The organism is Streptomyces sp. NPDC107500 (assembly GCF_055582785.1).
Window position 1 is genome coordinate 115,343 of the sequence record NZ_JBVJPF010000012.1, and the last position, 42,155, is coordinate 157,497.

Below are 42,155 nucleotides of genomic sequence, written 5' to 3' on the forward strand. Positions count from 1 at the left end.
CCGTTCCCGGTGGCGCAGGCCGAGGCGCACCTGCGCCGTGCGCTGCACCATCACCACGTGCCCCAGCCGGTGAAGGACCAGCTCCTGTCGACGGCCCTGCTGCACCGCCTGCTGGCGGGCGAGGCCGAGCAGGCCGGGAGCGGCGCCCTGGTGCGGGCCCGGGGCACGCACCTGCTGAGCGACCTCACCCAGCACACCCTGCGGTCCGTGAGCGCGTGTCACCGCCAGCGCTGGACGGAGGCCCTCGCGTACAGCGAGTCGCTGCCCGCCCAGGCCGCGGAACTGGACCCGGACTACGGACCCGCGCTGCCCGAGGTCATCCTGTCGACTGCCTGGCGGGCCGCGCTGCTGGGGCTCGCCGGCGCCGGCCGGGCCGCCGCCGAGCTGGTCGAGGTCGGCCTGGCAGACGCGGAACAGCGCGGCCGGCGGGCGTATCTGCCGCTGTGGCGCACGGCGCGGGCCCGGCTGCTGCTGGACGAGGGGCGGCTGGCCGAGGCGGCCCGGGAGGCGGTGGCCGCCGGGAACGGCGCGCACCCGGCGGGTGACTCGGCGGCGAACGACGCGGCGCTGGCCTGCGTCCGGGCCCGGATCGCCCTCCACACCGGTCAGGACGGGGAACTGGAGGAGTGCGCCGCCCTGGTGGCGGAGCCCGGGGCGGCCGGTGACGCGCAGACGCAGCAGGCCTGGGCCTGGATCACACTGCTGGCCGCGGGGCGCCGGGGCGCGGGTCTGAACCGCCGGCAGCTCGGTGCGGCGGCCGCGCACCTGCGCCGTGGCTTCCTGCACACGACGTGTGCCGACGCCGGGGACGTGGTGCTGCTGGTGGCGGCGGCGTTGGGCTCCGGGGAGCGTGAGACGGCGGCCGAGGCGGTCCGGTTCGCTGAGGAGCGGGCGAGGCTCAACCCGGGCCTGCCCCTGTTCTCGGCCGCCGCGGTGCACGCGCGGGGCCTGTTCACGGGGGACGCGGACCTGCTGGCGCAGGCGGCGGACCGCCACGGCGACGCCCGTCCCCTGCTGCGGGCCCGTGCCCTGGAGGACGCCGGGGCGTGCGGGGCGGCGGGCGACGAGGTGGCCCGGTCCCGTCTCGAGGAGGCGCTGCGCCGGTACGACGCGTGCGGGGCGGTGCACGACGGGCGGCGGGTGCGCAGCAGACTCCGCGCCTTCGGTGTCCGGCCGACGGCGACGGGGGACACCGGCACGGCCACGGGGTCCGCCCCCGGGGCCGGCACCGGCCCCGAGTGGCGTGGACTGACCCGGGCGGAGCTGGGTGTGGTCCGTCTGATCGCCCACGGCGCAACCAACCGTGAGGCGGCCCAGCGGCTCTTCCTCTCCCCGCACACCGTGAACACCCATCTGCGCCACGCCTTCGACAAGCTCGGTGTGCGGTCACGGGTCCAGCTGGCCCGGCTGTACGCACGGGAGGTCGACGCGACCGGCGTCTCCGCGTGAACCGCTTGGACACCTACCACACGGTGATGTCACATGTGTTTACCAACCACAACTGTTCAGTTTGCTGAATACATGTTAATTTGTGGGTGTGAGTCAGGACCAGCAGAAGCAGCCCCCCGCCGAGCGGAGCACGGATTCCTCGGTGCTCGCGACGGATCTGCGGATCGTGCTCAGCAGACTCGTGCGCAGACTGCGCGAGCAGAGCACGGTCGGGGACCTCACCAAGTCGCAGGAGGCCGTCCTGCTGCGACTGGAGCGGGAGGGCACCGCCACCGCGACGGACCTGGCCAGGGCAGAGGGCGTGCGCCCTCAGTCGATGGCGAGGACCGTCCGGACGCTGGAGGAGGCAGGGCTGGTGAGCGGAGCCGCGGACCCCCGCGACGGCCGCCGGACCCTGCTCACCCTGACCGGGACGGCCCGGGAGCACTTCCGCACCGGAGGGCTCGCCAAGGACGACTGGCTCACCCGGGCGATCGTGGGCAGCCTCACGCCCGAGGAGGCCGCCCGGCTGCGGGCGAGCCTGCCGGCCCTGCGCCGCCTGTCGGAGTACCCCTAGGCCGGCTCCCGGGCCGGTCCCGTACGCCTGACCGTCCGCGCGCCCCGATGCCCTGGCGCTTGGCACCTTGACACTCCCGGCGCTGGATTAATCGGATATTTCATGAATCGGCCCGCACACCCGGTGTGAGGCCCACCGCAAGGAGAAACATGTCTGTCACCGGCATCGACCCGAAGACCGCCCTGATCGTCGTCGACCTCCAGAAGGGCATCGTCTCGCTGCCCCTCGCGCATCCGGCCGCCGACGTCCTGGCCCGCAACGCCGAGCTGCTCGCGGAGTTCCGACGCCGGGGCCTGCCCGTCGTCCTGGTGAACGTCGCCGGCGGCCCCGCCGGCCGCAACGACCTCGGCGCGAGCTTCCCCTCACCCCCTGCCGAGTGGAAGGAACTGGTCCCCGAGCTGGAGGCCGGCGCGGGCGACCACCTGGTGACCAAGCACTCGCGCAGTGCCTTCACCAAGACCGGCCTGGACGCCTGGCTGCGCGAGCGGGGCGTCACCCAGGTCGTCGTCACCGGAATCGCCACCAGCAGCGGTGTGGAGTCCACCGTTCGGGACGCCCACGAGCAGGGCTACCACGTCACGGTTCCGCTCGACGCCGTGACCGACACCGACGGCACCGCCCACGACCACACCATCGCCAAGATCTACCCGCGCATCGCCGAGACGGGCAGCACGGCGGACGTCCTGTCCGCTCTCCCCGACGCCGGCTGAGACACGGTGCCGCCCGGGCCCGCCCGGGCGGCAGCACCCGCCTGTCTTGACATGTATATGCGATGCGCTCTCGCGTTAGGATGCCGCCATGAGGGAACCACTTCGGGCGGTGCTCGGGGAAGACCAGCCGATCGTGCGCGAGGGCATCGCAACCATTCTCCGCTCCGCGGGCGTCGACGTGGTGGAAGCAGTCGACAACGCGGTGGACCTCGTGCGCGCCGCCGAGGAACACCTCCCCGACGTGGTGATCACCGACATCCGCATGCCGCCCGCCCTGGAGGCGGACGGCCTGCACGCCGTGCTCAAGATCCGTGCCGCGCGCCCGCAGACCGCGGTCATCGTCCTGTCCCAGTTCCTCGACGCTTCCTACGCGCTCGACCTGGTCGGGGACGATCCGAGCGGCGTGGGGTACCTCCTGAAGGAGAAGGTGGCCAGCCCTCAGCTCCTCATCGACGCCGTCGAGCGCGTCGTGGCACGGGACTCCGCCCTCGACCCTGACGTGATCTCCGCGCTGCTGGGGCGCAAGCGTCCCGAGGACCCGCTGGCCGGACTGACGCCGAAGGAGCGCCAGGTACTGGCGCTGATGGCCGAGGGGCACTCCAACACCGGCATCTCCGAGCAGCTCTTCGTGAGCGTCGCGGCCGTCGAACGGCACGTCACGGGCATCTTCATGAAACTCGGACTCAGCCAGTCGGCGTCGGGCCAGCACCGGAGGGTGCTGGCGGTGCTGCGCTACCTGGGACAGTGACGACCGCGCGGGCGCTCGCGCGGCGGCCTGGGCCTCAGGAGGCGGAGGCGGCGAACAGACCCCGCAGGTCGGCGTCGAACAGCTTGTCCTTGGCCACGAAGCACTCGACGCCCGCTCTCTCCAGCTCCTCCTGCGACCAGAACGACTTGTCGGTGGAGGTCAGCACGATCCGCGGCCGCTCCTCCTCCTCCTCCTCCTCCGCCAGCTGACGCGCCACGCTCAGACCGTCCACGTCGGGCAGGTGCAGGTCGAGCAGCAGCCCGTGGGGGCGGTGTGCCCGCACCGCGGCCAGGGCCGCGGCGCCGTCCCCGGACTCCGCCACGACACGCAGGCCCCGTGCCGTCAACAGCGTCGTGGCGATGCGGCGGAACCCTGGGTCGTCGTCTACGACGACGATATTGATGCACATACTCTCAGCATGCCCAACGCGTTGGCGGACGGACCATAGGGGGAGCCCTACGGTTTGTGTATCACTCACGCATGGGGCGCCCCCGTCCGGGCCGAGGATGGCCCCCGGGTGCCGCCGGGGCCCCGGGTCCCGCCGGCCGCGAGGACACGTCCGCTCCGGCCGCGTGCACGCCGACGGCCCGTACCCCGGTGCGCGGAATCGTGGTACGGGCCCGGTGACACCGCGTGCTACGAGCGCGGGGTCGCCTCGATCTCCATCCAGGCACCGGCTCCGGCGTTCGCCGTGGTGCCCTTGGCGAAGAGCTTCCAGCCGCCGGCCGTGGGATTGACGTTGAGACCGTCGACATAGAAAGAGTCGCTACTGGTGTTGTATCTGCCGAAGAGACTGATGCCCGTCTGCCGGCCGCCGCCGTAGTTCACCACGTTGAAGGTCTGGCAGGTGCCCTGGGCGACGGTGGCCGTGGCGACGGACTGCTGGTCCTGCTGCGCCGTGTTGAACACCAGGTACGCACTGTAGTTGCCCTGGGCGCAGAGCTGGACCCGGCCCGCGGAGATCGCCTGGGTGGCCGCCTGGGCCGAGCCGTTCGACAGCAGTACAGCGGCCGACAGAGCGGCCCCCACGACACCTGCGGCGGCACGCCTGGAATACGACTTGGAGTTCATGTAACACACCTTTCTCACTGTGTCCGGTCCCGGACGCATATGACTATGAGGCGCACCGACCTCGACGACAAGGTATGTATTTTGGTCAAGGCAAGATACTTTTTTGGACTGATGGAGCAGCGTGCGAGCAGTTTCACCCGTTAAGCAGACATGTGTACTGCGGTAGAGCTCAGCAGGAGCGAAGGTGTCTACTCGACACACGGTCTGACGGTTCATATGTTCGTGTCGCCGGGTGAACCACCCCGGACAGCCGACGTCACCCTAGGAGCACTCATGGGACCGGCCCCCGATCAGCTCGAACAGGCCCGCACCGCGTACGAGGAGCATGTGCGCAACTGCCGCTTCTGCGCGGACAGAGGCACTGTCTGCCAGGCGTCGAAACTCCTGAGACGGACCTACAACAACCTGCTCCGCGAGTCCGGCGACCGAAAGCTTGCCAGCGGCTCCGCCGGCGCGTCGGTGCCCGCCGACGGTCTGTCGGACGCCTCTCGCTGAAGTGGGCGCACGCACGCAGCGCGACGGCGTCCCCCCACCCCGGACGGGTGGGGGAGACGGCGTCGTGCGGACCTCTGCCCCTGGGTCAGCCCGCGGACGCGGTCAGCCGCACGTCATGGACGACCGGTGCCTCGGCGACCTCGATGGTGGAGGTCTGCGACCCGTAGCCCTCGGCCGAGGTGATCAGGACGTACCGGCCGGTGCCTGGCGCGTCCACGGTCCACGAACCGTCGTCGCCCACTTCGGCGCGGCCCAGTTCGCGGCCCTCCGGGGAGGCGAGGGTGACCGCCGCGCCCCTCGGCACCGGGGCCGCTCCCGACACCCGTATCCGGCCCCGGACCTCGACGCCCCGGGACGCACGTACCGTCTCGTCGACGGCTTCCGCCGGCACCGGCGCCCCGGCGACCGCCTCGGCGTCCTCCATGGCCACTTGCGCGGCGGCCTGGTCGAGGCCGCTGGAGGCGCGCAGCGGGATCTCCTTGATGAACAGGGTCACCAAAAAGGCGACCAGGGAGATCGGGGCGACGTACAGGAAGATGTCGCCGATGGCGTGGCCGTAGGAACCCTCCAGCCAGGTGCGGACCGGCGCGGACAGGGCGCCGAGGTCGGGCAGTTCGCCGCCGCCGGACGCCTTGGCGGCCGCCGCTTGGTCCTGCGGCGAGAGCTGGGTGATGGTGTCCCGGGCGTAATGGCCGATCCGGGTGGTGAGGACCGAGCCGAGCACCGAGACGCCGACCGCACCGCCCAGCGACCGGAAGAAGGTCACAGTGGAGGACGTGGCCCCGAGGTCGGAAGGCGCGACCTGGTTCTGCGTGCACAGGACCAGGTTCTGCAGGGTCATGCCGACGCCGAGGCCCATCAGCGCCATGCAGCAGGCGATGTACAGGTACGGGGTGTCGTAGCGGAGCATGCCCAGCAGGGTCAGGCCCGCCGTCAGCAGGACGCCGCCACTGAGCAGCCAGCCCTTCCACTTTCCGGTCCTGGTGATGACCCGGCCGGAGACGGTGGAGGAGACGAACAGGCCCGCGATGAACGGGATGGTCATCAGGCCCGACCTGGTCGGGGAGTCGCCGCGGGCCAGTTGGAAGTACTGGCTGAAGAAGACCGTGCCCGCGAACAGCGCGACGCCGACGAACAGCGAGGCGAGGGAGGCGAGCGCGATCGTGGGATTGCGGAAGAGCCGCAGCGGGATGATCGGCTCGGCGGCCCGCGTCTCCACGAACAGGAACACCAGCGCCAGCACGATCGCCGCGGCGACCAGCGTGTACGTCTGCCAGGAGAGCCAGGCGTACTTGTCGTCGGCGAAGGTGACCCAGATCAGCAGGGTGCACACGGCCGCCGTGACGAAGAACGCGCCGGCCCAGTCGACCTTGACGGCGCGCCGGTTCACCGGCAGGTTCAGGGTGCGCTGGAGCACGACCAGGGCGACGAGCGCGAAGGGGATGCCGACGAACAGGCACCAGCGCCAGCCGAGCCAGGAGGTGTCGGTGATGACGCCGCCGAGCAGCGGCCCGCCGACGGTGGCGACGGCGAACACGGCCCCGAGGTAGCCGGAGTACCGGCCGCGCTCGCGCGGGGAGATCATCGCGGCCAGCACGACCTGCGCCAGCGCCGACAGACCGCCGCCGCCCAGGCCCTGGATGACCCGGGCGGTGATCAGCGTCGCGGGGTTCGGCGCGAAGCCCGCGACCAGCGACCCGATGACATAGACGACCAGCGCCGACTGGACCAGGATCTTCTTGCTGAACAGGTCGGCCAGCTTGCCCCACAGCGGCGTCGACGCGGTGACCGCGAGGAGGGAGGCGGTGACGACCCAGGTGTAGGCGGACTGGCCGCCGCCCAGGTCGCCGATGATCCTCGGCAGCGCGTTGGTGACGACGGTCGAGGAGAGGATGGCGCAGAACAGGCCGAGGAGGAGGCCGGACAGGGCACGCATGATCTGCGGGTGGGTCATGGGCGCGTGAGGGTCTCTCCCTCCGCCCGGGGCGGGGGCCCGCACGCCGGCTTGCGGGATGCTTGTCATGAGGATCTTTTCCTTACGTGGTGACGTTCAGGTGTGAGGGGGCGGGTGTCTCCCGGCGGCCGGACGGCGGGGCGTCTTCGCCGTGTCCGTCGTCGAAACTCGCCCGGAGCCGGGCCATGAGCCCGGTCAGCTGGCGGACGTCCTCGTCGCTCCAGGTGCTCAGCCGGAGGGCGAGCAGCCGGGAGGTCCGGTCGGACAGGTCGGCCAGCCGGTCCCGGCCCTCGGCGGTCAGCCGCAGGATGCGCGAGCGTCGGTCCGCGGGGTCGGGACTGCGGTCGATCCAGCCGAGCGCGGTCAGGTGGGTGACGTAGCGGCTGGTCACCGACATGTCGACGGCGAGCAGTTCGGCCAGTCTGCCGATGCGCAGATCGCCGTGTCGGCCGAGCAGAGCCAGTACCGAGGCGGAGCCGCTGGAGCAGCCGTCCGGGAGGATCCGGCCCAGCTCCCGCTTCACGCACCCGATGGCGCTCAGCTGCCGCATCAGCTCCTCGTACTGAGCTTTCTCGGCCACACCTACCTCCAGATACATTGCTTGAGGCAACTATGCGCTCGTTGGTTGACGCAGGCAAGTATCTATCGATATGTGTGCTCAAGCACACATATGTCTGTCATGTGTCGCGTCGCCTCGGCCCGGTCAGCGCAGGATGCGGCGGGCCACATTGGTGGAGACCAGGTCGAGGAGTTCCCCGCCCCGGCCGTCCAGGACGGTGCGGATGGCGTAGAGGGTGAACCCCTTGGCCTGCTCCACGGTGACCGCCGGGGGAACGGACAGTTCCTGCCGCGCGGTCATCACCTCCACGAGGGCCGGGCCCTCGTGGGCGAAGGCTCCTTTCAGGGCGTCCTCCAGGTCGCCGGGCCGCTCGACCCGGCGGGCCCACAGCCCCATGGCGGCGGCCACCTCGGCGAGGTGCGGGTTGTCCAGCTCGGTGGCGTAGTTGACGAAGCCGGCCGCCTTCATCTCCAGTTCGACGAAATTGAGCGAGCCGTTGTTGAACACGACGATCTTGGCAGGCAGCTCGTTCTGACGGAGGGTGAACAGCTCGCCCAGGAGCATGGTGAGCCCGCCGTCACCGGAAAGGGACACCACCTGCCTGCCGGGGAACGCCGCCTGCGCGCCCACGGCCTGCGGCAGCGCGCACGCCATGGTGCCGTGGTTGAACGAACCGAGCAGTCGCCGGTGCCCGTTGAAGGTGAGGTACCGGGCCGCCCACACCACCGGGGAGCCGACGTCGACGGTGAAGACGGCGTCCCGGTCGGCGAGACGGTCCAGGGTGCTCGCCACGAACTGCGGGTGGATCGGGGTGCGTTCACGGTCGTTGACGGCGAGCGCGTCCAGCGACTTGCGGGTGCGGGCGTAGTGCGCGCGGGCGTCGTCGAGGTGCTTTCGCCCGGTCTTTGCCGTCAGCAGCGGCAGCAGTGCGGGCAGGGTGTCGCGCACGCTGCCCACCAGCGGCAGGTCGACGCGGGTGCGCCGGCCGAGCTGCTCACCGCGGATGTCGAGCTGGATCACCTTCGCGCGCCGCGGGTAGAACTGCCGGTAGGGGAAGTCGGTGCCCAGCATGAGCAGGACGTCGGCCTCCTCGATGGCCTTGTAGCCGGAGGCGAAGCCCAGCAGGCCGGTCATTCCCACGTCGTAGGGGTTGTCGTACTCGACGTACTCCTTGCCGCGCAGCGCGTGGACGACCGGCGCCTTGAGGGTCTCGGCGAGCCGGACCAGGTCGTCGTGGGCACCGGCGGCGCCCGCGCCGGCCAGGATCGTCACCCTCGAACCCTCGTTCAGCAGTGCCGCGGCCTCGCGCAGGGAGCCGTCGTCGGGGCGGACGACGGTCCGGGCCGGACGCACGGCCGCAGGGGGCAGGTCGCGCCCGGTCCTGCCGAGGAAGATCTCCCCGGGGACGACGACGACCGCCACTCCCCTGCGCTCGACGGCCGCCCGCATGGCCGTCTCCAGGATGCGCGGGCCGTGTTCCGCGCTGGTGACGACCTCCGCGTAGACGCTGCAGTCGGCGAACAGGTCCTGCGGGCGGGTCTCCTGGAAGTAGCCGGAGCCGATCTCGGCGCCCGGGATCTGGGCGGCGATGGCGAGCACCGGTACCCGGCTGCGCTGGGCGTCGAAGAGCCCGTTGATCAGGTGGAGGTTGCCCGGACCGCAGCTTCCGACGCAGACGTTCAGTTCGCCGGTCAGTCCGGCCTCGGCCGCCGCGGCGAGGGCGGCGCTCTCCTCGTGCCGCACATGGACCCAGTCGATGCCGTCGTCGCGCCGGATGGCGTCCGTCAGACCGTTGAGTGAGTCTCCGGGCAGGCCGTAGAGGCGCTGCACGCCGGAGGCCTTGAGGGAGGCGATGACGTGGTCGGCAAAGGTGGGCATGCGGGTTGCCTTTCGTCGGTCGTTCGGGAACCCGAGAAGTCTCCGATACCGGACATCACGCCCACATCCGTCGAATGACTGTGTCACCGGAGCCGGCACACGGTCCGTGCCTGGGTCGGACGACTGCCGGGTTTCCGCGCCCCGTTCGCGCTCCGTTCTCGGCCCCCGCGGGGGCCGGACAATGACGTGCCCGCCTCGCGGGCCCGGCGCACCCGTCACATGTGCTCGGACACGGGCCGGCCGTGGGACGGACACCTCGGCGGTGGCGGGCCCGGCACGAGGGGCGGGGCCGGAGCACGGGCCGGCCGGCGAGGTCGTGCGACGCGGGACGACGGCGGCCGCCGATACGCGCGGGCGGGGCCCCGGCGAGGAACGCGCGCCCGCCCTCGGACGGACCGGGGGCCAGGACGCAGGGGGCGGGCGTTGGTCACCGGCCCCGGCGGGCGAGCCTGCCCGACGGCTTCCGGGCGATGGCGGCGGCCGGTGACCGCGCCGCGCCGGACCGCCGGGTGGGCGGCGCGCCCGACTTCGGCGGTCTCGGCGGCACCCGGGCCGACGGGGCCGCCGTCCGGCGGGCGGGCGAGCCGGCCGACGGCTTCGCGGCCGCCTCACCGCTGGTGCCGCGCGCCTCGGCGGACGCGGCGGTCACAGCACGGCGCTGAGATAGGTGACCGCCGCGAGCCGCTGGGTGCGCAGGGCGTACTCCGTCGCCTCACGGTCGTCCCGTTCCCGCCGGTCGTTGCAGTTCACCCGGCGGAGCAGGTCGTGGAGGGCCTGCTCCTCCCTGCTGCGGCGGCCCGGAAAGAGGGGGTACTCATAGCTGTTCATCTGCGCTGCTCCCTTCGGTGTCCTCAGCCTGCCCCACCATGCGTCACCTGTCAAGAAGGTGACGCATGGGTGTGCGGGGACCCCGTGTCGCGCGCTGGGCACGTGTGCGGGAGAAACACCGGGGAGGTACCGAAGGCGGCTTCCGGCACGGGGGCGGGCGTCCGGCGCGATGGCGCGGCGCCGGACGCCCGGTGCTCAGCAGTACCCGATGGAGGAGATCTGGTTGTCGGTCCAGGACGGCAGGTTCCACCACCACTCGTAGGCGTGGATCTGGAAGACCGTGCCGCTCTTGTCGTAGTTCGCGTTGCCGTAGAAGCAGAGCGTGTAGGGGGTGCGGTTCTTCAGGGACGAGATGGTGTCGTTGAAGTTCACCCATTGCAGATTGCCGAATTCCGGGTTGCTCAGAGACCGGCACTCCCCGCCGTAGTCGGGGTCGGCGAAGATCACGAGCACGCCGTCGTGATCGTGGGCGGCGTCACACTGGTAGGCCGCGGGCGCGGCCTGCGCGGCCAGGGTGGGGGTGAAGAGCATGCCCGCTACGGCCGCAAGCACGGCCGCGAAACTGCGAAGAGTTCTCATGTGTCGATGTCCTCCTGATGCACGGTGATCACGTGGGAAGAGCGTCGGCCACACTAAAGGGTCTCAGTGGACACCTCCAGTGTCTGATGTGTCGTCAACTGAGTTTGTGTGCAAGGGTTTTGCGCATCAGCTGACCAGGTGACGGTCGACGCCCGGGGGCAGGGCTCCGGCCACGGGCGGCTGTGGGCTAAGCTCCCCGTACCGCAACCTGCACACATACCCACATCTCACACATGTGCAATTGGTCAGGTGTGCCTCTGATCCCACCGCCTGCGCCGTCTCCTGCGCGGAGTACGGTCCGGTCGCCGAGTTGGTCACCACCGCCGGTGGCTCGCGTCGTTGGAAAGGACCCCATGACATCTCCCCACACTCCCCCGCCGACGGGAGACCTTCCCAAGCGTGTGCCCGGCAGTGGCAAGCAGGTCGGCCCCTCCCCGACGCCCGTCCGCTCGAACACCGAGCCCCGTGCGGCCGACCGCGACGATTCCCTCCCCCGGCTCACCCAGTTCTCCTCCCTGGGCTCCCGGCGGAATTTCGACGGCCCACGCGAGGACCCGGCCGCGCCCGGGCCCGGCCCCTCCGCGAAGGACCAGCGCTCCCCGGGGGACCGGCTCTCCAAGAAGCGCGGCGTCCTCGGGTGGTCCGGCGACAGGGCGGGACGTGAGGGCCTGCGCGGCGCCCTGGGCGTGGTGGGCGTCGTGGGACTGCTGGCGGCGGGGGCCGTCGCGCTGGTACTCGGCCTGAGCGGCGAGGACCACGGCAGGGAGACCGGGGCGTCGGCGTCCGTGGGGGCCCACGAGCAGCGTCTGGAGGACTTCCCGGCCTTCGCACCCGAACCGTCGGCGAGCGCGCCCCAGGGCAAGAGCGCCGGCAAGGACACCGACGGCAGGGACGGCAAGGCACCGGCGAGTCCTTCCGCCACCGCCTCTCCCGGCGGCACGTCAGCCAAGGCGTCGAGGGCTCCCGTGGACGGGACCCACGCCCCTGCCCAAGGGGGGCACGAACCCGGGAAGGAGACCCCGGCGGTGCCGTCGGGGGTGAGCGTCGTCAGCCACGGCTCACAGCGCTGCCTCGACGTGGTCGGCGGACGGCCCGTCGTGGGAGCGCGGCTGATGATCTGGGACTGTCACGAGGACTCCGCACCCCAGCGCTGGACGTTCGCCTCGGACGGGACCATGCGCACGCTCGGCATGTGCGTGCAGCTCGCGGGGGGTTTGACCGCCGACGGAACGGCACTGCGGCTCGCGCACTGCGACGGCGGCGACGCGCAGCAGTTCGAACTGAACTACCGTCACGACCTCGTCAGCAAGCTCGCCGACAAGTGCGCGGACGTCCAGGACGCCGCGACCGACGACGGCACCCGCATCCAGCTGTGGTCCTGCAACGGCCTGGACCAGCAGAAGTGGTCCCGGTCCTGAGCGCACGCGCGGGCACGGAGGTGCGCGTGCCCCATCGGGTGCGGCGGGCACGTTCCCGGCCCTGCCGACGGCCGCCCCCGGGGGGACCTCGCGCCGGCACTGAACTGCCCCAGGCCGGCCACCCCGGGCGTCGGGTCCGTCGATGACGCACCACGATCGGCCCGTGACCTGGGGTGACCCAGTACGCGTCGGTTCCGGAGCGCTCCTAGAATGGCGGGGCACCGACGGAGGGACGCAGATGGCAGGCAGCGCCGGGGACCTGGTTCAGCGCCGCCCCGCCGAAGTGAGGTCCTACCGCACACGCAGGTGCCTGCGGCCCGCGCCGGCGGCCGTCTTCCGCGGCCGGGAAGGGGCGGTGCCCGGTGCCCCGTGCTGACTCCTCCCGCCTCGGCCCCGCCGCCCCCCTGGTGGGCCGCGAGGAAGACCTGGACCGGGTCCGGGCGCTGCTGGAGCGGCACCGGGGCGGCACGGTCCTGCTCTCCGGGGAGCCCGGGGTCGGCAAGTCGGCGCTGTTGGACGCCCTGGCCCGGGCGGCCGCCGCGGACGGCACCCGGGTGCTGCGCGCGGCCGGCGCCGAGTTCGAGGCGGACGTCGCCTACTCGGCGCTGAACCAGACGCTCCTCCCCCTGCACGGCCTCCTCGACCGGCTCGACCAGCCCGCCCGGGAGGCCGTGAGCGTGGCCCTGGGCTTCGGTTCCGGACCGGCGCCCGAGCGGCTGGTGGTCTGCAACGCCGTGCTGGCGCTGCTCCGGTCGGCGGCCGAGGACGGACCGGTCCTGCTCGCCGTGGACGACCTGCCCTGGGTGGACCGGGCGAGCGCCGCCGTCTTCGCCTTCCTGGCCCGGCGGCTGCCCGGCGACCGCGTCCGCTTCGTCGCCGCCTCCCGCACCGGTACCGACAGCTTCTTCGACGGCAGCGGCCTGCCCTCGTACGAGGTGCCCGCCCTCGACGGGGCGTCGGCCGCACGCCTGGTCGACCTGTGCTTCCCCGACCTGGCGCAGCCGGTGCGCCGGCGGCTGCTGGAGACCGCCCAGGGCAACCCCCTGGCCCTGCTGGAGCTGCCCGACGCGCTGCGCGCCGACCAGCGCCGGGCCCGTGAGGTGATGCCGGCCGTCCTGCCGCTGGGCGAGCGCCTGCAGTCCCTGTTCGCCGACCGGGTCCGCTCGCTGCCCGCCGCCACCCGCGCGCTGCTGCTGCTGGCCACTCTGGACGACACCGGCGACCTCGGGGTGCTGGCCACCTCCGCCCGGGCCACCGGCGGCGACGCCGACCTCGTCGCCCTGGACGCGGCCGAGAGGGACGGGCTGGTCCGGGTGGAGGAGTCCCCGCGCCGCCTGGTGTTCCGGCACCCGCTGATCAAGTCGGCCGTGGTCGCGGAGGCGACCAGCAGCGCCCGGCGCGCCGCGCACCGCGCCCTGGCGGACGCACTGGCCGACAAGCCGGAACGCCGCGCCTGGCACCTGGGCGAGGCGACGCTCCAGCCCGACGAGGACGTGGCCGCCCTGCTGGAGCGCACGGCACGGCAGATCCAGCGGCGCGGGGACGCCGTCGCCGCGATCGCCGCACTCACCAGGGCCGCCGACCTCAGCCCCCGCGACACCGACCGCGCGCGCCGGCTGGCCGAGGCGGCGTACGTCGGCGCCGAGGCGATCGGTGCGCTGAACAGTGCCTCGGCGCTGCTCGAGGACGCCCGGCGGGCGGACCCGCGTCACGTCGCGTCCCTGCACAGTGCCAACGCCGCGGTCCAGCTCGTGCTGAACAGCGACGGCGACCTGGCCACCGCCCACCGTCTGCTGGTCGGCGCCATCGCGGACGGCGACCACGGCTTCGACGCCGAGGACCCGGCACTGATCGACGCGCTGCACTTCCTGCTGCTGCTGTGCAACTACGGTGCCGACGAGGCGCTGTGGGAGCCGTACTACGCGGCCGTCGCCCGTCTGCGGCCCGCTCCGCCTCCGCTCCTGCTGGTGGCCGCCCGCACCTGGGGCGATCCGGCGCACGCCGACACGGCGACGCTGCGGGAGCTGGACGGGATCATCGCCGCGACCACCGGGGACACCGACCCCGCCCGGATCGTGCGGGTGGGTACGGCCGCGGTCTACCCGGACCGGCTAGCGGCGGTCCGCGAGCCGGCGTGGCGGCTGGTGCGGCAGGGGCGGGACGGCGGTGCGGTGCGCCGGCACATCGGCGCGCTGCTGCACCTGAACCTGGAGGACTACCACCGCGGGAGGTGGGCCTCTGTACTGGAGTTGTCCGAGGAGGGCCTGGTCCAGTGCACGGAGTCCGGGTACTCCGTCTGCCTGTGGTTCTTCCAGTACACCAAAGGCCTGGTCACCGCGTCCCGGGGCGACACCGGGACCGCGCACGCGCTCGCCGACGCGATGATCAACTGGGCGGCGCCACGCGGCATCCGCGAGGCCGTGCACACGGCCCTGCACGTGCACGCCCTCGCCGACATCGCCGACGGCGACTTCGACGCGGCGTACCGCCGGGTGACGGCGATCAGCCCGGCGGGCAGCTTCCCGCCGTACGTCGCACACGCCTCCTGGGTCTTCTTCGAGCTGGTGGAGGCCGCGGTGCGCACCGCCCGGCGCGCGGAGGCGGTGGCCCATGTACGCGCCCTGCGCACCGAAACGAACATCGCGGGCCTGTCCCCCCGGCTCGCCCTGCTGGCCGACGCCGCCGAGGCGATGGTGGCGGAGGACGACGCCGAGGCGGCCCGCCTGTTCGAGCGGGCGCTGACCGCGCCGGACGCCGAGCGCTGGCCGTTCACCCTGGCCCGGGTGCGGCTGGCCCAGGGGGAGCGGCTGCGCAGGTCGCGGGCTCTGTCGGAGTCCAAGGCGCCGCTGTCCGCCGCGCTGCGGGCCTTCGAGCAGTTGCAGTCGACCGCCTGGGCGGAGCGGGCCCGCAAGGAGCTGCGGGCGGCGGGCCGGGTCGCCACGCCCGGCGAGGGCGGGACCGGGGCGGCCCTGACCGCGCAGGAGCGCGAGATCGCGGAGCTGGCGGCGACCGGCCTGACCAACAAGCAGATCGCCCAGCGCCTGTTCATCTCGCACCGCACCGTCGGCGCGCACCTGTACCAGATCTATCCGAAGCTGGGCATCGCGTCCCGCGTGGCGCTGCGGGACGCGATGCGGCGGCAGGAACAGACCTGACCGGGCCCCGCGGTCAGTGCGCCCCGGGCGGGACGGCGAGTGCGGCGGCCGGGAGGTCGTCGGGGAGCAGGGTGGTGAGCGCCTCCAGGTCGGGCGCTGCCAGCGAGGCCAGACGCCCCGCCTGACGGGTCATCATGTTCTCCAGCAGCTGGCGGGCGAGGCGCGCGTTGCCGAAGGACCGGGTGCGGGGCACGCCGTCGAGGTGGACGCGCAGTGCCTCCAGGGTGTCCGGCGCGCACACGTAACCGGCGGTCGTCGCCTGCTCCACCATGATCGACAGCAGTTCCTCGGTGGAGTAGTCGTCGAAGGTCACATGCCGGGAGAAGCGGGAGGCCAGACCGGGGTTGGAAGCCAGGAAACGGTCCATTTCCGTGGGGTAGCCCGCGACGATGACCGCGATCTGGTCGCGGTGGTCCTCCATCAGCTTCAGCAGGGTGTCGACGGCCTCCCGGCCGAAGTCCTGCGACGCGTTGTCGGGGGTGAGGGTGTACGCCTCGTCGATGAAGAGGACGCCGCCGAGCGCCTCCTGGAACTTCTCGGTGGTCAGCTGCGCGGTGTGACCGATGTACCGGCCCACCAGGTCGGCCCGGCCGACCTCGACGAGCTGACCCCGGGACAGCACTCCGAAGGACTTGAGCAGATCGGCGTAGAGGCGGGCCACGGTGGTCTTGCCGGTGCCGGGCGGGCCGGAGAACACCGCGTGGTGGCTGACCGCGGGCGTCGGCAGCCCCATCGCGGCCCGCTGACGGTAGGCGTTCAGCAGGTCCGCGATGCCGCCGACTTCCCGCTTGACCGCGGACAGACCGGTCATGCCACGCAGCTGGGCCAGTACGTCGGACTCGCCGGGTGACTTCTTCACCTCCGTACGCACCTCCTCGGCCACGTCGGCGCCGACGTCCTCCGGCACCATCAGCATCAGGTCCGCCTCGCTGGCCTCGGGCAGGGTGGCCAGGCGCAGCGACTGCCGGTCGATCATCTCCTCGAACACCCCGCGCGCGGCGCGGCCGTTGCCGAACGTGGCGTCCCGCCGCATGCCGGAGAAGCGCAGGGCCAGCGCCTCCTTGGTGAGCGGATCGAGGACGTAGCGGTGACCCTTGCACATGGACTCGGTGATGGTGACCAGTTCCTCCACCGAGTAGTTCTCGAACTCGATGGTGCGGGTGAAGCGGGAGGCGAGGCCGGGGTTGGCGGCGAGGAGCCCCTCCATCTCCTTCGGGTAGCCCGCGACGATCACGACGGTGTCGTCCCGGTGGTCCTCGATCAGCTTGACCAGGGTGTCGATGGCCTCCTGGCCGAAGTCGGCGCCCGAGCCCTTGCTGTCCGAGGTCAGGGTGTACGCCTCGTCGATGAACAGGACGCCGCCCAGGGCCTGTTCGAACACCTCGGTGGTCTTGATGGCGGTGCCGCCGATCACCTGGGCCACCAGGTCGGCGCGGGACACCTCGACGATGTGTCCCGACGACAGCATGCCGAGGCTCGCCAGGATGCCGCCGTAGAGGCGGGCCACGGTGGTCTTGCCGGTGCCGGGCGGGCCGGCGAAGACCAGGTGCCGGCTCATCGGCGGGGCCGGGATGCCGAGCTGGGCCCGCCGCTGGGCGAGCTTGCCCAGGCTGACCAGCATGCTGACCTGTTCCTTCACGCCCGCGAGTCCGACCAGCTCGTTGAGTTCGGTGACGAGCCTGTTCTCCGGGGACTTGCCGTCCTGCCCCCCTCCCTCGGACGTGCCGCGCTCGCCCGCGGGAACCGGGTCGGCGGCCGGGTCCGTGCCCTCGTCGGGGGACTTGTTGTCGACGCTGGTCAGTCCGGACAGCGTGAACCCGGCGCGGGAGGGGGCCCGCTTCAGCCCCGAGCCGCGGTTGGACCGTACGGTGCAGTCGGTGACCTCGACGTCCTGGTCGGTGTCGATGCGGACGCCGTCCCCGGTGTTCCCGCTGAACTCGCAGCTCTTCAGCGAGGCCCGGCCGCCCATGCCGACGAGGGCCCCGTGGCCGCCGCTGCCCAGCACCCGGGTGCGCAGGAGGGTCAGTGCGCCGCCCTCCTCGGCCGAGGCCCCGGACGCGGAGCAGCCGGAGATCTCGCAGTCCCGCAGCGTCGCCCTCCCCTCGGCGCCGACACAGACGCCGGACTTGCCCGCGCCGCGCAGGGCCGAGGTGCCGAGGTGGGGGTTGCCGCCACTCTCGGCGCGCAGGGCGTGGCCCGCGCAGTCGCTGATCTCGCAGTCCTCGAACCGGCCGCGGGCCTCCCCGGCGACGAGGATGCCCGTGCCGCGCGCCTCGGTGACCCGCGCCCGGCGCAGCAGCGGATTGGCCCCGGAGGTGACCGCGACGCCGTGCCCGCCCGCCCGGACCACGTCCAGCTGGTCGAACTCGGCCGCGCTCTCGCCCTCCAGCGCCACGCCGACGCCCTTGCTGTTCGTCACCCGGGTCCCGCTGAGCGAGGGGGAGCTGCTGTCGTCGACGTAGATCGCGGCCTCCTCCGCCGCGTCGAACGCGCAGTTGACGAAGTAACCGCGCGAGCGGCCGGTGACGTACAGCCCGCTGCCGCGGGTGCCCGACGTCTCGCAGTACGACAGTTGCGGGTCGGAGCGTTCCGCCACCACGAAGCCGTGTCCGCGGGAGCCGCGGATCTGCACGTGGGACAGCTCGGTGCGGGCGGAACTGGCCAGGTGGGCACCGACCGTGCAGTCGCGCAGCGTGGTGCGCACCACTCGCAGGGACGTACTGCCCTCCAGGGCGAGGCCGGGCTTCTCCGCGGCGGTGATCTCGCAGTCCTCGACCACTCCGCGGGACTGGCCGTTGGCCAGCACGCCGTTGCCGCGGGCGTCTCGGATACGGCAGTTGCGGACATCCGCGTGGCCCTGCTCGCTGATCACCACGCCGGAGGTGCCGAGGTTCTCGATCACGCAGTCCTCGATGACGCTGCCGGTGGTGCCGGCCTCCACCACACCGGCGCCGACGGGGTTGGTGATCCGGCACGACCGCAGTGCGAGGGAGCCGGTGCCCCTGCTGAGCAGGGCCGTCCAGCCCGCTCCGAGGACCTCGCACCCGTCCATGGCGACCTGGCCGCGGACGGCGTCGATCACCGGCAGTTCGCCCTCGCCGCCGCGCAGGAGCAGGTCGGTCAGCATGACGGCGTCGGCGGCGAGCGTCACGGCCGCCCCCTTGAACGGGGCGATCTCGACGCTGCCGCGCGGGCCGTCGGCGGCGATGGTCACCCGGTTCTCCACCACCAGGGTCTCCCGGTAGCTGCCCGGCCGGACGCTGATGACGGCTCCCGGCCGGGCGTTGCGCAGCGCCGCGCCGATCGTGCTGTGGTCGCACCCGTTCTCCGGGCCGACGGTGATCACATGGCGGGCCACGCCTGCTCCTTCGTGTTCGAGGTGGACTCAGTGCTGGGTGCCGGCGGCCCAGAGGGTTTGATCGTCGGCGCCGAGGATGGTGATGTTGCCGTCGTTCTGGATGACCAGCTTGGCCCCGGTGTGTCCGCCCGTGTGCGACGACCACAGGGTCTGCTGGTAGGCCGAGCGGATGACGAGTTCGCCGTCCGTCTTGAACGTGGCCGCGTTGTTCTCACCGGTGGTCCCCGAGGACCACCGGACCGCGCCGTTCTCGTCCGTGATGACGAGGTTGCCGCCGGCCTGCATGGTGATGCTCATCCGGTCGGAGGAGACTGACTCCCCGGCGCGCAGGGTGAAGGTGGAGTCGAAGACCTTGGTGCCCCACTGGCGGGGTGTCGCCTCCGGCGCGGTGTCGGGTTCCGCCTCGGCGGCCGGTTCCGCGGCGGTCGCGGTCTCGGCCGCGCGGGCGGAGGCCGGGACGGTGTCGGCGGTGGTGTCCGACTCCGGCTTCGCCGTCGTGTCGTCCGACTTCACGGTGGTGTCGGACTTCACGGTCGTGTCCGCGGCGGCCACCGGGGCCGCGCTGCGGGCCGCCACCGTGGTGCCCGTGGTGCTCGTGGCCGGGGCCGCGGGCTTGTCGTCGGCCTTGTCCGTGGTCTTGACGGACGTCTCGGCCGCGTTCTTGACCGGTGCCTTGTCGGTGCTCTTGGCGGGTGCCTTGTCGGTGTTCTCGGCCGTGCTCCTGCCGTCGCCCTCGGAGGATCCGTCCTTGGTGGCGGCGGACTTCGCCGAGTCGGCGTGCGGGGCGTGCGCGGCCTTCGACGCGGCGGACGCCCCGCCGTCTCCCGCGAGCCCCGGCTTGACGGCCGTACCGGCGACGGGGGTGTGCGCGCCGGTGTCGCCGGCGGCGAGTGCTTCGGGGACGACCGGCGCCTGCGTGGTGGCGGTGTCACCGGTACCGGAGGTGCCCTCGCCGTGCCAGCCGCCGGCACTGGGGTCCAGCAGGTTGTCGGCGGACGTCGTCTCCCCGCCCGGGGCCGGTATCGAGACCTGGCCGGAGTAGCCGTCGGTGTGCGCGCCGCCCTTCCCGCCCGACTCCACGGCGATCGGGTCGCCCTTGCCCATGCCCTCGTACGTCGTCGAGTGGTCCTTGGCGTGGGACGTCAGGAACGGGGTGGAGGCGACCACCGCGCCCGCGACCGCGGCGGCGACCAGGAACGGCCGTTCGGTGATCTTGGTGCCCAGCCGGCCGCCCGGGCGGCGCTGCGGGACGGCCGCCGGGTCCGTGCCCTCGGGGGCGGGCGATTCCGCGCCGCCCTCGGCCGTCCCCTTGGGACGCCAGGCGGCCGGGTCGCCCTCGGGCTCCTTCTCCTCCGTGCGGGCCGCGGCCAGCACCGAGGTGAGCGAGCGCATCGTGGCCTCGTCCCGCCCGGCCGCCAGGGAGTCGGCGGGAGCGAGGGGGCTCATGCTGGCCCCGTCGGGCATGGGCAGCGCGGCGGCCCGGCGGACTCGCCGGGCGGCGGGGGCGGACCTGCCGACCGTGGCGGTCTGCTCGGTGGGAGTCCTCGGCGTTCTGGGGGTCATGACGCTCCTCGTGGCGGGACGCGGAAAAGTGCGGGACAGGACGGACCGACAGCCGCCCGGGACGGAGGCCTAGGCACCGGTTCCCGTGGGCGGCGCCGGGAGGCCGGCGTCATCTGCGGGCTCGGCGGACGGCAGGTCGAGTACGGCTCGAAGACGTTTGAGGAGGGCCGCGTCCAGGGCCGCGGTGGAGGCGTGCGCCTGCCGCGGCACCTCCTGCAGCAGCCCGACGGTGGCGTCGCCGCGCCGGGCGAGTCCCAGCACCCGGAACCTGGACTCCTGCCCGAAGAGGACGTCCGGGGCGTGGTCGTCCGCCGGATCGCCCATCAGGTCGCCGGCCCGGCGGCCGGTCACCGACCAGATGAGGACGTGGTCGACGGGTGTGCCCGGGTGGGCCGCGGAGACCGACGTGGCGCGCACCGGCAGGTTCACCGTCCACTCGGCGCCCACCGCGTCGGGTCCGAGGCGGGAGACGAGTTCCCCGGCCGTGCTCAGCGCGACGCCCCGGTAGGAGGGCAGCCGGCGCATGCCGGGCTTCAGACAGCGCAGCAGTGTCCGGCTCTGGTCGTCCTCCTCGGCCAGTGCGGTACGCAGCTTGGCGTCGTCCACGGCGGTCATGTAGACGTGCACGGCGATCAGCTCGACGACCGCCGGGTCGGAACCGGCGTCCGTGGTCTGTTCCTTGAGCAGACGCGGCATCGCGCGCGCGGCGGCCTCGCGGTGGCGCTGCCAGAAGGGCGCCAGGTAGGCACGGAGCTTGACGTGATCGCTGTCCGACGGGTTCACCACCGGCGCCTTCTCCGCGCCGCCGCCCCCGGCGAACGGGGTGACAGCCCGGACGGCCTCGGGGGCGACCGGCTCCGACGGTGTGGCTGGTGACGGTGACCGGGGCTCCCGCACAGGGGGGTTGGGAGCCCCGGCCACCGGGTCGGTGCGGGTGCCGGGGCCGGTACCCATGCCCGGGTCGGTGCGGGTGCCGGGGCCGAGGCCCAGGTTGATGCCGGTGCCCGGGTCGGTCCCCGTGCCCGGGTCGGTGCCCGTGCCGGGCGAGGTCCGCGCCCGGAGGGCGGCGGGTTCCTGCGGGCCCACCGGGGTGCGAGCGGGGGGCCAGGGCTCGGCCGCGACCCCTGCGGAAGGCGGGGTCAGCCCCTCGGGCCGCGCCCCCGGGAGGGGCGGCGTCGGCCCGAGGGACGCCGGCCGCGCGGGAGGCGGGACCGGCCTCTCAGGCCCCGTCGGTGCCGGGGACAGCGGTCCGGCCGGTCCGGTCCGGGCGGTCAGCGGTCCGTCCGGCTGCGGCCGGCCCTCGGCCCGCCCCTCGAACGGGACCCGCTCGGGAGCCCGGGGCCCTGCCTGCCGCGGGGCCCCCGAAGCTGCGGCCTCCACCGAACCGCCCCTCGGCGCCCCAGGAGCTGCGGCCTCCGCCGACCCGCTTCCCGGTGATCCGGTCGGTGCTGTCCCGGACGCCGAGAACCACGCCCCCGGGGAGGCGGGTTCCGGAGTCCGGCGAAGCTCCGGGGACCGGGGCCCGACGGATTCCAGGACCGGGTTCCCGGGCGCCTCCGCCGTGTACGGCTCCGGGGTCCGGGTGCCCTTCTGCTCGTCCTCCTCGGCCGTGCGGCCGAGGCCCGCCGGTCCCTCGGACTCCGCCGCCATGTGCGCGTACGTCCGTCCCAGGGACGGGATGCCCGCCGTACCGGTCTCTGCCGGATCCTGTTCCAGTCCCGGTTCCGGTGCCTGCGTCTGCGTCTGCGCCTGCGCCTGTGTCTGTTCCTGCGGCATCAGGGAGAAGTTGTGCCGGATCGTCAGGCGCCGCAGGTGGTCCATGCCCTTGCTGCCGAGGACCCCGTGGACATGGACGACGGCCCGTTCCCGGACCTCGGGCTCCAGCTCCGCGAAGAGGCGGTCGAGGCTGGGCCAGAGCGAGTCGTCGAGCGCCCGGCGCGGGGCCCCCAGTTCGATGGCCACGACGTCCGGACCGGCCGCGCGGGTCGCGGCGACCGCCGGCGGCTCGCTGCTGCGCGGCCCGACCCACAGGCCGGCGGGCGTGACCGCCAGCTTCCAGAGTTGCTCGAAGGGAAGCGCGCCGGGATCCGTGCCCTCGAGCACGGAAAGGGGGGCGCGCCACGAGGTCACCCGGGCGGATTCCGCCCGGTCACCCGTGGCGGGCGCGCAGGTGAGCGTCTCCGCGAACGGCCGCCACAGCGGGGTGCCGTCGGCGTCGACCGCGTACAGCTCCGTCGAGGTCCCGGCCGACGAGTCGTCCGGGCCGTCGGCCTCGTCACCGCCGTCGACCACCACCGGAACCCCGTTGCCCACGTGCACCTCGGTCCCGAGGATGTCGGCGACGGCCTGCCCGGCCTCCAGCAGGGAGTGTCCGTCCAGGGACACCAGCCGGATGTCCCTGCGCACCCGGCCCGGCAGGGCGGCGATCACCGTAGCCAGCCCGGCGGCCGGCACGCCCGGTGCGTCCACGAGCAGGTGTGGCCGGTCCGGGTCGGGCGGGATGGCGTACGGCAGGGTGTGGACGGCAGCCGACGCAGCTACCGTCGGACGGATCATCAGTCCGGCCGGTACGGGTTCGATGATGTGGTCGAGGACGGGGGCCGTGTCGTCCACCCGGCGCAGCGCGGCCTCCCAGTCGGGGATGGGCAGGCGGCTGCCCATGAACCGCGGCACCTCGCCGACGGTGAAGTGCCACCAGCCGCCGGGCGCGTCGGGCAGGTCGGGCGAGAAGAGGGAACCGTCCGGGACGACGACAGCCGGGCCGGCGGTGGCCAGGATGTCCAGTTCCCAGCGCTCGCACAGCAGCCTGGCCGTCGAGGGGCGCCCGTCGGGCTCGTCGGCGCCCGCCGACATCACCAGCCGCAGCAGGCCGACGCCCTCGTCCTTGCATTCCCGCAGTACCGGCGCGAGCAGTTCGCACAGGGCCGGGATGCCTCCGTCGCCAAGGGCGGCCCCGACCAGGACGGCGGCCTCCTTGTCGCGGGCCGGGCCGAGCCAGTCGGCGAGTTCCGACAGCCGCTCGGGCGGCTGCGTGCCCGCGTGCACCAGGTGGACGTGCTCGTGGGCACGCGTGACCGTCAGGTGCGCGCCCCGGTCGGCGTGCCCCGTCCGCCGGGCGCTGCCGCGGCGTTTCATCGCGCGCTCCTCCTGAGATGGGCGGTCATGCGGTCCTCACACATCGGTACACATGGGTGGTGCGCTCCCCGTATGTGGGAAGGTGTCTTGCCGTTGACGTACGGTCGGCCGAAGTGCCGTTCCGGTACCACACGTGTCTCTCGTTCGCAGCCTACCCGGAGCGGACGACGATGAGCGAGACGGTCGGGGTCACGATGTGCCCGGTCCCAACACCTCGCGTGCGGGCGGGGCTTCTAGCATGTTTCCACGCCCTCTCCTCACTCCTGAACCTCACACACATACCACCGGGCCTGCCAACCGACCAGCCAGCCAGGGAACTCGATGACATGAACGACGACCGTCTCTTCCTCCGTCCCCGTCTGAGGGTGCTGACACCACTCCTGGGCGCCGCGCTCGCCGTCGCCGGTCCGGCGAGCGCGTCGGCAGCCACCCCGACTCCCTCCCCGACGGCGTCGGCCGGAACGCGGCTGCCACTGATCACCCCCTCGCTCGACCCCGACCGGGCCGTGTGCACGAAAGCTTCCAAGACCCAGGTCGGCTCGGTCTCCTGGGCCCAGCAGCGGCTGGGTCTGGCGCAGGCGAACCGGTACTCGCGGGGTCAGGGCGTCCGGGTCGCGGTGGTGGGCACAGGTGTGTCCCCCAACGCCACCGGTCTCTCCGGGCGGGTCGACGCGGACGGCGCCGCCGCCGACGACTGCGTGGGGCACGGAACCTTCCTCGCCGGAGTGGTCGGCGCCTCCGCCGTGCCCGGCAGCGGGTTCGCCGGGGTGGCGCCGCAGGCCCGGATCCTCGCCGAACGGGGCACCGACCGGTGGGGGGCGCCGAGCACCGCGCTGACGGCGCAGGGCATTGAGGCGGCGGTCAACGGGGGCGCGGACGTGGTCCTCGTATCCACGGCGCTGTCCAAGGACGCCCCGGCGCTGCGGGCGGCGGTCGAGCACGCGGTCCACAAGGACGTCCTCGTGGTGGCGCCGGCCGCGCCCGACACCGCGCCGAGCAGCATCTCGGCGCGGGCCTCGGATCCGCCGCCCGCCGACTACTGGCCGGCCGCCGCGGACGGCGTGCTGTCCGTCGTGGGCGCCGGCATCGTCGGTGACCCGCTCCAGAACGTCCCGCAGCCGCTGCACGCCGATCTCGCGGCACCCGCTGAGGCCATCACCAGCATCGGCCCGGCGGGCAAGGGCAACTACGTCGCGAACGGCTCCTCCGTGGCCGCCGCCTTCGCGGCCGGCACCGCCGCCCTGGTCCGGGCGCGCCAGCCCGACCTGACCGCGGCCGAGACCGCGGCCCGGCTCCGGGCGACCGCCGCGCACGCCCCGGTGCCGCTGCTCGATCCGACGGCCGCGCTCAGCACGGTGCTGGGCCCGTCTGCCCCCTCTCCCGCACCGGAGAGCGCCGTCTCTCTCCCGGAGGCAGCGCCCAGGAGCGCCGTCGTGCCCCGGGCGTGGACCCTGGCCGCAGGCTGTCTGCTGCTGATCATGATCGCGGGCGGGGTGATGGCACTGGCCAAGGTCCGGGCCTCCCGGCGGACACCCGGCGGCGAGCCGGCCTGAACCGGCCGGACCGCCGGGGCCGGAGCACCGGGGCCGGGCCACCGGGGCCGGGCCACCGGGGCCGGGCCACCGGGAGACCACCGGACCCCGTCCGTACGGGGCCGGACCGCGCGCTCACGCACGACCCGGCCCCCACCGGCCGTCGCGGCCCGGTCACCTCCCCGCGCCCACCCCCTGCGCGGGGTCCTCCAGGAACGCCGTGTGGATCTGCGTCACGCTGCGACGTGTGACGTAGTTGCCGCGTCCGGGCGGCAGCAGCCGCGGCTTGAGGTTGCCGAACACGTAGCCCTCGCTCGGCGGGCAGGACATCAGCAGGCCGGGCGCGTTGACCTCCAGCAGCCGCCTCACGAGCGGGTCGTTGAGGCCGCGCATGGCTCCGGCCGCCGAACGGGTCAGGACGACGTGCAGGCCCACCTCGTAGCCCAGGGGCAGGTGCTCGATGAGCGGTTCCAGCGGACTGCGTCCGGGGGAGCCGATCAGGTCGTAGTCGTCGACGAGGACGAACAGCCGGGGGCCGACCCACCAGTCCGCCTTGCGCATCCTGGCGGGGGTGATGTCCGCGCCGGGGGTGCGGGTCTTCATCGCCCGGGCGGCGCCGTCCACGTACTCGGTCAACTGGTCGACCGACACCGCGTGGCCCAGCCGGTACTCCTCCGGCACCCACTCCACGAGTTCCCGCCGGAAGTCGACCGCGAGGATACGGGCTTCGGCCGGGGTGAACCGGTCGGTCACCGCCTTCGCCACGAGCCGCAGCAGGTTCGTCTTGCCCGACTCGGTGTCGCCGAAGGCGACCAGGTGCGGGGTCTCGGCGAAGTCGTGCCAGGCCGGTGCCAGTTCCGTCTCCTCGACACCGAGCGCGACCCGCAGCGGCTGCCCCTCGGGGAAGGGGGCGAGGTCGCGGGCGGAGAGCTTCGTGGGCAGCATGCGCACCGGCGGCGCGGGGTCGCCGGGCCAGGCGTCGGTGATCGCTTCGACCAGGTCGGCGACACCGTCGCTGAGGTCGGCGGCCTCACCGACGCCGTCGATGCGCGGCAGTGCGGTGAGGAAGTGGAGTTTGGAGCCGAAGGTCAGGCCGCGGCCGGGCACGCGCGGCACGTTCCGGGCGAGCCGGATGTCGATCATCGAGTCGAGGGCGTCGCCCATCCGCAGTTCCAGCTTGGTGCCCGACTGGTCGCGGACCGGGCCGGACAGTTCCACCCAGCGGGTGGTGGTGGTCACGATGTGGACGCCGTAGTTGAGTCCGCTCGAGACGAACTGGCCGATCAGCGGCACGTAGTCCTGGAACTCCTGCCGGACGGTCTGCCACCCGTCGATCACCAGGAAGACGTCGCCGTGCTGCTCCTCGGGGAACTCCCCGGCCGCGCGACGCCGCCGCAGGGTGGCCATCGAGTCGATGCCGTGCTCCAGGAAGAACCGTTCGCGGTGGGCGAGCAGCGCGCTGATCTCGGCCAGTGTCCGTCCCACCCGTTCGCCTTCCAGACGGCCGGCGACCCCGCCGACGTGCGGCAGGTCCTTGAGCGAGGAGAGCGAGCCACCGCCGAAGTCCAGGCAGTAGAACTGCACCTCGCGCGGGGTGTGGGTGAGGGCGAGCGCGGCGACGAGGTTGCGCAGCAGGGTGGACTTGCCGCTCTGCGGGCCGCCGCCGATGGTCACGTGTCCGCCGGAGCCGCTGAGGTCCACCATCAGCAGGTCGCGCTTCTGCTCGAAGGGCTTGTCCACGAGGCCGAGCGGCACCTTCAGCTTGCCGCGGTCCTCCCAGTCGGCGGTGGTGAGCCCCAGTACGGGATCGGGCACCAGCAGCGGCAGGAGCGCGTCGAGCGTGGGCGGCGCGCCCAGCGGCGGCAGCCACACCTGGTAGGCGGGCGGGCCCGCGTCGCGGAGCCGGTCGATGGCCACCGCCATCAGGCTGGTGTCGTCCTCGTCCCCCTCGGCGTCCGGGTCCGGGTCGGGGGCGGCGGGTTCCTCGCGGACGTTGACCCAGTCGCCGGTCCACGGCATCACCTGGCCGGCGATCTTCTCCTGGGCGAGGGCGCCGACCCGCTGCCGGTAGGCCCCCGACACGTAGGCGGCGCGGAACCGGGTGAGCGGTTCCACACCGCTCTTGAGGTAGCCGGCGCCCGGCTGGGAGGGCAGCTCGTAGGCGTCCGGCACGCCGAGCACACCGCGGCTCTCCATCGCGGAGAAGGTGCGTAGACCGATCCGGTAGGACAGGTGGCTCTCCAACTGGTGCATGCGCCCCTCGTCCAGGCGCTGCGAGGCGAGCAGCAGGTGGACGCCGAGGGACCGGCCGAGCCGGCCGATGGCGACGAAGAGGTCCATGAACTCGCGGTGCGCGGAGAGCAGCTCGCTGAACTCGTCGACGACCACGAGCAGGCTCGGCAGCGGCTCCAGCGGCACGCCGGAGGCCCGTGCCTTCTCGTATTCCAGGGCGGAGGTGTAGTTGCCGGCGGCGCGCAGCAGTTCCTGGCGCCGCTGCATCTCGCCGCGCAGGGCGTCCTGCATCCGGTCCACCAGCGCCGCCTCGTCCGCGAGGTTGGTGATCACCGCGGAGGTGTGCGGCAGCGCGTCGAATCCGAGGAAGGTGGCACCGCCCTTGAAGTCCACGAGGACGAAGTTCAGCGTCTCCGAGGAATGGGCGAGGGCCAGTCCGAGAACCAGGGTGCGCAGCAGTTCGCTCTTGCCGGAACCGGTGGCGCCGATGAGCATGCCGTGCGGGCCCATGCCGTCCTGCGCCGACTCCTTGATGTCGAGTTCCACCGAGCGGCCGTCGGCGCCGACGGCGATGGGGACCCGCAGCCGCTTCTGCTGTGCGGAGCGGCGCTCCCAGAACTCCTGCGGGGAATACCGGTACAGGTCCGTGATGCCGAGCAGGGTGGTGAGCTGAATGTCGGCGGACAGGGGCTGGGCCGCCTCCGCGGTGACGCCTGTACGCATCGGCGCGAGCTGGGTGGCCAGGGCACGTGCCGCGGCCGGTCCGATCTGGTCCGCGCGGCCCAGCGGGATCGACGTCTCCTTGCGGTCGCGGTCCGTGCGTACGATCTTGATCACGTCGAAGGGTGTGTCGGCCCCGGCCGCCGCGCCCGCCATGCCCGCCGTGTCGGCGTCGGCGGCCTCCACCAGCATGCGCAGCACGGTCCGGCCGGGCTTCCAGGGCAGGGTGTCGGAGACGTCCACGACCACCGTGTTGCGGAATCCGGCCCGCTCGAAGCGGTGGGCGGAGGGCACCTGACCGCCGTCCACGACGACGACCAGGTACGGCTCGTCCTTGGTCGGTGCGGCGCCCGCCTCGAAGAGGGGACGGTCGGTCAGTTCCTCGCCCAGCAGGTCCTCCAGCTCGGCGACGGTGGAGGTGATCAGCCGGGCCGGGCCCGCGCCGTCCGTCTCCGTGGGGTGCAGGGCGTGCGGCAGCCACTTCGTCCACTCCCACTCGCCGCGGTTCTCCGGGGAGACGCAGAAGGCGATCAGCAGGTTCTGCGGGGTGTGCAGGACGGCGAGCTGGACGAGGAGGGCACGGGCCGTCGCCAGCACCTTCTCCCGCTCGCCGCGGAAAAGGACCCGCGCCCAAGCCCGCAGGAAGAGGGCGATGGGCTGCTCGGGCACGGTGGAGTAGGCGTTGATGAAGGCGCGCAGCGCGTGTGCGGTCAGCGGGTCGAGGTCCTCGACGGGCTTCTCCGCCTTGTTCACCAGCTGCATCGCCAGGCGCTGCTCACCGACCGCGATGCGCACCTCGGCGAAGTCCTCGTCGGTGGTGCGGCGCTCCCACAGCCGGCTGGTCCGGACGAAGGACCACAGGCCGGACGGGTCGGGGTGCCGCCAGGCCAGCGCGCGCTGCTGTTCGGCGATGGCGGAGCGCACCTTGTGCCGGACGCCTCCGAGGTAGCGGAGGTAGTCACGGCGTATGCCCTGCATCTTCTGTTTGCGTTCGGAGCCGGCCTTCACCAACTGCCCGATCAGCATGGTGATCATGGACAGCAGCATCAGTCCGACCACCAGGTAGATGATCGGGCCCGTCCCGCTGCCGATACGTGTGTAGAGCAGCACCATTCCGATGGACATGCCCGCCATTGGCAGATAGGTGAGCATGTTGGCCGCGGAGGAAGGTGCCTCCTCCGCGAGCGTCGGTGGTTCCTGGAGCGACAGCTCGCCGTCCGGCAGTTCCGGGCCGCGGCGGCGGGCCGGCCTGCGGAAGAACACCACACTCAACTGGCTCTCCATTCAACTGTGCACGAGAGATTCGGCGGGACCCGCGCGGGTGTGGGCGTGAGGTCCCGCACCGGGGCGGCAGCGGAGCGGCACAGAGACACATAGGGCTCCGGGCTCCGGTCAAGAGACGCTTCCGAACATGAGAGTATCTGCTGTCAGGTATTTCTGGCCAAGACACCGGAGCCACCCGACGACCCGCTTCACCCGGCAGTCCGACAGGCCCTGGCCCCGCCGGAGCGAAGAACGTCCCCGATCGCCTCGTCCTGCCGCGACGTGTTCCGCGGAGCACGTTGTTGCGGCTGTGTATCTTCCCTCGGAAGGCTGTTGCCCCCATGAGCGAAGGCTCGCTGAACGGGCTGTGCCGTCTCACCGTGCGCGCCCCTGACAAGACACTGGATCTGGCCGTCCCCGCCGACGTGCCGATCGCGGATCTGCTACCCGTGATCGCCGGACACGCGGGCGAAGACCTGCCCGAACAGGGCCTGGAACATGGCGGCTGGGTACTGCAGCGCCTCGGCGGGAACCCCCTGGACGTCGAGGGGACCCCCGAGTCCCTGGAACTGCGTGAGGGAGAGACACTGGTGCTCCGGCCCCACACCGAGGCCCTCCCGCCGGTGCGTTACGACAGTCTGCTCGAAGCCGTCTCGGCCGTGGTGCAGCAGTTGCCGCACGCGTGGAGCCCGCAGGTCAGCCGATGGGTGCTGCGTCTCGTCATGGCTACGGCCCTGCTCGGCTGCCTGGTCCTGCTCGTCGTGTCCAAGGGCGCGACGGGCGACCGGGCGATCCTCGCGGCGGGCGCGGCCCTGCTCCTGCTCTCCGGGGCGGGGTCCGCCGCCCGCGTGCTGGACGACCCACAGGGCGGCGTACTGCTGGGGCTGTTCGGCTCGGCCTTCCTCGCGGTGGCCGGACTGCTGCTGACCGGCGGCGGGCAGGCCGGCGACGATTCGGCCCGGACCGTGGGCGCCCATCTGCTCGCCGCGGGCGCGGCCGGCACGGTAGGGCTGGTCCTGGCGACCGGCGTGGTGGCCGGCTACCCGGTGGTGTTCGCCTCCGGCGGGGTGCTGACCCTGGCGACCGCCCTCGGAGGCGGACTCATGGTGGCCCTGAACGTCTCCGCCCACCAGGCCGCCGCCGCGGTCGCCTGCGCGGCCGTGCTGCTGGGCGCGTTCATCCCGATGATGTCCTTCTCGCTCTCCGGTCTGCGCCTGCCCCCGCTGCCCACCAGGCCCGACCAGCTCCAGGAGGGCATCGAGCCGCGCTCCGAGGACGACGTCGCGGACGGCGGCGCCGCGGTCGACCACTGGATGACGGGCCTGTACGGCGCCGTGGGCCTGGTCTGCCTCGCCACGCTGGTCCTGATGGCGCGGCATCCCGGCCGGGCCGAGACGATCACGGTGCTCGTGCTGGCGATCCTGCTCCCGCTGCACGGACGCAACCTCGGCACCTCCTGGCAGCGGATCGCCCTGAGCCTGCCGGCGGGCATCGGCACGGTCGTCCTGATCATCGCACTCGCGGTGCGGCACGGCGAGAACGGGGAACTGCTCGGCACGGCCGCACTGCTCCTGGGCGCCGTGCTCGCCGCGATCGTCTCCTGGACGGTGCCGGGCCGGCGCCTGGTGCCGTACTGGGGGCGCGCGGGTGACCTGATCCAGTCGGGCGCGGCCCTCGCCCTGCTGCCCCTGGCCCTGTGGGTCCTCGACGTGTACCAGCGCCTGCGCGGCACGTTCGGCTGAATCTGAGGAGGTGTCATCTTGCAGTCCCGACGCGACCAGGTCATGGCGCACCAGTTCCTGGTGTCCCGGCTGACCTCGGGTTTGCTGCGCGCCGACCCCGACGTGGTGGAACCGCCCACCCGGCGCACCAATCGCGGCATGACCTACGGATTGATCATCTCGGTGGTGGTGGCCGCCGGGTTCCTCCTGTTCGGCCTGATCAAACCCGGTGGCAACACGAGCTGGGAGAGCGGCAAGTCACTGATCGTCGAGAAGGAGACCGGGACCCGGTACGTGTTCGACGGCCGGCTGCACACCGTGCTCAACTACCCGTCGGCCCGGCTGCTGCTGGGTGCGGACATGTCGACGGTGTCCGTGTCCGCGAACTCCCTGCGTTCGGCCCGGCACGGCTCCCAGGTGGGCATCCCCGGCGCACCCGATTCCCTGCCCACCCAGGGCGACCTCAACGTCCATCCCTGGCAGGTGTGCGCGGCCACCACCAAGACCGACTCCGGGGCCGTGCGGCCGCTGACGGTCCTCGCCGTGGACTCGCCGCAGGACGGTACGGGTGTGCGCGCCGAGCAGGCCGTGCTGGTGAAGGGGCCGGACGGTGACACCTACCTGCTGTGGGGGGACAGCCGGTTCCAGGTGTCGGGCGGTCAGGCGGCGCTGGCGGCCCTGGGATACGGCGGAGCCACCGCCACCTCGGTCTCCGCCGCGTTCCTCGACGCCGTGCCCTCCGGCCCCGATCTCGCGGCGCCGCCCGTGCCGGACCTCGGCGGGAGCGGGCCCGGCCTGGACGGGCAGGCCACCCGCATCGGCCAGGTGTTCACCGCCGAGACCCCTGGGTCGGCCAAGCGCTACTACGTGCTCGGCGGCGACGGTCTGATCCCGGTCACCCCGACCCAGGCCGCCCTCGCGCTCGCCGACCCGCAGGTCAAGGAGAAGGCCTACCAGGGCGGCACCCCGAAGGAGACGGTGCTGTCGGCGCAGGCGCTCAGCGGTGCGCTGGCGCCCGCCGGCTCGGCCACCGGTACCGCCGTGCGCGAGGCCGGTTCCCATCTGCCTCCCGAGCCGCCCGCGCTGCTTGCCGTGCCCGGAACGACCGGTGTGTGCGTCGGCCTGGACGCGGAGGGGACCAAGAGCATCGCGGTGACGATGTCACTGGTCTCCGCGAAGTCGGTCGTCGAGGCGGCCCTGCCGCCGCTCAAGGCGCTGGCTCCCGCCTGTCTGCCGGTCGACGGCGTCGCCGTGGCCCCCGGCGGCGGAAGCCTGGTGCGCGCGCTGAACAGCACCGGCGGCGGTACGGGTACGACCATCTATCTCGTCACGGACAACGGGGTGAAGTACCGGGTGCCCTCGGCGGAGGCGGCCCAGGCCCTCGGGTACGACCTGTCCGCGGTCGACGGCCTGCCGGCCCCGCTGCTCAACATGTTGCCCACCGGTCCCGACCTGTCGCCCCAGGCCGCGACCGACGGTGGGGCGAAGGCCACGGGGACACCTGTGTGCGGGCAGAACAACAAGGCACATACGAAGACGGGTTGACACCTGCAACAAGTATGGTGAGCCTCGAAGCCAGGTGTCTCGTGTTACATGAGAGAACACCCTGATGACAAGGAGAGAAGTATGCCCAGCATGAACAACCAGGCGTCATCGGACAAAACCTATAACGACGCCATAACGCTCCTGGTGGACGCGCAGAAGGACATCACCAGGGTCAAGGGCACGATCGAGACCGAGCAGCACGTACTGGGCGGCACGTACGGCGGTGACGACGGTTCCGCCTACGGCGTCCAGCTGGTCAAGTGGCTCGACATCATGCAGGACATCATCAACACCTGCCGGACCATGCAGGACAAGCTCGCGGACAACCAGCAGGCCGCCAACATCGCGCAGCAGTCGAACATGCACCTCATCGCCGACGCCGGCCGGGCGACGGGCGGCGGGGACACCTCCCTCAGCGGACACACCTACTCGGCGCTCACCTCGTAGCATCGAGACGTCGCCGACCCCCCGGGCATCCGCCCCGAAACCGTACGCAGCCAAGATCAAACAGCCACAAGGGAGCAAACGTGTCTGAAGGCATCCGCATCGACCACACCGCGGTCCATGCATCGGCGGGCGAAATGGAGGACCAGTCGCAGCAGATCCGGCGAACCGTGGAGAAGCTGATGAGGGATCTCGCTCCCGTCGTCTCCACCTGGGAGGGTCCGGACCAGGAGTGGTACACCACGCACACGGTCCCCTCATGGAATGACTCGCTCACGCAACTCGACGCACAGCTGGTCCGGCTCATCGAGACTCTCCGGCAGAACTCGCACAACCTGTCGCAGACCGCCGCGCGCAACACTGAGAACTTCCAGGCCATCAGGTTCTAGACGTCCCACGATCCCTTCGAAGCGGCAGGAAGGCGCCCATGCCCGGCAGCGAGCACCACAACCTGGAACAGCTGAACTACGCAGCCCTGCAGAATTTCATCGACACGGACGTGAGCGGCTTCCTGCACCGCATCGACGACCTGCGAGCGCCCGGCGCGCACCCGACCTCCCTCTACGACATCGGCAAGAAGCCCCAGGTGCTGACCATCGGTCCGATGGCGGGTGACGACCAGACCGGCGGCAAGAACCTGTGCGACAGCGCCAAGAAGGCCGCCTCGGCCATCGACAGTGTCCTCAACCGGCACAGGGACGCGTTCGCCAAGCTGAAGATCGATCTGGGGAACGTCATCCGGGACATGAAGAAGACCGAGGGGGACAATCTCGCCAACGTCAAGTCGAACGACTTCATGCGTGAGATCGGCGACTACACGTCGGCGATCGGCGGTTCGAGCACCGGTGCCGGCACCGGTGCCGGCAACAACCTGCCGCTCTGAGGCTCTCGACCACCCCTGACATCCCCGGAGAAGTATCACCATGCCCGCACAGAGCTGGGAAGACGTCCTTCACCTGCTGACCAACTGGTCGCTTGTCGCACGCGGCGACGTCACCAAGGTCTCGGGCGACAGTGGCATCCCCTGGATCAATGTGTCCTTCAAACGGCTTGGTGGGGGGCTCGACGACCCTGACGAGTACTTCGCGATGATCAACCCCATCAACCCGAACAAGGGATGGCACTTCGAGTTCTTCACCACCAGAGGTGGGGATTCCAAGTGCGCGCTCGACGTCACCTACGTCGACAATCCCGCGTTCCACCGTTTCTGGGGCGACTCGGACGGCGTACTGAAGAGCATGCTCTCGCAGTACTCGTCCGAGAAGGGCGACGTCCAGGTCCGCGGAGACGGGGCGCCCACCGCTGACGGGGTGAAACTCAAGTCGTTCGCCGAGCTGGCCCAGTCGTTCGACGCTGCGGGAAAGTTCTTCAAGGAACAGACCGTGGTCCTGGACGAGTGGAAGAAGCAGCTCGGCAGCGAGCAGGCCTCATGGAAGGGGACCGCGGCCGGCGCGTTCTGGCTTCTGGTGGACGACCTCCACAAGAAGTACGAGAACTACACCTCGCAGTTGCAGCCGCCCGGCTTCTCCCCGCAGCACCGGTCCCCTTCCACCGGGTACACCGCCACCACCCTGCACGGAGACGATCTGGTCGGCGCCGAGCAGGCCCTGTACAAGGCCTATCAGGACCTGTACAAGATCTACGGCGACTTCTTCTGGCGGCAGGGACAGGGCATCCCGGTCAATCTCCCGGACGGCTCGACCGCACAGCAGCAGGTCGCGGCCGACCCGCTGGACATCATGAACGAGGTGTTCGTCGAGATCGCACACTGGATCATCGCCAACAACTCCACCAAGTTCGGGTGGGAGACGCTGCCCCCCGCCACCAGCCAGGGTTCGTGGAGGACCGTGCCGACGGCCGCATCCGGTTTCAGCGAGGACCTGGCCTGGGGCGGACTGATCGACACGGCCACCTGGCACCGGGCCGCTCAGGAGGCCGTCGACCGCTGGACCAGGAACGTCGAGACCAATCTGGACGCCAAGGCGAAGCCGGTGCTGGAGACTCTCCAGAAGGAGTGGGCCCGGGTGCTCGACGCGGCCTGGAACCCGTCGTTCGCCTTCAGCGACACCGGCTCCTCGCTGAGCTCCGCCGTGCAGGACGAGAACGCCGACAAGGGCAACAGCAGCCTCGACGACAACCTGAAGAAGCTCGGCGACGGCATCGACAACCTCGGCGGCGGCATCAAGGGCCTCGGCGACGGCATCGGTGACAGCTTCAAGGGGCTCGGCGACGGCCTCAACGACAGTTTCAAGGGCCTCGGCGACGGCATCGGCGACAGCTTCAAGGGCCTCGGCGACGGCCTCAACGACATGGGGAACGGGCTGAGCAACGGCCTGGGGGACCTGAGCCCTATCCACGGATCGGCCACGGGCGCCCTCGGCGGCCTCCCGACCTCCGGACCGGGGGGCGTCGACGGGCCGTCGCTGGACATCCCGACCGTCGGCGGTGGCGTCGCCGGCGGTGGCATCGGCGGCGACTTCGGCGCGGGTCTGCCGGACACCAGCGGCTTGCCGGACGGCGGAAGCCTGCTCGGCGGCGGCACCGCACTGGGCGGATTCGGCGCCGGTCTCCCCATCAGCAACATCGACGGCAGCACCTCCCGCTCCGGCACCGGCGGCGGCGTCATCACCGACTACCCGGACGGCAGCTCGGTCACCCGCAACCCCGACGGCAGCATCACCTCGGTGTTCCCCGACGGGTCCACCCGGACGGTCACCCCCGACGGCGATGTCACCACGGTGGACCCGCAGGGTCACACCACCACCAGCCACCTGGGCGTGGGCGAGTCGCTCGACAACCCCGACGGCAGCAGCATCACGCGCAACGCGGACGGCAGCCTGACCCAGACGGCCGCCGACGGGACGAAGACCACCCACTTCCCCAACGGGGCGTCGGAGATCGTCACCCCGGACGGCCAGATCCAGCTCACCTCACCGGACGGCGCCGTCTCCCACGTCAACGCCGACGGCAGCATCACCACCGACGGCATGAACGGCTCGAAGGTCACCGTGCACCCCAACGGCGACGTGACCACGGTCGACGCCGACGGCAACAGCACGACCAGCCACCTCGGCTCCGGCGAGAGCATCACCACGGCCGACGGCAGCACCATCACCGTCGACAAGGACGGCAACATCGTCACCCACAACCCGGACGGCAGCACCACGACGCTCCACCCGGACGGCACGGTCACCACCACCGAGGGGACCTCGACGGGCCTGGGCAGCGGTCTGTCCGGCGGTGGCTTCTCCATACCGTCGTACGACTTCCCCACGTTCAGCGGCGGCAGCGGCATCTCCTACACGCCGGACGGCACCAGCATCACCAGCCACCCCGACGGCAGCACCGAGTTCCGGCACCTGGACGGCAGTGGGCTGATCACCTCGGCGGACGGACAGTCCCAGACGGTCCCGAGCCCGACGACCGTGGCCGCGATGGAGGCCGAGAAGGCCGCGGCCGAGGCGGCGGGCACCGGGTTGGGGGCGGGCACCGGCATCGGCGCCGGCGCCGGGATCGCCGCGGGGGCCGGGATCGGCGCGGGTGCGGCCGCCGGAGGGGTCCCGGACAGCCAGAACGCGATGGGCCTGCTCTCCCCCATGATGATGATGGCCGGCATGAACCGCATGGGCCAGCAGGGCGGGGGCGGCCAGCAGGGCGGCGGCGACCGGGAACGCGAACTGTTCAGCGGCAACGACATGGACGGTGCCGTCTTCCAGCACGGCGGGTCGCCGTTCGGCCAGCATGCCGCTCCCGCCGAGGACCCGGAGGAGTGGGAGGAGGAGGAGACCGACAGCGACGAACTCCTCGGCCCACGCGGTACGTCGAGCGATTCCCCGTTCGGGCCTCCCGCCGGCCAGCGGCCGGGAACGCAGAGTTCCGGTCGGTCGGGGAAGGGCAAGGACGTCTGGGGCACCGAGGAGGGCGGCCTGCCCGCCTCGATCGGCCACTAAGCCTGGCCACCGATTCCGCCACCGTTCCGCCCGAGCGGCCCACCGTTACAGGAGCACTCGTGAGTTCGTCACTGGAAGAACAGCAGCACCAGGCGCTCGCCGAATTCATGAAGAAGCGCGACGCGCTCATGGAAGCCAAGCAGCAGATGGAGTCGATCTCCGTCACGGCACGGTCCCGGGACGGTGCCGTGGAGATCACCATCGGCACCGACGGCACGCCGTCGGGACTGCGCTTCCCGAACAACAAGTTCAAGGAGATGACCGGACAGGCGCTCGCGGCCAGCGTGCTGGAGGCCATGTCCGCGTCCCGCGCCCAGGTGGCCTCGCGCGTCACCGAGATCATGGAGGCGGCAGGCGCTTCCGGCCCGGGTATGAAGGGCGGCGGCGTGCTCGACCGCCTCAACATCGACAAGCTCCTCGACGGCGGTTCGCTGGAGGAGATCTTCAAACGCCCCAACGGAGGTGACAGGCGTGTCTGACGGCAATGTCTTCGCGGCCGATCCCAGCCGCATCAAATCCGGCGGCAGCGCGACCGGAAACGTCGCGGACGTGACGGACGGCGCCGCCGAGACGTTCGCGGACGCCACCGCGTACGACATGGTCGACCCGCCGTGGGGCAACGACATGTACGGCAAGCAGTACGTCCAGAACTACATCCCGGTCCACAGCATGCTCCGGGACGGTGTGCGCAGCCTGGCCCAGGCCCTGGAGAGTGCCAGCCGTCTCACCATCGACTCGGGCAACAGCTTCACGAACGCCCAGAACGACAACATCGACAACATCCACGACGTCTCGAACATGCCCAACGTGCCCAACGGGGCCGACGGTCCCAACGGGCACCGCAAGTAGCCTCTCCGGCGCGGCAGAAGAAGACCTCACCGCATCCTCGTCGGGTGCGGTGAGGTCTTCTCGTAGGTGCCGGTGCGGTTACTTCTTGGACCACTTCTGGTTGTCGTGCCCGTTGCAGTCCCACAGTTGCAGGCGGCTGCCGTTGCCCGTGTGACCGTCCGTCACGTCCACACACCTGTTGGCCCGGATGCTGACCAGGTCGTGACGGTAGTTGAGCTCGAAGTGCTGTGCGGGGCCGCCGTTGCAGGTGGCCAGTTGTACGACCGTTCCGTTGGAGGTCGAGGCGCCGGCCGCGTCCATGCACAGGCCGAAGGCACGGATCGTGCCGTCGGATCGGATGGACCACCGCTGCGCGGGCGAGGAGGCCGAGCAGTCCCGGATCTCCAGCGGGCGGCCGTCCTTGCCCACACCTCCGTAGACCCCGATGCAACGCCCGGAGTCATGGCTGAACACCATCACCCCGGAAAGGGGGGCCGCGTTGTTCGACTGCCCGGACGAGACCGGAGCGCTCGTGTGAGGTGTGCCGCCCGGCGCCTGCGTCTCCTGGGTGACGGGCCGGCCGCCGCCACCGGAGGAGGACGAGGACGACGTGCCGCCGTCCCCGCCCTCGCTCTTGCCGTCGCCGTGTGAGGAGGACGACCCCGATGAGGAGTTGTGCGCACTGTGCGCACCGGCCTTGTCCGGAGCGGAGTCGTCCTGCTTGCCGTCCGGTGTGCCGCCCTGCTTGCCGTCGTGGCCGTCAGGACCACCCGACTTGGCGTCGGGACTGGCACCGGACGCGTCCTTCGTGGGCAGCGGCAGGGCTCCGGGCACTCCCCCTTGCGCACCGCCGTCGGCGCCCGCTTCGAGCATCGAGGCGGCGACGTCCGGTACGGCGGCCTTGTCGTCGGACGAACCGCCACCGCGCAGACCCACGAGGACGCCGGCCACCAGGACGACACCGGTGACCGCCGCGACGGTCAGCACGGCACGGTGACTGCCACGCAGGAGAGCGCGAGCGCCTCGTTTGCCCGCGGCCTGCCGGTCACCGACGGCAGCGGTTCCGGCTGCCGCTGCGGTGGTCGGGGCCGTGGCGGACGAGGCGGTGGCTGTCGCCTCCTTGGAGGCCGGGCCTGTGGAGGCCTCATCCTTGGAGGCCGGTGCGTCGGGGCCTCGCCCGGCGGCCGGAGCGCTCTCCTCGGCCTTCACCCCGGTGGCGGCCTTCACCCCGGTGGCGGCCTTCACCCCGGTGGCGGCTGCAGCGGCGGACTCGGCCCGCGGCCGGAGGGCCTTGCTCTCCTCGGCTTCACGGCGAACGCCGTCGGGCCGGACCGCCGGTTTCTTCCGCGCTTCGCCAGAGCGTGACTTGATGGACTCCTTCCGTCCGACCGACGCGTCGCCGGAGGTTCGAGAGGTGGCTGCCGACTCGGTGGGCAGCGACGGAACGGGTTCAGCGGTACCGGTGCTTGTGCTGGACGACGCGGCCGAAGCAACCGGTTTGCTCGCCGGAGCCGCGCGTGCCGGCCGCGGCGGATCAGCAGATTTCATGTGCTTCCTTCCCGAGGGAGCGCAATCGGATCCGGTGTGCCAGGTTTCGGCACACCTGCCTACTCCCACACCTGCATGACGAATCCGAGTACCGCAGGCTACAGCACGTGTGAGTCAGAACTCACGATCTCGTTCACACTCCGCAGGGTGGATAGGGTGGGTTCGTCCACACACATACGCGATAATGATCCGCTGTACGCGCGTTGCCACCCGGTCGGGGACCGCGCCGCGCCGACCCCGTCGCCATCTGACGAGCAAGCACATGTGGGGAAGCTGTGACTGAGGAGCCTTGGTACAACCCGATCGTGGTCTTTGTTGCGGGTATGAGTGTGCCGTTGGGGTCGGCGCAGCGGGTGCGGGACGAGGTGGAGCGGCCGCATCTGGAGCTGGTGGAGTTCTTCGACGGGTTCGAGAACTTGATGGCGCAGATCACGGGTGGTACGGCGGCGGGTGCCACGGGTGAGTGGCCGCAGGCGTATGTGGACGCGATGAAGACGTTCATGTCGGGGGACGGGGCGGATTACATCTCGGGGTTGCGGGACACGGCGGCGCAGTTGGCGGAGGGTGCGGGGGAGTTCGCGTACCAGCTGGACTACACGAACATGATGATCATCCTTCAGGTGCTGGCGTTCCTGGTGGAGTGGGCGATCACGCTGGTCATGTGGAGCTGGAACCCGATCGGGGCGGCGGTCGAGCAGAGCCTGCTGCTGGACATCTTCGAGTTCCTGTTCGGGTCGACGCTGCGGAAGTTCCTCACCACGGCGGCGATCGGTGTGGTGACGAACGTGGCGCTGATGACGGCGCTGGACGGTCTGTCGCAGTGGATCCTGGCGCTGAACGGGAAGCACACGAAGTTCGGGGACGACTATCACCACAGTTCGGTGCTGTCGGGCGCGATCCAGGGCGCGATCATCGGCGTGGGGGCGCCGCTGGTCACGGGGCCGCTGAAGAAGCTGCTCTCGAAGGGGTTCTCGTTCACCGCGGGCAAGTCCATCCGGGAGTCCATCGAGAACGCCCTGAAGATCCCGCCGCCGGTCAGGACGGCGTCGTCCGCGCCGGCCAAGGCGGGCATCGCGGATGTGGTCAGGTCGGTCACCGGGGGGTCCAAGTCCGGTGGGAAGGTCCCGGACCTGCCGCTGGACAAGGAACTGGCGGACCTGGGCGGCTGGTTCGGACCGGCGATGGCGAAGCTGACGGTGCCGATGCGGGTCAGCCTCTCCCACGGCGTGGTCAACCAGGAGGCGCGGCTGGCGTTCCAGAAGTCGGTGGCCGGCCAGTTCGAGCGGGCCTTCGGCTCCCGGATCGGCGCGGACGCGGCCCGGCGGATGGGCACCGACTGGGCCACAGCCTTCCTGAGCAACCGAAACAAGCAAGCCCTCACCGACGCCCTCGGCTCCACGCTGGGCCCGCTGGACAAACTCGGCGCCAAGTACGACCCGCTGCGCACGGCCCTGTCCAAGGATCTCGCCGACGCCATGCCGTCGGTGTGGAAAGAGAAACCGGTGCGTGAGGTCCTCGACATCGGCTTCAGCATGGGCGGGCAGAACGTCGCCGAGGGCGTCGTCAACTACATCGAGCAGGGCAGGTTCTCCACCACCAAGGAGACCACGCTCGGCGCCCTGGGCGGCGAGGCCATCGGCCGGGCCAAGCATCCCGTCCTGGCCGGCGTCCACGAGTTGTTCAAGGGATCGCCGCACCTCGGCATGAAGATGCCCCAGATCGTCCTGCCCGAGGTGACCAACACCCACGAGCCGAGCGACTTCTCCACCGTCCCTGCGGTCCCCACCCGCTACCCCACCGTCAGCGAGTCCAGCCCCACCTCCACGGGCCCGGGCTCCTCCACCCCGCTCCCCAGCATCCCCACCCCCGCCATCGGCCCGATCACCGCACCCGACCTCCACATCCCGACCATCAGCGCGCCCACCGTCTCCGTCCCCTCCTTCCAGGCAACGGCCCCGGACACGGCGTCCTCCGACGCGGGTCCAACGCCGCAGCCCCTGCCCGCCAACTCCCAAACCGGTGCCGCCCCGGCGACCGCACCCGGCACATCCACACCCTCGTCCGGAACCAGCACCCAGCCAACCGGCACGGGCACGGGCACCAACCTCAGCACGGCCCCAAGTGCCGCATCGAACACATCCGCCAACCGCCCCGCCCCGGCACAGCCCCCGGCCGCCGATCAGACCCCGCAAGCCTCTCCCGCCCGGCTCAGCACCACCAGCACAGCCGGTAGGGACCAGATACGGTCTGAGCCTCAGGCCAGGCCCGGGGCCGCCGTCGGCTCCGCACGCCCGCAGACCTCCGGACAGCAGCCGGACTCCGCGTCTACCGGACACCTGTCCACCGTCTCGACCGGCGACACAGGCCGGGAAGCCGGCCGACAGCAACAGGAACCGGACAGCACGCAGCCCACGTCACCGAACCCGGTAGACACCCCTGCCCCGGTGCAGGAGACAGCCACCCTCGGCCGCACAGCCACGCCCCTGAACGGGGCGTCAGCCCCGGACACGGCGTCCCACGTGGCAGCGGTCCTCGAAGGCCCCCCAGCACCCCTCCCGCAGACGGACCCGGTTACGGTCCTCGATCAGGACTCCCCCGCCCACATCCCTGAGGACACACCTGAACAACACCCCGTCTCCCGCACCGATAGCGTCCACGGCACCCGCACCACCACTGCGGATGCCACGGTTTCCGCATCGGCGGACGGGTCCTCGGCCGCGGTGACGGGATTGTCGGAGGGTGAGCGCACCCCGGCGTTGGAGGACTTTGCCCGTCAGTGGCGGCGGTGGCAGAAGACGCCGGCCGTCGAGGACCCGGCCGACACCGACCAGACCGCCCCGGTCCTCGGCCCGCCCGAACGCGCCCTGGCCACCGCCTACCAACTCCTCGGCCACACCCCCGAACCCGGCCTGACCA

At 71.8% G+C, this 42,155-nt stretch carries 30 protein-coding genes (1 of these 30 cut by a window edge); 18 read left to right on the top strand and 12 right to left on the bottom strand.

Annotated features, from left to right (window positions below; translation table 11 throughout):
- From ACZ67M_RS37110 to ACZ67M_RS37125, 4 genes are all read left to right on the top strand, one after another.
- On the top strand, positions 1-1,449 hold the 3' portion of the coding sequence (locus ACZ67M_RS37110; protein WP_469854275.1) for a LuxR C-terminal-related transcriptional regulator. It extends 1,404 nt beyond the left edge of the window; the window shows 1,449 of its 2,853 coding nt (coding positions 1,405-2,853); its start codon lies beyond the left edge, outside the window; it ends in the stop codon at positions 1,447-1,449.
- A gap of 88 nt (positions 1,450-1,537) precedes the next feature.
- Positions 1,538-2,005, top strand: a complete 468-nt coding sequence (locus ACZ67M_RS37115; RefSeq protein WP_469854276.1) for a MarR family winged helix-turn-helix transcriptional regulator — start codon at positions 1,538-1,540, stop codon at positions 2,003-2,005.
- Positions 2,006-2,154: 149 nt separating this feature from the next.
- Complete coding sequence (locus tag ACZ67M_RS37120) at positions 2,155-2,715, top strand: cysteine hydrolase family protein (protein WP_469854277.1); 561 nt, start codon at positions 2,155-2,157, stop codon at positions 2,713-2,715.
- A gap of 88 nt (positions 2,716-2,803) precedes the next feature.
- Positions 2,804-3,463 carry a response regulator transcription factor gene (locus ACZ67M_RS37125; RefSeq protein ID WP_469854278.1) on the top strand — a complete coding sequence of 220 codons (660 nt, stop codon included), beginning with the start codon at positions 2,804-2,806 and terminating at the stop codon, positions 3,461-3,463.
- Positions 3,464-3,497: 34 nt separating this feature from the next.
- Here the strand turns inward: ACZ67M_RS37125 and ACZ67M_RS37130 are convergent, their stop codons facing one another.
- Together ACZ67M_RS37130 and ACZ67M_RS37135 are read right to left on the bottom strand one after the other, a co-directional pair.
- Positions 3,498-3,872 carry a response regulator gene (locus tag ACZ67M_RS37130; RefSeq protein ID WP_469854279.1) on the bottom strand — a complete coding sequence of 125 codons (375 nt, stop codon included), beginning with the start codon at positions 3,870-3,872 and terminating at the stop codon, positions 3,498-3,500.
- Positions 3,873-4,099: 227 nt separating this feature from the next.
- Positions 4,100-4,534 carry a hypothetical protein gene (locus ACZ67M_RS37135; protein ID WP_469854280.1) on the bottom strand — a complete coding sequence of 145 codons (435 nt, stop codon included), beginning with the start codon at positions 4,532-4,534 and terminating at the stop codon, positions 4,100-4,102.
- Between the two features lie 273 nt (positions 4,535-4,807).
- On the opposite strand from ACZ67M_RS37135, the gene ACZ67M_RS37140 reads away from it, so the two are divergent.
- On the top strand, positions 4,808-5,029 hold the full coding sequence (locus ACZ67M_RS37140; protein ID WP_469854281.1) for a hypothetical protein: 222 nt from the start codon (positions 4,808-4,810) through the stop codon (positions 5,027-5,029).
- Positions 5,030-5,114: 85 nt separating this feature from the next.
- On the opposite strand, the gene ACZ67M_RS37145 is transcribed toward ACZ67M_RS37140, so the two are convergent.
- The 3 genes from ACZ67M_RS37145 to poxB all read right to left on the bottom strand — a co-directional run bounded on the left by ACZ67M_RS37145 (position 5,115) and on the right by poxB (position 9,420).
- Positions 5,115-6,983: an MFS transporter gene (locus ACZ67M_RS37145; RefSeq protein WP_469854282.1), complete on the bottom strand. Its 1,869-nt coding sequence runs from the start codon at positions 6,981-6,983 to the stop codon at positions 5,115-5,117.
- A gap of 82 nt (positions 6,984-7,065) precedes the next feature.
- The gene (locus tag ACZ67M_RS37150; protein ID WP_469854283.1) at positions 7,066-7,563 is read right to left on the bottom strand and encodes a MarR family winged helix-turn-helix transcriptional regulator; all 498 of its coding nucleotides are present in this window, start codon (positions 7,561-7,563) and stop codon (positions 7,066-7,068) included.
- A 123-nt stretch (positions 7,564-7,686) separates the two neighbouring features.
- Entirely contained in the window at positions 7,687-9,420 is a 1,734-nt protein-coding gene (gene poxB, locus ACZ67M_RS37155) for a ubiquinone-dependent pyruvate dehydrogenase (RefSeq protein ID WP_469854284.1), read from the bottom strand.
- A gap of 470 nt (positions 9,421-9,890) precedes the next feature.
- On the opposite strand from poxB, the gene ACZ67M_RS37160 reads away from it, so the two are divergent.
- Positions 9,891-10,082: a hypothetical protein gene (locus ACZ67M_RS37160; RefSeq protein ID WP_469854285.1), complete on the top strand. Its 192-nt coding sequence runs from the start codon at positions 9,891-9,893 to the stop codon at positions 10,080-10,082.
- On the opposite strand, the gene ACZ67M_RS37165 is transcribed toward ACZ67M_RS37160, so the two are convergent.
- Complete coding sequence (locus ACZ67M_RS37165; protein WP_469854286.1) at positions 10,066-10,248, bottom strand: hypothetical protein; 183 nt, start codon at positions 10,246-10,248, stop codon at positions 10,066-10,068. The genes ACZ67M_RS37160 and ACZ67M_RS37165 overlap by 17 nt on opposite strands.
- A gap of 195 nt (positions 10,249-10,443) precedes the next feature.
- On the bottom strand, positions 10,444-10,827 hold the full coding sequence (locus ACZ67M_RS37170) for a peptidase inhibitor family I36 protein (RefSeq protein ID WP_469854287.1): 384 nt from the start codon (positions 10,825-10,827) through the stop codon (positions 10,444-10,446).
- Between the two features lie 353 nt (positions 10,828-11,180).
- Here ACZ67M_RS37170 and ACZ67M_RS37175 point away from each other — a divergent pair, with 353 nt between their 5' ends.
- On the top strand, positions 11,181-12,245 hold the full coding sequence (locus tag ACZ67M_RS37175; protein WP_469854288.1) for a ricin-type beta-trefoil lectin domain protein: 1,065 nt from the start codon (positions 11,181-11,183) through the stop codon (positions 12,243-12,245).
- A gap of 362 nt (positions 12,246-12,607) precedes the next feature.
- A complete protein-coding gene (locus ACZ67M_RS37180; RefSeq protein WP_469854289.1) occupies positions 12,608-15,400 on the top strand; it encodes a helix-turn-helix transcriptional regulator in 2,793 nt (930 codons plus the stop codon).
- Between the two features lie 13 nt (positions 15,401-15,413).
- Here the strand turns inward: ACZ67M_RS37180 and ACZ67M_RS37185 are convergent, their stop codons facing one another.
- The 3 genes from ACZ67M_RS37185 to ACZ67M_RS37195 form a co-directional block, all read right to left on the bottom strand.
- Positions 15,414-18,758, bottom strand: a complete 3,345-nt coding sequence (locus ACZ67M_RS37185) for a right-handed parallel beta-helix repeat-containing protein (protein WP_469854290.1) — start codon at positions 18,756-18,758, stop codon at positions 15,414-15,416.
- Positions 18,759-18,785: 27 nt separating this feature from the next.
- On the bottom strand, positions 18,786-20,321 hold the full coding sequence (locus tag ACZ67M_RS37190; RefSeq protein ID WP_469854291.1) for a hypothetical protein: 1,536 nt from the start codon (positions 20,319-20,321) through the stop codon (positions 18,786-18,788).
- A gap of 69 nt (positions 20,322-20,390) precedes the next feature.
- Positions 20,391-23,456, bottom strand: coding sequence for a hypothetical protein (locus tag ACZ67M_RS37195; protein ID WP_469854292.1), 3,066 nt, complete (start codon positions 23,454-23,456; stop codon positions 20,391-20,393).
- 326 nt (positions 23,457-23,782) lie between these two features.
- Between ACZ67M_RS37195 and ACZ67M_RS37200 the strand changes: the two genes are divergently transcribed.
- Positions 23,783-25,009 (top strand): S8 family serine peptidase, encoded by a 1,227-nt coding sequence (locus tag ACZ67M_RS37200; protein ID WP_469854293.1) that lies wholly within the window; start codon positions 23,783-23,785, stop codon positions 25,007-25,009.
- A gap of 153 nt (positions 25,010-25,162) precedes the next feature.
- On the opposite strand, the gene eccCa is transcribed toward ACZ67M_RS37200, so the two are convergent.
- Positions 25,163-29,212 carry a type VII secretion protein EccCa gene (eccCa, locus tag ACZ67M_RS37205; protein ID WP_469854294.1) on the bottom strand — a complete coding sequence of 1,350 codons (4,050 nt, stop codon included), beginning with the start codon at positions 29,210-29,212 and terminating at the stop codon, positions 25,163-25,165.
- A gap of 332 nt (positions 29,213-29,544) precedes the next feature.
- Here eccCa and eccD point away from each other — a divergent pair, with 332 nt between their 5' ends.
- The 8 genes from eccD (at position 29,545) to ACZ67M_RS37245 (ending at position 37,712) form a co-directional block, all read left to right on the top strand.
- Positions 29,545-30,945: a type VII secretion integral membrane protein EccD gene (gene eccD / locus ACZ67M_RS37210; protein ID WP_469854295.1), complete on the top strand. Its 1,401-nt coding sequence runs from the start codon at positions 29,545-29,547 to the stop codon at positions 30,943-30,945.
- An 18-nt stretch (positions 30,946-30,963) separates the two neighbouring features.
- On the top strand, positions 30,964-32,469 hold the full coding sequence (gene eccB, locus ACZ67M_RS37215; RefSeq protein ID WP_469854296.1) for a type VII secretion protein EccB: 1,506 nt from the start codon (positions 30,964-30,966) through the stop codon (positions 32,467-32,469).
- Positions 32,470-32,550: 81 nt separating this feature from the next.
- On the top strand, positions 32,551-32,916 hold the full coding sequence (locus ACZ67M_RS37220) for a hypothetical protein (RefSeq protein ID WP_469854297.1): 366 nt from the start codon (positions 32,551-32,553) through the stop codon (positions 32,914-32,916).
- 80 nt (positions 32,917-32,996) lie between these two features.
- Entirely contained in the window at positions 32,997-33,302 is a 306-nt protein-coding gene (locus tag ACZ67M_RS37225) for a WXG100 family type VII secretion target (RefSeq protein ID WP_469854298.1), read from the top strand.
- A 38-nt stretch (positions 33,303-33,340) separates the two neighbouring features.
- On the top strand, positions 33,341-33,796 hold the full coding sequence (locus ACZ67M_RS37230) for a type VII secretion system-associated protein (protein ID WP_469854299.1): 456 nt from the start codon (positions 33,341-33,343) through the stop codon (positions 33,794-33,796).
- A gap of 40 nt (positions 33,797-33,836) precedes the next feature.
- Entirely contained in the window at positions 33,837-36,863 is a 3,027-nt protein-coding gene (locus ACZ67M_RS37235; RefSeq protein WP_469854300.1) for an AAWKG family protein, read from the top strand.
- 59 nt (positions 36,864-36,922) lie between these two features.
- Positions 36,923-37,342, top strand: coding sequence for a YbaB/EbfC family nucleoid-associated protein (locus ACZ67M_RS37240; protein ID WP_469854301.1), 420 nt, complete (start codon positions 36,923-36,925; stop codon positions 37,340-37,342).
- Positions 37,335-37,712, top strand: a complete 378-nt coding sequence (locus ACZ67M_RS37245) for a hypothetical protein (RefSeq protein WP_469854302.1) — start codon at positions 37,335-37,337, stop codon at positions 37,710-37,712. The genes ACZ67M_RS37240 and ACZ67M_RS37245 overlap by 8 nt, the downstream gene beginning before the upstream one ends.
- 78 nt (positions 37,713-37,790) lie before the next feature.
- Here ACZ67M_RS37245 and ACZ67M_RS37250 read toward each other — a convergent pair whose 3' ends face one another.
- On the bottom strand, positions 37,791-38,678 hold the full coding sequence (locus ACZ67M_RS37250; RefSeq protein WP_469854303.1) for a ricin-type beta-trefoil lectin domain protein: 888 nt from the start codon (positions 38,676-38,678) through the stop codon (positions 37,791-37,793).
- 884 nt (positions 38,679-39,562) lie between these two features.
- Here ACZ67M_RS37250 and ACZ67M_RS37255 point away from each other — a divergent pair.
- On the top strand, positions 39,563-42,155 hold a 2,593-nt coding region (locus ACZ67M_RS37255; RefSeq protein ID WP_469854304.1), incomplete at its 3' end, for a hypothetical protein.

Bases quoted from the DNA above. Each gene is read 5' to 3' on its own strand.
- ACZ67M_RS37130 (WP_469854279.1), bottom strand. From the start codon at position 3,872: ATGTGCATCAATATCGTCGTCGTAGACGACGACCCAGGGTTCCGCCGC.
- ACZ67M_RS37170 (WP_469854287.1), bottom strand. From the start codon at position 10,827: ATGAGAACTCTTCGCAGTTTCGCGGCCGTGCTTGCGGCCGTAGCGGGC.
- eccD (WP_469854295.1), top strand. From the start codon at position 29,545: ATGAGCGAAGGCTCGCTGAACGGGCTGTGCCGTCTCACCGTGCGCGCC.
- ACZ67M_RS37140 (WP_469854281.1), top strand. From the start codon at position 4,808: ATGGGACCGGCCCCCGATCAGCTCGAACAGGCCCGCACCGCGTACGAG.
- ACZ67M_RS37160 (WP_469854285.1), top strand. From the start codon at position 9,891: ATGGCGGCGGCCGGTGACCGCGCCGCGCCGGACCGCCGGGTGGGCGGC.
- poxB (WP_469854284.1), bottom strand. From the start codon at position 9,420: ATGCCCACCTTTGCCGACCACGTCATCGCCTCCCTCAAGGCCTCCGGC.
- ACZ67M_RS37200 (WP_469854293.1), top strand. From the start codon at position 23,783: ATGAACGACGACCGTCTCTTCCTCCGTCCCCGTCTGAGGGTGCTGACA.
- ACZ67M_RS37125 (WP_469854278.1), top strand. From the start codon at position 2,804: ATGAGGGAACCACTTCGGGCGGTGCTCGGGGAAGACCAGCCGATCGTG.
- ACZ67M_RS37145 (WP_469854282.1), bottom strand. From the start codon at position 6,983: ATGACCCACCCGCAGATCATGCGTGCCCTGTCCGGCCTCCTCCTCGGC.
- ACZ67M_RS37235 (WP_469854300.1), top strand. From the start codon at position 33,837: ATGCCCGCACAGAGCTGGGAAGACGTCCTTCACCTGCTGACCAACTGG.
- ACZ67M_RS37175 (WP_469854288.1), top strand. From the start codon at position 11,181: ATGACATCTCCCCACACTCCCCCGCCGACGGGAGACCTTCCCAAGCGT.
- ACZ67M_RS37135 (WP_469854280.1), bottom strand. From the start codon at position 4,534: ATGAACTCCAAGTCGTATTCCAGGCGTGCCGCCGCAGGTGTCGTGGGG.
- ACZ67M_RS37190 (WP_469854291.1), bottom strand. From the start codon at position 20,321: ATGACCCCCAGAACGCCGAGGACTCCCACCGAGCAGACCGCCACGGTC.
- ACZ67M_RS37220 (WP_469854297.1), top strand. From the start codon at position 32,551: ATGCCCAGCATGAACAACCAGGCGTCATCGGACAAAACCTATAACGAC.
- ACZ67M_RS37195 (WP_469854292.1), bottom strand. From the start codon at position 23,456: ATGAAACGCCGCGGCAGCGCCCGGCGGACGGGGCACGCCGACCGGGGC.
- ACZ67M_RS37165 (WP_469854286.1), bottom strand. From the start codon at position 10,248: ATGAACAGCTATGAGTACCCCCTCTTTCCGGGCCGCCGCAGCAGGGAG.
- ACZ67M_RS37230 (WP_469854299.1), top strand. From the start codon at position 33,341: ATGCCCGGCAGCGAGCACCACAACCTGGAACAGCTGAACTACGCAGCC.
- ACZ67M_RS37120 (WP_469854277.1), top strand. From the start codon at position 2,155: ATGTCTGTCACCGGCATCGACCCGAAGACCGCCCTGATCGTCGTCGAC.